The sequence below is a fragment of the Desulfobacterales bacterium genome (assembly GCA_034520365.1).
Taxonomy (GTDB): domain Bacteria; phylum Desulfobacterota; class Desulfobacteria; order Desulfobacterales; family Desulfosalsimonadaceae; genus M55B175.
On record JAXHNP010000006.1, the window covers coordinates 1,264,235 to 1,320,048 of the forward strand.

Annotated in this window: 62 protein-coding genes, 1 tRNA gene and 1 pseudogene (2 of these 64 running past the window's edge); 43 read left to right on the forward strand and 21 right to left on the reverse strand. The window is 50.7% G+C overall.

The window, feature by feature from the left end; translation table 11 throughout:
• The 7 genes in view from U5L07_13620 to U5L07_13650 are tightly spaced (at most 18 nt apart) and all read right to left on the reverse strand, a layout consistent with a single transcriptional unit that may run on beyond the window.
• Window positions 1-1,119 carry the 5' portion of a monovalent cation/H+ antiporter subunit D family protein gene (locus U5L07_13620; GenBank protein ID MDZ7832788.1) on the reverse strand. Its footprint begins 384 nt before the window's first position, so the window shows 1,119 of its 1,503 coding nt (coding positions 1-1,119); its start codon is at window positions 1,117-1,119; the stop codon falls past the left edge of the window.
• Window positions 1,119-1,523, reverse strand: coding sequence for a cation:proton antiporter subunit C (locus U5L07_13625; protein MDZ7832789.1), 405 nt, complete (start codon window positions 1,521-1,523; stop codon window positions 1,119-1,121). Before U5L07_13625 ends, U5L07_13620 begins: the two co-directional genes overlap by 1 nt.
• A 3-nt stretch (window positions 1,524-1,526) precedes the next feature.
• Window positions 1,527-2,357, reverse strand: a complete 831-nt coding sequence (locus U5L07_13630; protein ID MDZ7832790.1) for a Na(+)/H(+) antiporter subunit B — start codon at window positions 2,355-2,357, stop codon at window positions 1,527-1,529.
• Window positions 2,354-2,599: a hydrogenase subunit MbhD domain-containing protein gene (locus U5L07_13635; protein ID MDZ7832791.1), complete on the reverse strand. Its 246-nt coding sequence runs from the start codon at window positions 2,597-2,599 to the stop codon at window positions 2,354-2,356. Before U5L07_13635 ends, U5L07_13630 begins: the two co-directional genes overlap by 4 nt.
• A complete protein-coding gene (gene mnhG, locus U5L07_13640; GenBank protein MDZ7832792.1) occupies window positions 2,596-2,925 on the reverse strand; it encodes a monovalent cation/H(+) antiporter subunit G in 330 nt (109 codons plus the stop codon). The genes U5L07_13635 and mnhG overlap by 4 nt, the downstream gene beginning before the upstream one ends.
• Before the next feature lie 18 nt (window positions 2,926-2,943).
• Entirely contained in the window at window positions 2,944-3,231 is a 288-nt protein-coding gene (locus U5L07_13645) for a monovalent cation/H+ antiporter complex subunit F (GenBank protein ID MDZ7832793.1), read from the reverse strand.
• A 3-nt stretch (window positions 3,232-3,234) separates the two neighbouring features.
• The gene (locus U5L07_13650) at window positions 3,235-3,804 is read right to left on the reverse strand and encodes a Na+/H+ antiporter subunit E (protein MDZ7832794.1); all 570 of its coding nucleotides are present in this window, start codon (window positions 3,802-3,804) and stop codon (window positions 3,235-3,237) included.
• 273 nt (window positions 3,805-4,077) lie between these two features.
• Between U5L07_13650 and U5L07_13655 the strand changes: the two genes are divergently transcribed.
• The gene (locus U5L07_13655; GenBank protein MDZ7832795.1) at window positions 4,078-6,483 is read left to right on the forward strand and encodes a glycoside hydrolase family 31 protein; all 2,406 of its coding nucleotides are present in this window, start codon (window positions 4,078-4,080) and stop codon (window positions 6,481-6,483) included.
• 7 nt (window positions 6,484-6,490) lie between these two features.
• Here the strand turns inward: U5L07_13655 and U5L07_13660 are convergent, their stop codons facing one another.
• Both U5L07_13660 and U5L07_13665 read right to left on the reverse strand, forming a co-directional pair.
• The gene (locus U5L07_13660) at window positions 6,491-7,411 is read right to left on the reverse strand and encodes a SufD family Fe-S cluster assembly protein (protein ID MDZ7832796.1); all 921 of its coding nucleotides are present in this window, start codon (window positions 7,409-7,411) and stop codon (window positions 6,491-6,493) included.
• Window positions 7,392-8,156: an ATP-binding cassette domain-containing protein gene (locus U5L07_13665; protein ID MDZ7832797.1), complete on the reverse strand. Its 765-nt coding sequence runs from the start codon at window positions 8,154-8,156 to the stop codon at window positions 7,392-7,394. The genes U5L07_13660 and U5L07_13665 overlap by 20 nt, the downstream gene beginning before the upstream one ends.
• A gap of 717 nt (window positions 8,157-8,873) precedes the next feature.
• Between U5L07_13665 and U5L07_13670 the strand changes: the two genes are divergently transcribed.
• From U5L07_13670 to U5L07_13680, 3 genes are all read left to right on the forward strand, one after another.
• Complete coding sequence (locus tag U5L07_13670; protein MDZ7832798.1) at window positions 8,874-9,245, forward strand: hypothetical protein; 372 nt, start codon at window positions 8,874-8,876, stop codon at window positions 9,243-9,245.
• Window positions 9,242-9,607, forward strand: coding sequence for a YgiT-type zinc finger protein (locus U5L07_13675; GenBank protein ID MDZ7832799.1), 366 nt, complete (start codon window positions 9,242-9,244; stop codon window positions 9,605-9,607). Before U5L07_13670 ends, U5L07_13675 begins: the two co-directional genes overlap by 4 nt.
• A gap of 268 nt (window positions 9,608-9,875) precedes the next feature.
• A complete protein-coding gene (locus U5L07_13680) occupies window positions 9,876-10,097 on the forward strand; it encodes a hypothetical protein (protein MDZ7832800.1) in 222 nt (73 codons plus the stop codon).
• A gap of 1 nt (window position 10,098) precedes the next feature.
• Here U5L07_13680 and U5L07_13685 read toward each other — a convergent pair whose 3' ends face one another.
• On the reverse strand, window positions 10,099-10,800 hold the full coding sequence (locus tag U5L07_13685) for a hypothetical protein (GenBank protein MDZ7832801.1): 702 nt from the start codon (window positions 10,798-10,800) through the stop codon (window positions 10,099-10,101).
• Window positions 10,801-11,476: 676 nt separating this feature from the next.
• On the opposite strand from U5L07_13685, the gene U5L07_13690 reads away from it, so the two are divergent.
• The 5 genes from U5L07_13690 (at window position 11,477) to U5L07_13710 (ending at window position 20,719) form a co-directional block, all read left to right on the forward strand.
• Entirely contained in the window at window positions 11,477-11,884 is a 408-nt protein-coding gene (locus U5L07_13690; GenBank protein ID MDZ7832802.1) for a toll/interleukin-1 receptor domain-containing protein, read from the forward strand.
• 172 nt (window positions 11,885-12,056) lie between these two features.
• Window positions 12,057-18,533 carry an NACHT domain-containing protein gene (locus tag U5L07_13695; GenBank protein ID MDZ7832803.1) on the forward strand — a complete coding sequence of 2,159 codons (6,477 nt, stop codon included), beginning with the start codon at window positions 12,057-12,059 and terminating at the stop codon, window positions 18,531-18,533.
• 157 nt (window positions 18,534-18,690) lie between these two features.
• A complete protein-coding gene (locus tag U5L07_13700; protein ID MDZ7832804.1) occupies window positions 18,691-18,948 on the forward strand; it encodes a hypothetical protein in 258 nt (85 codons plus the stop codon).
• Between the two features lie 644 nt (window positions 18,949-19,592).
• Window positions 19,593-20,021 carry a hypothetical protein gene (locus U5L07_13705; protein MDZ7832805.1) on the forward strand — a complete coding sequence of 143 codons (429 nt, stop codon included), beginning with the start codon at window positions 19,593-19,595 and terminating at the stop codon, window positions 20,019-20,021.
• Complete coding sequence (locus U5L07_13710; GenBank protein ID MDZ7832806.1) at window positions 20,006-20,719, forward strand: hypothetical protein; 714 nt, start codon at window positions 20,006-20,008, stop codon at window positions 20,717-20,719. The genes U5L07_13705 and U5L07_13710 overlap by 16 nt, the downstream gene beginning before the upstream one ends.
• A gap of 362 nt (window positions 20,720-21,081) precedes the next feature.
• Here the strand turns inward: U5L07_13710 and U5L07_13715 are convergent, their stop codons facing one another.
• Window positions 21,082-21,360 (reverse strand): transposase, encoded by a 279-nt coding sequence (locus tag U5L07_13715; GenBank protein MDZ7832807.1) that lies wholly within the window; start codon window positions 21,358-21,360, stop codon window positions 21,082-21,084.
• A 228-nt stretch (window positions 21,361-21,588) separates the two neighbouring features.
• Between U5L07_13715 and U5L07_13720 the strand changes: the two genes are divergently transcribed.
• From U5L07_13720 to U5L07_13835, 24 genes and pseudogenes are all read left to right on the forward strand, one after another.
• On the forward strand, window positions 21,589-21,843 hold the full coding sequence (locus tag U5L07_13720; protein ID MDZ7832808.1) for a GlsB/YeaQ/YmgE family stress response membrane protein: 255 nt from the start codon (window positions 21,589-21,591) through the stop codon (window positions 21,841-21,843).
• A gap of 344 nt (window positions 21,844-22,187) precedes the next feature.
• Window positions 22,188-22,505: a DUF2442 domain-containing protein gene (locus U5L07_13725; protein MDZ7832809.1), complete on the forward strand. Its 318-nt coding sequence runs from the start codon at window positions 22,188-22,190 to the stop codon at window positions 22,503-22,505.
• Between the two features lie 86 nt (window positions 22,506-22,591).
• A complete protein-coding gene (locus U5L07_13730; GenBank protein ID MDZ7832810.1) occupies window positions 22,592-23,110 on the forward strand; it encodes a hypothetical protein in 519 nt (172 codons plus the stop codon).
• Window positions 23,111-23,268: 158 nt separating this feature from the next.
• Window positions 23,269-23,571 (forward strand): hypothetical protein, encoded by a 303-nt coding sequence (locus U5L07_13735; GenBank protein ID MDZ7832811.1) that lies wholly within the window; start codon window positions 23,269-23,271, stop codon window positions 23,569-23,571.
• Window positions 23,572-23,824: 253 nt separating this feature from the next.
• Entirely contained in the window at window positions 23,825-24,361 is a 537-nt protein-coding gene (locus tag U5L07_13740; GenBank protein MDZ7832812.1) for an N-acetyltransferase, read from the forward strand.
• Complete coding sequence (locus U5L07_13745) at window positions 24,330-25,379, forward strand: hypothetical protein (GenBank protein MDZ7832813.1); 1,050 nt, start codon at window positions 24,330-24,332, stop codon at window positions 25,377-25,379. The genes U5L07_13740 and U5L07_13745 overlap by 32 nt, the downstream gene beginning before the upstream one ends.
• Before the next feature lie 395 nt (window positions 25,380-25,774).
• Window positions 25,775-26,680: pseudogene (locus U5L07_13750) on the forward strand (N-6 DNA methylase).
• Between the two features lie 70 nt (window positions 26,681-26,750).
• Window positions 26,751-27,260: an N-6 DNA methylase gene (locus U5L07_13755; protein MDZ7832814.1), complete on the forward strand. Its 510-nt coding sequence runs from the start codon at window positions 26,751-26,753 to the stop codon at window positions 27,258-27,260.
• Window positions 27,257-28,495 (forward strand): restriction endonuclease subunit S, encoded by a 1,239-nt coding sequence (locus U5L07_13760; GenBank protein MDZ7832815.1) that lies wholly within the window; start codon window positions 27,257-27,259, stop codon window positions 28,493-28,495. Before U5L07_13755 ends, U5L07_13760 begins: the two co-directional genes overlap by 4 nt.
• The gene (locus U5L07_13765) at window positions 28,492-30,879 is read left to right on the forward strand and encodes a DEAD/DEAH box helicase family protein (protein MDZ7832816.1); all 2,388 of its coding nucleotides are present in this window, start codon (window positions 28,492-28,494) and stop codon (window positions 30,877-30,879) included. The genes U5L07_13760 and U5L07_13765 overlap by 4 nt, the downstream gene beginning before the upstream one ends.
• Window positions 30,880-31,281: 402 nt before the next feature.
• Window positions 31,282-31,548 carry a BrnT family toxin gene (locus U5L07_13770; GenBank protein ID MDZ7832817.1) on the forward strand — a complete coding sequence of 89 codons (267 nt, stop codon included), beginning with the start codon at window positions 31,282-31,284 and terminating at the stop codon, window positions 31,546-31,548.
• Window positions 31,532-31,786 (forward strand): BrnA antitoxin family protein, encoded by a 255-nt coding sequence (locus tag U5L07_13775; protein ID MDZ7832818.1) that lies wholly within the window; start codon window positions 31,532-31,534, stop codon window positions 31,784-31,786. Before U5L07_13770 ends, U5L07_13775 begins: the two co-directional genes overlap by 17 nt.
• A gap of 161 nt (window positions 31,787-31,947) precedes the next feature.
• Entirely contained in the window at window positions 31,948-32,394 is a 447-nt protein-coding gene (locus U5L07_13780; protein ID MDZ7832819.1) for a DUF3592 domain-containing protein, read from the forward strand.
• Window positions 32,395-32,759: 365 nt separating this feature from the next.
• Window positions 32,760-33,053 carry a type II toxin-antitoxin system RelE/ParE family toxin gene (locus U5L07_13785; GenBank protein ID MDZ7832820.1) on the forward strand — a complete coding sequence of 98 codons (294 nt, stop codon included), beginning with the start codon at window positions 32,760-32,762 and terminating at the stop codon, window positions 33,051-33,053.
• Window positions 33,019-33,381, forward strand: a complete 363-nt coding sequence (locus U5L07_13790; GenBank protein MDZ7832821.1) for a HigA family addiction module antitoxin — start codon at window positions 33,019-33,021, stop codon at window positions 33,379-33,381. The genes U5L07_13785 and U5L07_13790 overlap by 35 nt, the downstream gene beginning before the upstream one ends.
• Window positions 33,382-33,671: 290 nt before the next feature.
• Window positions 33,672-33,890: a type II toxin-antitoxin system Phd/YefM family antitoxin gene (locus tag U5L07_13795; protein ID MDZ7832822.1), complete on the forward strand. Its 219-nt coding sequence runs from the start codon at window positions 33,672-33,674 to the stop codon at window positions 33,888-33,890.
• Between the two features lie 100 nt (window positions 33,891-33,990).
• Window positions 33,991-34,266: a helix-turn-helix transcriptional regulator gene (locus U5L07_13800; protein ID MDZ7832823.1), complete on the forward strand. Its 276-nt coding sequence runs from the start codon at window positions 33,991-33,993 to the stop codon at window positions 34,264-34,266.
• 113 nt (window positions 34,267-34,379) lie between these two features.
• Entirely contained in the window at window positions 34,380-34,736 is a 357-nt protein-coding gene (locus tag U5L07_13805) for a hypothetical protein (GenBank protein ID MDZ7832824.1), read from the forward strand.
• Window positions 34,702-34,920, forward strand: coding sequence for a hypothetical protein (locus U5L07_13810; protein MDZ7832825.1), 219 nt, complete (start codon window positions 34,702-34,704; stop codon window positions 34,918-34,920). Before U5L07_13805 ends, U5L07_13810 begins: the two co-directional genes overlap by 35 nt.
• Before the next feature lie 134 nt (window positions 34,921-35,054).
• Entirely contained in the window at window positions 35,055-35,345 is a 291-nt protein-coding gene (locus tag U5L07_13815; protein ID MDZ7832826.1) for a BrnT family toxin, read from the forward strand.
• Window positions 35,320-35,547 carry a CopG family transcriptional regulator gene (locus U5L07_13820; GenBank protein ID MDZ7832827.1) on the forward strand — a complete coding sequence of 76 codons (228 nt, stop codon included), beginning with the start codon at window positions 35,320-35,322 and terminating at the stop codon, window positions 35,545-35,547. Before U5L07_13815 ends, U5L07_13820 begins: the two co-directional genes overlap by 26 nt.
• 375 nt (window positions 35,548-35,922) lie before the next feature.
• Window positions 35,923-36,129, forward strand: a complete 207-nt coding sequence (locus U5L07_13825; protein ID MDZ7832828.1) for a DUF2283 domain-containing protein — start codon at window positions 35,923-35,925, stop codon at window positions 36,127-36,129.
• Between the two features lie 482 nt (window positions 36,130-36,611).
• Window positions 36,612-36,929: a type II toxin-antitoxin system RelE/ParE family toxin gene (locus tag U5L07_13830; GenBank protein ID MDZ7832829.1), complete on the forward strand. Its 318-nt coding sequence runs from the start codon at window positions 36,612-36,614 to the stop codon at window positions 36,927-36,929.
• 8 nt (window positions 36,930-36,937) lie between these two features.
• The gene (locus U5L07_13835; protein MDZ7832830.1) at window positions 36,938-37,255 is read left to right on the forward strand and encodes a HigA family addiction module antitoxin; all 318 of its coding nucleotides are present in this window, start codon (window positions 36,938-36,940) and stop codon (window positions 37,253-37,255) included.
• A 151-nt stretch (window positions 37,256-37,406) separates the two neighbouring features.
• On the opposite strand, the gene U5L07_13840 is transcribed toward U5L07_13835, so the two are convergent.
• Both U5L07_13840 and U5L07_13845 read right to left on the reverse strand, forming a co-directional pair.
• Window positions 37,407-38,570 (reverse strand): cation:proton antiporter, encoded by a 1,164-nt coding sequence (locus U5L07_13840; protein MDZ7832831.1) that lies wholly within the window; start codon window positions 38,568-38,570, stop codon window positions 37,407-37,409.
• Between the two features lie 8 nt (window positions 38,571-38,578).
• Window positions 38,579-39,061 (reverse strand): TrkA C-terminal domain-containing protein, encoded by a 483-nt coding sequence (locus U5L07_13845; GenBank protein MDZ7832832.1) that lies wholly within the window; start codon window positions 39,059-39,061, stop codon window positions 38,579-38,581.
• Window positions 39,062-39,543: 482 nt separating this feature from the next.
• Between U5L07_13845 and U5L07_13850 the strand changes: the two genes are divergently transcribed.
• The 6 genes from U5L07_13850 to U5L07_13875 all read left to right on the forward strand — a co-directional run bounded on the left by U5L07_13850 (window position 39,544) and on the right by U5L07_13875 (window position 44,727).
• The gene (locus U5L07_13850; protein ID MDZ7832833.1) at window positions 39,544-41,247 is read left to right on the forward strand and encodes an NAD-binding protein; all 1,704 of its coding nucleotides are present in this window, start codon (window positions 39,544-39,546) and stop codon (window positions 41,245-41,247) included.
• Between the two features lie 161 nt (window positions 41,248-41,408).
• Entirely contained in the window at window positions 41,409-41,930 is a 522-nt protein-coding gene (locus U5L07_13855; GenBank protein ID MDZ7832834.1) for a hypothetical protein, read from the forward strand.
• Between the two features lie 9 nt (window positions 41,931-41,939).
• Window positions 41,940-42,335: a carbonic anhydrase gene (locus U5L07_13860; protein MDZ7832835.1), complete on the forward strand. Its 396-nt coding sequence runs from the start codon at window positions 41,940-41,942 to the stop codon at window positions 42,333-42,335.
• Entirely contained in the window at window positions 42,332-43,141 is an 810-nt protein-coding gene (locus U5L07_13865) for a DUF169 domain-containing protein (protein ID MDZ7832836.1), read from the forward strand. The genes U5L07_13860 and U5L07_13865 overlap by 4 nt, the downstream gene beginning before the upstream one ends.
• A gap of 112 nt (window positions 43,142-43,253) precedes the next feature.
• Entirely contained in the window at window positions 43,254-43,685 is a 432-nt protein-coding gene (locus tag U5L07_13870) for a hotdog fold thioesterase (GenBank protein ID MDZ7832837.1), read from the forward strand.
• A gap of 154 nt (window positions 43,686-43,839) precedes the next feature.
• Window positions 43,840-44,727, forward strand: coding sequence for an amidohydrolase family protein (locus U5L07_13875; protein MDZ7832838.1), 888 nt, complete (start codon window positions 43,840-43,842; stop codon window positions 44,725-44,727).
• Window positions 44,728-44,753: 26 nt separating this feature from the next.
• On the opposite strand, the gene U5L07_13880 is transcribed toward U5L07_13875, so the two are convergent.
• The 4 genes from U5L07_13880 to U5L07_13895 all read right to left on the reverse strand — a co-directional run bounded on the left by U5L07_13880 (window position 44,754) and on the right by U5L07_13895 (window position 48,401).
• Window positions 44,754-45,395 (reverse strand): ABC-type transport auxiliary lipoprotein family protein, encoded by a 642-nt coding sequence (locus tag U5L07_13880; GenBank protein ID MDZ7832839.1) that lies wholly within the window; start codon window positions 45,393-45,395, stop codon window positions 44,754-44,756.
• Window positions 45,396-45,400: 5 nt separating this feature from the next.
• Window positions 45,401-46,393, reverse strand: coding sequence for an MlaD family protein (locus U5L07_13885; GenBank protein MDZ7832840.1), 993 nt, complete (start codon window positions 46,391-46,393; stop codon window positions 45,401-45,403).
• A 94-nt stretch (window positions 46,394-46,487) separates the two neighbouring features.
• Window positions 46,488-47,258 carry an ATP-binding cassette domain-containing protein gene (locus U5L07_13890; GenBank protein ID MDZ7832841.1) on the reverse strand — a complete coding sequence of 257 codons (771 nt, stop codon included), beginning with the start codon at window positions 47,256-47,258 and terminating at the stop codon, window positions 46,488-46,490.
• A 6-nt stretch (window positions 47,259-47,264) separates the two neighbouring features.
• On the reverse strand, window positions 47,265-48,401 hold the full coding sequence (locus tag U5L07_13895; protein MDZ7832842.1) for an MlaE family lipid ABC transporter permease subunit: 1,137 nt from the start codon (window positions 48,399-48,401) through the stop codon (window positions 47,265-47,267).
• Between the two features lie 174 nt (window positions 48,402-48,575).
• Here U5L07_13895 and U5L07_13900 point away from each other — a divergent pair, with 174 nt between their 5' ends.
• On the forward strand, window positions 48,576-49,397 hold the full coding sequence (locus tag U5L07_13900; protein ID MDZ7832843.1) for an MBL fold metallo-hydrolase: 822 nt from the start codon (window positions 48,576-48,578) through the stop codon (window positions 49,395-49,397).
• Window positions 49,398-49,554: 157 nt separating this feature from the next.
• Here the strand turns inward: U5L07_13900 and U5L07_13905 are convergent, their stop codons facing one another.
• The 4 genes from U5L07_13905 to U5L07_13920 form a co-directional block, all read right to left on the reverse strand.
• Complete coding sequence (locus U5L07_13905; protein ID MDZ7832844.1) at window positions 49,555-51,390, reverse strand: M48 family metalloprotease; 1,836 nt, start codon at window positions 51,388-51,390, stop codon at window positions 49,555-49,557.
• Window positions 51,390-51,935: an epoxyqueuosine reductase QueH gene (locus U5L07_13910; GenBank protein ID MDZ7832845.1), complete on the reverse strand. Its 546-nt coding sequence runs from the start codon at window positions 51,933-51,935 to the stop codon at window positions 51,390-51,392. The genes U5L07_13905 and U5L07_13910 overlap by 1 nt, the downstream gene beginning before the upstream one ends.
• Window positions 51,932-52,615: a YggS family pyridoxal phosphate-dependent enzyme gene (locus tag U5L07_13915; GenBank protein MDZ7832846.1), complete on the reverse strand. Its 684-nt coding sequence runs from the start codon at window positions 52,613-52,615 to the stop codon at window positions 51,932-51,934. The genes U5L07_13910 and U5L07_13915 overlap by 4 nt, the downstream gene beginning before the upstream one ends.
• Before the next feature lie 64 nt (window positions 52,616-52,679).
• Window positions 52,680-53,324 carry a Maf family protein gene (locus U5L07_13920; GenBank protein MDZ7832847.1) on the reverse strand — a complete coding sequence of 215 codons (645 nt, stop codon included), beginning with the start codon at window positions 53,322-53,324 and terminating at the stop codon, window positions 52,680-52,682.
• A gap of 382 nt (window positions 53,325-53,706) precedes the next feature.
• Here U5L07_13920 and U5L07_13925 point away from each other — a divergent pair.
• The 3 genes from U5L07_13925 to lnt all read left to right on the forward strand — a co-directional run.
• Window positions 53,707-53,794: transfer RNA gene (locus tag U5L07_13925), tRNA-Leu, on the forward strand.
• Window positions 53,795-53,843: 49 nt separating this feature from the next.
• Window positions 53,844-55,178: a UDP-glucose/GDP-mannose dehydrogenase family protein gene (locus U5L07_13930; GenBank protein ID MDZ7832848.1), complete on the forward strand. Its 1,335-nt coding sequence runs from the start codon at window positions 53,844-53,846 to the stop codon at window positions 55,176-55,178.
• Window positions 55,179-55,254: 76 nt separating this feature from the next.
• Window positions 55,255-55,814: the beginning of an apolipoprotein N-acyltransferase gene (gene lnt, locus U5L07_13935; protein MDZ7832849.1), read on the forward strand. The gene runs 952 nt beyond the window's last position; only the first 560 of its 1,512 coding nucleotides appear in the window; it begins with the start codon at window positions 55,255-55,257; the stop codon falls past the right edge of the window.

Consider the following 55,814-nt stretch of genomic DNA (forward strand, 5'->3'; position numbering starts at 1 on the left):
CATTTTGGCGAACAGGCCCTGGAGGTGCTCGAATTTGTCGAACTGCACCCGGGACATCACCGCCCCGGCGGCCAGAAAGACGCAGAGGGTCATCATGGCGTCATTTAGAATATGCAGCACCGCCCCGGTCATGCCGGCCGCGTTGCCCAGCCAGAAACCGCCCACCATATAGCCCACCTCAACGACAATGATATAGGCGAGCATCCGTTTAAGCTTGTTCTGCTTATAGGCCAGGACGGAACCGGCCACAATGGCGATAACCGCCACCCATTGAACCAATTCCGCAATTTCCATTTGGATGAAGGTAAAATCGGGTTGATAGACCGTTAGAATCAGCCGGATCATGACATAGATCATCACCTTGGTGGTCAGCGGCGCAATCAGGCTGGCCGCCGGGTTAGGGGCATGGGAGTAAGCATTGGGCAGCCATGTATGCAAAGGGAAAAGGGCCATTTTAATAAAAAGCCCCACAATGCAGAGGATAAATGAGACCTTGATCACGGATACGCTTTCAAGCGTGGGCAGAATGCCGGCAATATCGGCCATATTTAAGGAGCCGGTCACGATATAGAGGTATCCGATGCCCAGCAGGTAGAAACTTGCGCCAATGGTGCCCAGAAAAAGATACTGGAGACTCGAAAGCGTGGCCCGGCCCCCGCCCATGCCGAGCAGGGCATATCCGGAAAGCGAAGAAATCTCGAGCAGTACGTACAGGTTAAATGTGTCCCCGGTAATGACGATGCCCATCAAACCGATAACAAACAAAAGGTAGAGTGAGTAAAAGGCCCCCAGCCTATTGGTTAATTGATCGGCAACAGCCCGCCGGTAGGCGATCATATTGAGGATCGCCACCAAAGAGATCAGAATGAGGATAATCCCGTTGAGGTGGTCAATATGTAAGGCGATGCCCCATGGCGGATCCCACCCCGCCATCCGGTAGATCACGTCCCCCTCGGCCATGACCCGGCCCATCAATCCGATGGCGGATAAAAAGGAGACCGTCAGGGCGGCCAGAGCTAAAGGGAAGCAGAAGGACTTGCGCACCCATCCGGCGATGTTGACAACAATCGCCGTCAGCAGCGGAACAACGATTATCAGGGCCGGAAATTGAGCGCTCATTACTGACTTAAGTACTCGGTTTTGAGTTGTTCGATAATCTCGTCCTCTTCCAATGTATCGTGCTGTTGATAGGCCTTGACAGCCAGGGCCAGGGCTACCCCCAGTGTGGCCACGGATACCACGATGGCCGTGAGCATCAGCACATGGGGCAGAGGGTTCATATAATCCGCCGCATGAATCGCATGGTGCCCGTTATGGCCGTGCCCAATTATGGGAATTGAGGCATCGTGTTTGGTGGCAATGGAAACATAAAAAAGGATGACAGCGGTTTGGAAAATACTCATCCCGATGATTTTTTTGATCAGGTTATTTTTGGCCATCATGGCGTAGAGCCCGATCATCATCAGGCAAATAACCACCCAGTAATTGTATCTGGCAATGAGGATATCGATCAGTTCGGGCATTGTTTATAGTCCTTCGTCGTGCCTGCCGGCGGAAACCAGGTTGTAATAAATCCATACCATCACTGCTGCCACCGCCAGGCCGACCCCGATTTCAATCAGAAGAATACCGTGGGATCGGGCCATCACACTGCTCACATGGATCAGTTTGGAAAGCTGACTGTAATTTAAAAAATTAGCACCCAGGATCAGGCACAGAGCCCCGATGCCCGCATAAATCAAAACCCCGGTGGAAGCCAGTTTTGAACTGACAGCCTCTGATACCCGCCGTATGGTTGATCGGAGATCATTGGAGATGGCCATCAGGATGAGGGTGGCGCCGAAAATAACGCCCCCCTGGAAGCCGCCGCCCGGCGAATGGTGGCCGTGTGCAATCACATAAAGCGCAAAAAGCTGCAGAAAAGGGACCACCAGGCCGGCTGCTTTTTGAATGATCAGATCATAAGGGACCCACTGGGAGTCGATTTGCTGGAATTCATTGGAATCCGTCGGCTCCTTGCCCCCCTGTTCAATAATCAGGGTCACTCCGGTGTCTATATGGCGGTAAAGCCTGAATTCGGGAGGTTCGCGTCGAAACCGGCGGAGCAGTAAAAAGCAGGCCAGTCCGGCCGTGAAAATAACCGCGGTTTCAAACAGGGTGTCATATCCCCGGTAGTCGGCCAGCACCGCTGTGACCAGATTCGGTACGGCAGTATCTTTAATGGCGTTTTTAATATAATAGGGCGATAAATGCCGGCTGGCCGGTGATTCCGGATCTCCAAACGCGGGAAAATCCATGGATCCGTATAAAAGCACCGCACCAAAGAGCAAAACGCATATCAGCGAGAACCTTTTCAATCCTTGCTTCTCCTTGAGGTTCTGAATACCGCGGCGACGAAGAACACCGTGCAAACCCCGGCGCCGACGGATGCTTCGGTAAACGCTACGTCCACAGCCCCCATAACCGCCCAGGCCAGACACATCAGAAAACTATAGGCGCCGAATAACACCGATGCGCCCAAAAGATCCCGGATGCTGATGGACGCAATGCCGCTGATTACCACCAGTGTCAAAATAATCAGATCAAACTGCCAGATCATTCGCTTTCCTTCTGATCTCGGCTCCAGTGCGGCAGGCCGGACCGCATGCCCGCGTCCGCAATCGAATGGGTGGCGGTCGGGCTGGTAATAAAAATAAAGACCACAATGAGCATAATTTTCAGGGCGGTGAGCAGGGCGGCAAGCGAGAAGTCCGTCAGGACGTAAAGGGCCATGCCGCTTAGTGTCATGAAAAGCCCCATGGTATCAAGTTTTCCCGCCGGATGAAGCCGTGTATAAAAATCCGGAAACCGCAGAATGCCCACTGCCCCGCCGGCAAAGAAGATAAGTCCCGAAACGATCAGAATCATTGATACAATGCTTATCATAGGCCTCCGATACGGAATTTATTCGTTAGCCGAGCCCTTGTAGAGCCCTTTGCGTTTTTGAAAAAAACGGGAAGTCGCCAGCACAGCGATAAAATTAAGCGTGGCATAGGCCAGGGCGATATCCACGAACATTTCCACCTGGTGATATATCAGGCCGATCATGATCAAAAGCGCGGTGGTTTTGCTGCCGATGGCATTAACCCCGATCAGCCGGTCCAGCACCGTGGGGCCGAATACCGCCCGATAAAGCGGCAAAAGCATCAGCACGCATAAAAACATGCCAGCAGAAATAAAAAAAGTTTCCATGGTTTAGTTAAATATCGCTTCGACCCGTTTTTCCATATCACCGGGCAGTCCGGCGGCGGATTTGCTATCAATCGCATGAACCGTATATTTGCTGAGCACCGAAACATAGAGGGTGACCGTGCCGGGGGTCAGCGTAATCGAATTGGCGAAGATCAGAAGCGCCATGTCGTCTTTTAATTTGCTTTGAAAGGTAATGACCTGCGGATTGATCAGCTCCTTCATGCGGGGGTGAAAGGTCAGGTAGAGCAGGTGCAGGTTGGCGAGAAAAATCTGGTATAACAGCCCCGGGAGGTATCTGATAAATCCAAGCCAGACACGGGGCAGAACCTCCATCCTGGGGGAGGGAAACAACATATCCGCGGAAATGGCCGCCACGATGCAGCTGGCAATAACGCCAAGGATCAAGTGGAACAAGTCAAACCGGCCGGAGAGGATAATCCAGGTGATCATGCATACGAGAAAAGTCAAGAAACGGGCAGTAAAAGGGACCCTCCGGGGGCGGCGGCCTTTCTCCGGTTCACTGGCAGCAGAGGCGTCTTTAGGGGTTGAAACGTCAGTTTCCGGGTTATTCAATCCCACATCCTTCTTTTTTGGTGATTCCGGGTTGTCCAATATGTCAGCGGATAAGAGTTGGAAATTAAACTTAATATACCATTAAGTCGAATGTCTCGCAAGCGCTTTTTCATCAGCTGTTCATTTTTTGTGATATTGTTTATAATTGTAAACATGGATTTTTAGCGGTTCAAATAATTCTTTTAAAAATTCAAAAAGATCAATATCTTTGTTGCGCTGCATTATTTCTAAATCGACTTTTCAGGAGACCGTCAAACACAGGAAAGGCGCGTCATGGCAAAACTAAATGAATCCCTGGGCGATTATGTCTCTCACGAGCGCATGGAAACTGGTCTTCGCATCGTTGCAGAAAACGCGGAGATTGATGTGGTAATATGTGATCCTGCCGTCTGCCGGATAAGGGTTACCCGACCGGCGGATGAAACAAGTGATTTCTCCTATGCGCTTACGGCGGCGCCAGACCCTGCCACTTTTGATTTGTCAGATATGGAAGAGGCGTTCGAAATACGGACAAGCCGCTTTAGCGCCAAAATCAGCAAATATCCGGTACGGGTGTATTTCTGTACGCTATCCGGCGGCCTGATAAACGAAGATGATCCGGCATTCGGCGTATCCTGGATCGGAGATGAAATCACCGCCTATAAACAGCTTCAACCCGGCGAACGGTTTCTCGGGCTGGGCGAGAAAACCGGTCACCTGGATCGGGCGGGGTCCGCCTGCACCAACTGGAACACCGATTACTGGGCCTATCCGGCTGATGCGGATCCGCTTTATACCAGCATGCCGTTCTATATCGGCGTGCATACCGGACTCTGCTACGGAATGTTTTTCGACAGTACTTATAAAACCACTTTTAATTTCGGGGCGTCAAACGACCGGTTTGCGTCTTTTTCGGCTGAGGCCGGCCCCCTGGATTACTATTTCATTCATGATGAGACGGTGGCCGGTATTCTGAACGCATTCACGCGCCTTATCGGGCGAATGCCGATGCCGCCGATCTGGAGTCTGGGCTATCAGCAGTGCCGGTTCAGCTACTTTCCGGACCAGGAGGTTTTAACCGTAGCCCGGCAGTTTCGAAACCGGGGGATCCCCGCGGATGTGATTTATCTGGATATCCATTACATGGACGGATTCCGGATGTTTACCTGGGATCAGACGCGTTTTCCCGATCCGCAGAATCTGATCGACAAGCTAAGGGCCATGGGGTTTCATGTGGCGGTGATTCTGGATCCCGGCATAAAGATCGAGGACGGCTACGCCCCTTATGAGGACGGCATTGCCAATGGGGTGTTCGTGACATACCCGGACGGAAAACCCTATGCCGGCGAAGTATGGCCGGGATGGTGCCATTTTCCGGATTTTACGAACCCGGGCGTCCGGGCATGGTGGGCCGGATGGCTGAAAGACCTGGCGGATAAGGGAATCGAGGGGTTCTGGAATGATATGAATGAGCCTTCTGCATGGGGCAAATGCATCCCCAACCTGATTGAGTTCGATTTCGAGGGTTGCAAGGCAACCCATAAGCAGGCGCATAATGTTTACGGCATGCAGATGGCCCGGGCCACATGGACGGGGGCGGTTAAATGGCTTAAAAACAAGCGGCCGTTTGTCCTGACCCGGGCGGGCTATACCGGGGTGCAGAGATACGCCGCGGTCTGGACCGGGGACAATATCTCAGATGACGCGCACATGCTGGCCGATGTCCGGATGGTAAACAGCATGGGGCTCTCCGGGATGCCGTTTAGCGGCTATGATATCGGCGGCTTTGTGGGCGAATGCGGCCCGAATTTGTTTGCCCGCTGGATCAGCATCGGAGTCTTTGCCCCGCTCATGCGCGGTCATACCATGATAAACAGCCGGGATGCCGAGCCCTGGTGTTTCGGCGAGGAGGTGGAGGCGATCGCCGGAAATTTCATTCGCCTGAGGTACCGGCTTTTGCCCTATATTTACAGCGCCTTTTATGAATGCAGCCAGACCGGCATGCCGGTGGCACGGAGTCTTGCCATCGAGTACGCCCATGATCCAATGGTTTATAATCACGCCTACGATCATGAATATCTCTTCGGTGATGCCATCCTGGTGGTGCCGGTGGCCTCAGACGTGCACATCACCAAGCTCTATCTCCCGGCCGGCCGCTGGTATGACTTTTATACCGACCAGAGGCTTGAGGGCGATAAAGAGCTCCTTTGGGAGGCGCCGCAGGATAAGCTTCCGATTTTTATCCGCGCCGGCAGTGTGATCCCCATGCAGCAGCCGGTCTCGTGCACGGATCAAATGCCGGAGGGGCCCCTTGAGCTCCATGTGTATGCAGACCCGGAAAAGGAGCGCGTGTTTACCTGTTACGAGGATGACGGGTGCACGCGGGATTATCAGAAGGGAATCTTTTTTCGGCGCGATATCCGGCTTACCCCGAAGGAACTGGTCCTTGAGCCGGCAACCGGCGATTATGAATCAAGGTTCGATCAGATCAAAGTCTATTTTCACGGCTTTGATTTTAACAACCAGGAACATATACCATTTAACCGGAAGAAAAAACCGCTGCGCGCGGAATCCTTCCGGTTCTTTGATCCGATTGCGCCGCTAGACAAAAACGGCGATGCATTTGATCCGTACGGGGAACTGCCGGTTTTTTCGGTAACGGCCAGGCACAGCCGGGAACAAATGAAGTTCAGATTTTAACCCCGTCTTACTTTAAAAACCCCTGAATAATCTTATTCACCGCCGCATCATAGGCAAGCCCCAGGCTCATGAGCTTCATCAGCTGGTCGTTGGCGATTTTGCCGATGGATGCCTCGTGCGTCATCTCCGCATCCGGATGCAGGGCCTTTAGCGCCGGAATGGTCTGGTTGGTGCCGTTGTCCATGATAATGGCGTCGCACTCGATGTGGCCGTAGCATTTGGCGCGCGCGGTGAGGTTCACGTAAAAATCCTGGTTGGAATCGCCTTTCACCACCGACCGGGAGACGATATTCGTCTTGCTGTCCGTGCCGGAGAGTTCAATGTCGTTTCTGGATTCCGCTGCCTGGCTGCCCTCGGTCATCACCCGTTCGGTGATTAGGAGAACGCTGCCCGCCCCGATTTGGGCCTCATTGTAGCGCTTGGCCTCGTCCACGCCGCCCAGCTGGGTAAGCTCCATTTCCGCGCTGGCGTTTTCCTCCATAAATACCTTGGTGGTGGGGTTTAAGATGCGTTTGCCCGTGCCCTCGCCTAAAGCCACATGCTTTTCGATGTATTTGACTTTGGCGCCTTTCTTGATCTGGAATTCGTGGATGCCGGAGTGGCCCTCGGACTCGGAGCTGCCGCAGTGTATACCGCAGCCCGCGATAATGGTGACATCCGAATCCTCGCCGATGATAAAGGTGTTATACACCGTGTCATGGAGGCCCGCCTGGGAAAGTATCACGGGGATGTGGACGGACTCGTTCACCGTGCCCGGCTTAATATTAATGGTAATCCCGTCGCCTTTTTCGCTGGCCTCGATGTTGATGTTCGCGGAAACCTCTCTGCCCACGAGCTGTCCGTTTTTGCGGATGTTATAGGCGCCCTTGGGAATCCCCTCGAGATCGGCGACTTCCTTTAAAACCTGTTTATCGATAGCATCGAGCATTGGCTTCTCCTTCGCATGTATCACTGAACGTACAAACGCTTAAATCCTCCAGCATAGGCATGGCGCCCTCCAGATCGCCGGTATAGGCGATGCGGCCGTCTTTTAGCAGCAAAAGGGTGTCCGCGGCTTCAAGAAACGCCTTGTTATGGCTGACCACGATGGTGGTCGTGTTGTTTTCACTCTGCTCCCGCTTGAGCAGGTCCACCATAGGGCCGATGGTCCAGAGATCGATGCCGGTGTCCGGCTCGTCATAGATGGCCACCTTTGGGTTTCGCGCAATCACCGTGGCCAGTTCGATTTTTTTGATCTCACCGCCGGAGAGCTTGCTGTCCACCGGCTTGTCCAGAAAATCCATCGAGCAGATTCCCACCCTGGCGATGATTCTGGCCAGCTCATCCTCGTCATCGGTCCCCGCGGCAACAGACAGGAGATCCCTGAACGTGGTGCCCTTGAATCGGGCGGGATTCTGAAACCCGTAGACGATACCGGCCTGGGACCTTTCATTAATGGGCAGCTGGCTGATATCCTTGTCTTCAAACAGGATCTTGCCTTTTGTCAGTTCATTAATGCCCATGATCAGCTTGGCAATGGTGGTTTTGCCGGAGCCGTTGGGACCGGTGATGGCATAGAATTTGCCCGGCTCGAACGTAAAGCTGAGGTCCTCGATAATGGCGCGCAGCGGCTGGCTTTCCGAACCCGGCTCCGCCTCGGGCGCCGTAAAGGAAATATTTTGTAGTTCCAGCATAATAAGCGTTTCCTCTGTTTTCGGTTGATCGAAAAATTAATAATGTATTATGCGATCCGTTAACTGAATCAAACTTAATTTAAACATCTTATTTATATAATGCCAATGCAAAAAGAGCAGGGCAGGTTTAGCTGGTATTAGGTTTTGGGTATTAGGTCTTGGTGTAAAAAGCAAGGTTTCAGGTTTCAGTGTTCAGGTTTCAGGGTTCAGGATGGCACTCAAAAATTATGCCCGGCAGTATTCCCCCCCGGGCTGCCGCCCGGGACCGAGCCTATAAGGAACTTTAAAGACAATGAGGCACGATAAATTTGTTCTATCTATTTTTCAGGCGGGCACGGTGGCCCGCCCTACGAATGGGGAAAAACCCGATTCATCGTAGGGTCGGCCACCGTGCCGACCATAAATTATTGATTTAATTAATTTAATACCCCGTGAAGTTACTTAGAAGTATTCCCCCCGGGCTGCCGCCCGGGACCGAGCCTATAAGGAACTTTAAAGACAATGAGGCACGATAAATTTGTTCTATCTATTTTTCAGGCGGGCACGGTGGCCCGCCCTACGAATGGGGAAAAACCCGATTCATCGTAGGGTCGGCCACCGTGCCGACCATAAATTATCGATTTAATAAACCTAATACCCGTGAAGTTACTTAGAAGAAGGCCGGATTTTCTGCATATCCTTGAAAGCGGGAATGAAAAAGTATATGTATAATCAATCATGAAACGACCATCCCCCAAGGAACTTTTTAATAAGGTGCGCGATGCCGGAAATGCCGCGGCTAACGGAAATGTAGCGCTTTTGAACCAGTCCGTGATAGCCATTGACGCAATTGATTTAGATTATGTCATTGACAATGAGCTGTTGAAATTTCTGCCCGACTGTCTGGCAGAGATCAGGCCGGCCGACTATGCGGGCCTCTACCCGCCGCAGAGCTCCTATGAGACAGAAATCAAGGGACTTGAGCTGTTTGCCTTCCGGGCGCAGAGCCAGACGTTTCAGTGTGAAATCTACATTAAGTTCGCCCTGGCCGACGATTTTTTGTGGCTGGTTTCGTTTCATAAAAACCGCAGTCAGCCGGAGAGCCAATGAAGATCAAATCATGCCCGTTCTGCCGGAAAAAGATGGTGCTTCGGCGCCTGAAAAAGACCATACAGTTCCGGGGAGTTGCCATCACCTATGAAACCGAGGCCTTTGTCTGCCCGGAATGCGGCCTGGAGGCCGGCACCATTGAATCCGCTGGCAATACCCAGTGTGCCATTGCCGATGCTTATCGTGAAAGAGAGCAGATGCTGACAAGCGGCGACATCAAAACCCTGCGCGAGGAAAAAGGCCTGTCCCGGGCGGAACTGGCGGATTTGATCCAGACGGAGGAAGTCCATGTCATGCGCTGGGAATGCGGATTAATCCAAACTGAAAAGATGGACCGGGCACTGCGAAGTCATCTTGAATAGACGATACTTCACACCCCCTTCTCCCTCCGGGATAAAGCCGGGATGAGGGCTTATCCCCTTCTCCCTCTGGGCGTAAGGGGGTGAGGGGTTATCTCTTTCTCCCTCTGGGATAAAGCCGGGATGAGGGGTTATCTCCTTCTCCCCCTGGGAGAAGGTCGGGATGAGGGTATAATTGAATTTAATAAATTCCATGCTTAATTTGATTTATAGAAAACCATGCAATCTCGCAGCATAAACCCCCTGAACACATACCCAACGGAGGACCCAAATGGCTGAGAAAAAATTAAAACAGGTCTGCCACTGCGAAAACTGCGGCAGCGAAGCGGAAATGATCATTACCTGTGAACTGCTGCCGGAAGAGGATGATCCGGCGCTTGAGAAGAAAGATGTCAAGGTTTCAAATGAAAAGGTAGCGGGCGGTAAAAAGGGGCAGTCCGTGTGCAGCCATTGCGGCGCAGAAGCCGATATCTGGCTGGATATGGGCTCCTGAATCACCCCTTTTTCGGCGGAAACAGATATTCCAGCGAAGAGAGACTTCCTTCGATTGCCATACTTAAAATCTGTGAGAAGGAATCCAGAATAATAATGGCATTGCTGTCCGCATCCTTTTTGCTGACACTTCGGATGCGGGCCAGCGTGCCGGTATTGACCTGCTGGACTTTTTTGAGCTGATTGCCCAGCTCATGCAGCTCAAGATCCGGCTTCTGCCCGCGCTTGTGTTCAAAATACTGCAGCAGCAGATACACGGATGCGGATCGAAAAAGCGTCTCCTTGGTACTTGAAAATGGCAGATGAAACCGGGCCATGGGCTTGTAAAAGGACATGATGGGGCAGCCGCTGGTGGCCATCACGACGCCTAATATGGAATAGAGCCCCTCTGTAACGTTTGTATCCTTTAGATACGTTCGCTCCGGCGTCACGCATTTCACCAGACACTCATCGATAGAGAGCCGGTCCTTGAACCGCTCGACCATTTCGGCAATATTTACGGCAATCGGGCAATACGGATTTTCCGCTGTATCCAGCGGGCAGCACCGGCACTGCTTATGCGAAAGCTCGGTCCATGCCGGCTTTATTTCCCCGTTAAAATTGACCAGCGACACACTGGCTTCATCCAGCACGATTTCAAAGTTTTCCACAGCTCCGGCCGGAAAGGAGAATTCATATTGGATGGTATAAAGGTTATTGCTCATCAAGTGGGGGCCTATCTAAGTTCCTATGTTATGCCCCCTTTTTTATTAAACAGCCGGTTTTGTCAAGATTAATGCGCGAGTTAACGACCTTGCGGCATTTTTACTGAAATGCCTTCAATCAGCTTTTCTTATCAGCCCCGCGTATTTGCCGATAATTTTCACCTTCCCCCGGGCTCTTCCTGAAAACCGCATGGCTGGATAGTCCGGGTTGGCTGAATGAAGTTCAAGACGAAATATTTCCGTCTTCCGCCGTGGCGAGTATTGACAAATCCTGAATCCGGACGAATAACCCGGAATCATGCGACTGTGACACAGACGGGGAGTCGTGCGCCCAAATTCTGAACATATCCATTTTTGAAGCCAATAAATCATCCATTGTTTGCTTCAAAGGCAGCCATCGATGCTGAAAACATACCACTTAATAGCAGTAAGAAACCCTAAAATTGCTGCCTTGATCTTGCCAAATCAATCGATGCCCCATATAATCCCCATAATCAGAAAAGCACTTCCGGATATCTGCGGCCGGGTTTAGTTCAACACGTTTTATCCATCATCCTTGCGCTTTATATGACAATTTTTACTCTATTCAGGCCTTTACGGCGCCGCTATACTGTGCTACCTTTCACATCAGATGAAGGATAAAACGCTATTTGTTATAAAACGAAGGGATCATCACATGACTGATATGTTTATATCTTACTCAAGCAATGACGCCGAGAAGGTAGGTAGGCTTGTTGAGGCACTGAAATCCAAAGGTGCAAATCTATGGTTTGACGACGAGCAGATTTTGCCCGGAGATGATCTTATCCAAAAAATGTCAGAAGGCATTTCACAATGTCGATATTATTTGATTTGCCTGAGTCCCTCTTTTGACAAAAAGCCACCAACATCGTGGGTGAAAAAAGAATTCAAAATGGCAATGCTCAAAGAACATAAAGAGGGAAAGCAGTGCATCATTCCTGTTCGTATTAAAAAGGGCGGATCTATTCCACATGAAATAGGTGAAAAAGCATATGCAGATCTTACTACTGCTAAAAGGTGGGCCAAAAATCTTCCAAAATTATGTAAAAAACTTGGAATTTAGAATGTTTTATAACATGGCAGTGCATTGGACAGCCAGGGACAGGGCGGTTTAAAACTTTTTGGGGGTGCGACCTCTTTTATCTTTATTGTTCTTAAGTGGAAGCCCTGGCTGCCACTGACCGCCGGCGTTATATGTCCATTATTGTCATGAATGAATCGAATTATGAGGTTTGATGGGACGAGAGCGCAAAACCGATAAAGTCAGGGCTTCACGGGACGGCCATGAGTTTCATGAGGCCTGGACAGCACGTAAGGCGACTCAGTTGCTATGGCCCGATGCCGAGTTGACTGCTATCGCCGTTGAAGGGACTTCACCTTCCGATCAGGCTAGAGCGTCTGCTGCTACGGTTGAAGTTGCTGACTTGACATTCTATTATAACGGTCCACCGAATTTCGAGGATTCCGCCCGAACGGTAATTGCCCAGTTCAAATACTCTATTGCTGATCAGAACAAGGACTTTCGTGCTGCTCACGCAAAGAAGACAGTACAAAAGTTTGGTGTGACCTATCGCTCATATAAACATAGATACGGTGCCAAGGCGGTCGATGAGAAACTCGAATTTCAGCTCGTCACGAACCAGCTAATCAGTGAATCGTTGCTTCAAGCCATTGAGGCAACAGCAACGGGATCGAGCCTTGCCGGTGATATTAAGGCGCAAGCGGAGCAATTTAAGACGGCTTCTGGTTTGTCGGGAAAACCACTGGCTGCATTTGCGAGAAAGCTGAAAATCATTGGCCGCTCTGGAAGCTTGCCACAAACAAAGGACGAGCTTGCCAGCATGCTCGTAGACTGGTCTGCTACGAGTGATTCGATTGCTTCTGCCCGGCTTGGGAAGCTTAGAGAACTTGTACGTGACAAGGCTGGGTATGCCGGTACTAACCGAAATCTGATCAGACGCACTGACGTGCTGGCCGCTCTTCAGATCGGTGACCCGAAGGACCTACTTCCCTGTCAAGCGGCTCTCGTCGATGTCGGTAAAATACTTGAGCGGGAGCAGCTCCGCGAGGTTATGACTCGTATCGAAAGCACCTCAACGCCGCTACTTATTCATGCGACCGGTGGCGTGGGCAAAACAGTCTTTATGGATTCTCTGGCCTCGAAGATCGCTTCGGACCATGAGGTTGTTTTCTTCGATTGTTTTGGAGGCGGTGCTTACCGCTCTCCAGAAGACGCGCGACACTTACCTAAGAAGGGGCTCATTCATATTGCTAATGCATTGGCATTTCGCGGCCTCTGCGATCCGATGCTCCCGGACAGCCCTGATGTCCACACTTTACTCAGAACATTTCGCCGCCGCCTTACGCAGTGCCTGAACACCATCTCGCGCATGATGCCAGGACGCAAGCTGGCAATTTTCATCGATGCCATAGACAATGCAGCTATTGCTGCTGGCCAGGCAAGTGAAGACTGTTTTCCCATTAAGCTGCTGGAGAGTCTCGATACGGAATCGATTGACGGCGTAAAGTTTGTCGTGTCCTGCCGTACAGAACGTAAGCCGAACACCTATGCCCAGTTTGATGAATTCGAATTATACCCGTTTACCAAAGATGAAACAACCACGTTCTTGCGTGCGCGATTGAAAAGCGTCACAACCTTAGAAATAAACGTCGCGCAAGCCCGGTCAGGCGGCAATCCACGTGTGCTGGATTACCTGGTCAAGGCAGATCGCGGCCTTCTCGATCCATCCGAGATTAACAAGGAAATCGAGTTGGACGACCTGATCCAACAAAGAATTACGGATGCGCTTTCTTTGGCCACAAAGCGCGGTTATGAGGAGAAGGAACTCAGTGCTTTCCTTGCAGGGCTCGCGGTGCTTCCTCCGCCGGTACCAATAGATGAGTATGCTGCTGCTCATGGCATGGAACTCGCCGCCATTGAGAGCTTTGCTTCAGACCTTAGCCCTCTATTGGAGCGCACCAATCATGGGCTCATGTTCCGTGATGAGCCAACGGAAACGCTGATCCACCAACGATACGCGACATCACGTGATGCTCTTGAGCGTGTTGCATCCAATCTCCTTGCTCGCCAGGATGCGTCGGTATATGCAGCCCGTGCGCTTCCACGTCTGCTACAAGAACTCGATGATGATGAACGGCTGTTCTCACTTGCTTTCGATGATCGTATTCCTACCTCAATTACCAGCACAGTTGGCAAGCGCAATATTCAATATGCCCGGCTTAAGGCAGCCACTTTACATGCGTCTCTTAAGGTTGATTACAACAGCCTTGTGCGGCTGCTCGTCGAGTTATCGACCTTAGCCGAGGTTGATCAGCGTGGAGCTAATTACCTGCTGGAACATCCTGATCTTGTCGTTGCTGCCGAAGATGTTGACGCCCGTCGGCGACTATTTGAAATAAGAACTGTTTGGCCAGGAACACGACATGCGCGTCTTGCCATCGTTAATGTTTTATCGGGTGATCCGACAGAGGCGACCCGCCATGCCCATGCAAATGAAGAGTGGATACAGCATTACCGGCGCACAGAGCGAAAAAATTTTGATCGTAAACCGGTTCCTGATCAGACTGACATCGCTGGTACAAGTTTCTTTCTGATCTCGGAAGGTCGAATAGAAGATGCTGCCGGTTACCTCACAGGTTGGCGGGATTGGTATTCCTTTGAAGTCTCTAAGCTCGTCCTGAGATATGCGCAACTTGCGAGCTCGTTAGGAACGCAGTCCGATAGACAGACTAAACAATTCATTAATGCGCTCTCCAGTATCGGTCCGATTGCGGCTGCATTGTCTTTTCAGGAGCTGTCGAACTCCAGACGTAAGCCGCTTTGCGCCAAACTCGCTGCTCTCTGCAAGAAGGAGACTAATCTTTACTTGCCGGAAAAAAGCTACACGCGCCGAAAAAGCTATGAACTCGAAGACGGCCTGAGGAAGTCGGCCGCTGTTGCGCTCTCATTGGGGCTCGTCACTGCGGCACAATCTATTTCACTAAGAGCACGGCATGATCGGCCTGGTATCTGGGTATACCGTGACGCGTTCAGCCGCACAGATGATGTATTCGCTTATATATTCCGGATTGCCCTGCTTGCTGCCGCAAAGAAGCGTAATATTCACGAGAAGGATTTACTACCAAAAGAGCTCGTATCGGTCTGCATCCGCATTCCGAAGACCATTTCTGGAAAAATCTTCATAGAGAAGGGCAAGGAGCAGCTCTCCAAGCTTCCGCGCAAGCCGCGTTACTATGATGGACAGACCAAGAACGTGCCGGCTAATGCCATTGGCTATGATGAGCGGCAGGCTGCTGAGCGATTTCTTGGCATCCGCCTGGAGCCGCTGCTTACTCTCACAAAGGCACTGTCGGCTGCACTCGCGGCATCGACGCGGACGATCAATAAACGCTTTGTCGAGCTTGTGGAAGCCTGGGAGCAGACTCGAAAGAATAGCGACCATTACCGGGCAGGTGATATCGATCCCTTCTTTCAATCCTTGGGTCTTGACGCTGTTATCTTCACATTGTGGTCTCACAGCGGGCTGAAGCCACAATCCATAGAGCGCATGCTGACTGCCATACACGCCCGTATGAGCAGCGCCAGTGACTTGGTTCGTATCATTGCGATTCTCGCGCAACGAACCTCGCTGCACTCGATTGCAGGAGAGCAGGCCATAAGGGCGCGCGCGCTGATCGAGAAAGAAGATGAAGTTACCTATCGGGCATCTCTCTTTGGCGCTCTTGGCCGGGCAATACTTCCAGCCAGCCTCGATGAGGCTGCTGCGTACTTCCGGGATGGCCTGGAGCAGATGGATGCAATCGGTTCAGGTGATTACCTGTTCACGAATGAGCTGCTCTTATTCGCATCGGAGATGAAAGGTGACGAACTGGAAGAAGGTGACTTTCACACGTTGAGCAATATCTGCGAACTCAATATGGGGGAGGAGCCCCAGAAGTTTTTCTGGGGGGCATACGGTCGCGGCATGGCAAAGGCAGCCGGGATGCGCGGCATAGCCAAACTCAGTCGCTGGGATGACCGCAACAGGATAGCTCTGGACAACACACTTCTTACCTATCTTACGGGATTGCTCGAAGCGGGAAAGATTGATCCAAAGGGCGCGCTTTGTTTAAACCGCCTCGCCAATCCGGTTGAGTATTTCTATGCCGGGACGAAGGAGTTTGCCAAAGCTCTGCGCGCCCAGGCAGGGCCGGATGCTGAAGTGATTACGGAGCTGGCAACACAGTTCGAGGATGATAATCCGACGATAGCGAGTGATGAGACTGTCGAGATACTTTACGCGCTGGCTGACGAAGCGCTGGGGGCATCGCATGATCTAACTAAGCACCTGAAAATTGCGCGGGACCGATACGAGACCGCAAGGCAAGGACGTAATATTGCGCATGGCAGTGGCAACGATTTCGATCCGAAGATGAGCAAAGAAGCTGCCAAACGTGACAGTGCAAACCGGGAGGCACTCGCACGTATAGTTGAAGCTACGGACCCGACCGACGAGGCTTCGCTTGTTAAGGCTATCGACGAATTCAATGTGCTGGGGAACATTTATGACCTAAAAGGTGGCTTTTTTTCCTCGCTGCGAGCCAAAGTGCCCTATGCAGCGCGCAGCCAGTATGTGCGCAATGTTGCTAATCTGGACCATCTGTTTTTATATTGGAAACTCGCAGAATTGAAAGATGCGAAGGAAGCGTGGGGCGGTTCATCCGCGGTGCTTGCGGGCGTCTTTAGGAGCCTGGCACAGCCTCTGATTCTTGCCCATGCCGATGATTTGGTCGATAACGGTCAATTTTCTGGATCGAGCATCAAGGAAATATCGGAGTTCACTGGCGTGCCCATGGCCGAACTCGTTCTTGAAATGATAAAGGTCTTCTCTCGTCCTGATAGCACCGTCGCTGGATCAGTATGGCTTGCATTTGCGAATTTCATATGTCCGGAAGCGGATGAAGGCCAGGGACAGCTTGCCCTGACGCGCCTTCTGTCGGGCGCTTCAGCACGGTTTTCCGACAACGTGAAAGATGGCCCATGGAAATCAGGATGCTACCCTGCTGATAGCTTTACCGAAATCGCTGCTGGGCTAATATGGCGTGTCCTCGGTTCGCCCCATGCGGTTGACAGGTGGCGCGCGGCTCACTGCATACGCCGATTTGCAAAGTTTAGGCGTTGGGACATTGTCGACACGGTTGTTGCCGCCTTCGACTCAAAGACTGCTGAACCGTTTCAGGCACCAGAGCTCGTGTTCTACTACCTTCATGCACGGTTATGGCTCCTGATCACCCTGGCGCGGGCCGCTATCAATCATCCCGATCAGGTTGCGCGTTACAAGGATTTGCTCCTGGCTGTCATCATGGAAATTGACGAGCCGCATGTGCTTATGCGCCACTTTGCTGCCAAAGCGCTTATTGCCTGTGTGGATCGAAGCAAACTTGCGCTTGACGCAGCCACGCTTAAGATTGTGCGTAATGCCGACGAGTCCCCGCACCCGCGTTTACGAAAGAAAAGCCACAACGTCGGTGGCTTCTATCAGGGCCGCCCGAAGTCTTTACCCGAGCCGTATTTTCAGTTTTATCTGGAGTACGAATTTAATAAGCATGACGTTGATAACCTCGGCCGTGTTTTCGGCAAGGGATGCTGGGAAGTTGATGACATGATGTCAAGTATCGTACAAAATATTGATCCTTCAATGACGAACATGTATGAGGATGGTGGCCGCGAGTCCCACGGGCAAAATTTTCATGGAATAACAACCCGCTTTCATAGCTATGGGCAGCAGCTCGGCTGGCATGCTCTATTTATTGCTGCAGGTAAGCTGCTTGCCGCACATCCTGTAACCGACGACTGGTGGTATGAGGACGACCCGTGGGGAGAGTGGCTTAGCCGCTACGTGCTTACTCGCAAGGATGGCTTATGGCTTTCTGATGGTACGGATAGGACGCCTGATGATGCCTCTGTGAGGCTGCTTGAATCTAAGAAGAAGGGACTTGCGATAACAGGCGATCAGCAGAACATTATGGGGCTTGCCGGCTTAGATATTGAGAAAGGCGTTAACAAAGAACTGATTATTCAGGGCAGATGGTATTCATCCGATGGTGTTGAAATAGGACTATCCTCTGCGCTTGTTCCACCCAAAAAGGCCGAGCAGTTTGCAAGAAAGCTCATTCGCGAAAAACCAATACTAGTGTGGCTACCTGCTTTCCAAGGCAACGAAGATGATGACGAATATCTGCACAGTGATAAGAAGGAGTACTCGCCCTGGATCGTTTGTCCGTCCGGCGAGGTCCGGTTGGATGAGCATGATCCATATGGCGTTTCGGTCGCCAACTTTCGGCCGCGTCTTGCGCAAGATTATTCAGAGTTCTGTAAGCTGACACGGCAAGATGAGTTTGGACGTTTCTGGAATAACAATCATGGGGTGTTATCGCTCTGGGCCGAGGCCTGGGGACGCGATGAAACAAATAGAGAAGGCGGCCCTCAGCCAGGGCTGCGGCTTCTCTGCAAATCAAGCATCCTTAAGAAAGTGCTGACAAATTACGACAAGGAGCTGTTATTGCTCTTCGACCTTCAGCGTTATGAGAAAGAGACCTACCGAAGCAGCGGATGGTTTTCGCATTCTATCGGTGTAGTGCGGATTGATAAGTCGCTCAATGTGGAATACTTCAAAGGTCGCGTAAACTACTTGCACAAGTCGGAGTGGTAGGTAGCTAAAATTCCACATCTGGCCGATAAACTCGTGGTGTGAAACGACACATTGTTGAAAAATCCAAATACGCGATACATAACCTCTCCTGCTGCACCCTGACCGGTGTTCCGCTGCCGCTACACACCGGCAGATGAGCAGGTCGTTAGGAGGCTACATGAAAGCAATAACAGATGAAGTTTTCGATGAAATTTTGAATACACTTAAACACGCCCGGGTATTTATATCCAGCAGACAGAAAATGCACCCAGACGGAATAAAGCTGCATGAAGACTTGATAGCATATTTAGAAAACGCCTCCCAACCATCAAATTCAGCGGACGCGGATGAATTTTGCGAGTGTGGGTCAAATATGGGGTGGGATGAGCTTGGGAATTGGGCGTGTCTTAGCGATAACCACCGCGCCGCTGATTAAACCGTTCTTTGTCATAAAAGGAGGAGAGATGTCAAAAGTTAAAGAGATCCAAATTAGGTGCCTCGACCAATCATGCAATGCATGGTTCAATTCACCAATATTCTTTGGTGATTCAGAGTCTTTTGATACATCTACTTTAATAGGTAACACAGTACAATGCCCGAAATGTGGCAGAATGACTCCATGCAATAAAGAGAATATGAGAGTTCGTGCTGCTGATGGTGGTTTTGTTGGCATAGATACATGAACCTAAAACATATCATTGAATACAACAACACAGAACCAGGCAGTCCAGTGGACATCTACAGCCGGTGCATTTTTGAAAGTTTGTTTGAAATTGGGATTAACCGTTTTTTAAAAAAGTCAGTGGAAGCCCTGGCTGCTCACTGACCGCCAACGTTCGGCAGGATAGAGAGAATGAGATGTGATGTCTGTAACGCAGCCGTAACACCGGGGGCCGGAGAACGGATAACTCCGGATGTTTTTACCTACCTCCTCGATAACGGATTCGGACTTGATGAGACCAATATCAAGATGCTCACAGATGCTGGCATACCCCGTTCCGCGGCGGAGGCAGCACTCACGGAGCAATATCGACAAAGCACGTCGGATTGGTTCTTTGTCCCCGGTGCGCGGCTAAGGCAATGGCCATGATGGCGCGACGAACCGAATCGTGGGTGACACCCGATTACTTGTCTGTCACACGAACGGCCGAAGAAGTGGGATTGGGATTTGATGTCCTCGGGGCACCCGTCGCATTAGGCCGTGTGGTTTGGCACGAATGCATTGAATGGACAGATAGAGATTCGGAGCGCCAGACATACCAGGAGCAGGACGCCCGTCTTTGGGATGTCATGTTCACTGGTGGCGGGACATTGCAGTTGAAGGTTAATGAGTTCATGAAAAGCCGAGTTCACCGGTATTCTGTCCTGTGCATCCCTCGCGATGGGGAAAGCACTGATGCCATCAAGATCAACCTACTCATCAGTCCCAGAAAAATTCGTGGGCAGCTGTGGCTTGTAATAGACAAAGCCGAACCATCAGGTGCAGGCGACGCTTGGCAGCGCGCCTGACCTGCGACGTTAGCTTTTCAATGGTGAACTTTATGAGAGATCTAAGTAAATATGAAAAATCTGTTATAAAGAAAATATCCGAAATAAATCCTGTTGATCTGGTAACAATATCAGGATTTGTTTCAGAACAACTATTTTCGATTGAGAGCGGTATGGCTCTTGTGTTTTTGCCTGATAGGGGAGAGGCGCTTTTATATCTAAGGGGCAAGAAAGAAGATGCAATTAATCGTCAGAGAATGGCTGAGTTTCTCGAACTGCTCTCTTTGATCGAATACTTGAGAACTGAAAGATATATACACAGCATTACTTTTTCGGCATCGGCTCCTTCCTTTGTGATGTGTAGAGACTTTGACGCTGTTTCGCAAGACGAAAAGAATAATATTATTCTGAATAAGGAAGGCTATTACATAGATCCCAAAAACCCAAGTTGGATATTCAGTTCTGATGGAAGTAGAGAATTTGAAGGATTGCTTTTTACCAAAAAACAATCATCTATTTATAGAATCTTAGAAAACATCATAAGTTCACCGCTTGCACCCACTCAAGAGCTTAAAGGTTTTGTGTCAAATAACTTCAAAACGAAAGAAGAATTAAAGCATTCGCAGGCTATGCTTTATACAAGAATCGCGCTTGGAGTTGCGATATCTTTTGGTGTCATTAGCACAATAATTGGATTGGCAGGGATGAAATGCCCCTAATCAAGTATGCATTCAAGAAAGCTAACCTCTCAGGATAAAGTCGACCCATTATGCAAACTTTTCCAAGTGCCGCAAATAGCCGCTGGGTCGATCTCTATCAAATGTTCATGAAGCCCGTTTTTGCTATAAGGGTATTGAGTCGAAGAAGAGAAGATGTGCCGGATGTTTTTCCGTTAAAGAAGATGCTATTTTTAGCGGCAGCACGTTGATTTTGACCAGAAACATCTGTTTATCGCCTGGTACACGATGAGATCTTTGAAAAATATACTCGGTTTTTGACGCCATATCCGCTCGCAGGCCGCAGATATCCTGTTGCCCGAAACGGCATTGTCTGATTTCCTGAAATAAACGATAAACTATGATTATCCGGCGCCTTTGCCCGGGCCGAACAGACTGTCCGTCACGTATCGCAGTACCAGCATTGATCCGCACTCCGGACAGCGCAAGGCGGGTTGAATCGCCTCTTTTTGTGGCCGATCCGGCACCTCAAATCCAAAGGCCAGTTCAATCAAGGATCTGACATGGTCCCGGCCGATCCGGGGTTTGGCGCCCATAAATCCGTAATACCGGACTTTCATAAAGCCGGTGGGCAAAACGTGCTGTAAAAACCGCCGCATAAATTCCATCACCGGAAGCATCATGAAGCATCATGGTGCGCCACCGTTTGCTTTCGGGCTTTTTATATCGGAAGAAAACGTTTTCATCTTCCAATATCAAGCAAAAAAATTGCTTATCACCCATATAAGTGGTAATATGCTGTCAAAATTGAAGTATATTACCCTAAGTTAAGCCTAAGGGCTGTTTTATTTTACAGCACTTAGGCCGTCTAATCATTGTTGGGTGAAACAAAAAAACGAAAGGAGAACCAAATGAGCATGGAGCAACTTGTAGTATTCCTACTGATTGGAGGCGTCGCCGGATGGCTCGCTGGCCTGCTTATGAAAGGTGCCGGATTCGGCATTATTGGGAACATCGTTGTTGGTGTCATCGGAGCGGTCTTGGGCGGCTGGTTATTCGGGGTTCTGGGTATTTCAGTTGGCGGGAAATGGGTAGGTCCACTCGTGACAGCAATAGCGGGTGCTGTGGTACTTCTCTTCGCCACAGGTCTTATTCGGAAGAAATAGAAACCACCCAAGAAGCCAGATGCAGCGAACCCGGCGACAGCGCTCTGATTGACTATCGAAGGTCAAGTGGCGCCGGGTCGCTGAACTGGAACGTTGGGCGACACAATAGCCACAAGCAGCAATACTACATGCCAACAGTTTTGCGTTCTGGTCCATAGCGTTTCTTTTTTATGCGAGTGATCGTGATGAACCTGTTCATATCCATGTCGAACGAGACGAAAAAGTGGCCAAATATTGGCTTGACCCTCCCCGGCTCCAAAACAGCGGCGGGTTCAATCGCCTTGAATTGATACAAATTCTTCCTATTATTAAGGAAAACCAAGCATCTTTAATGAAGGCATGGAATGAATACTTTGGCATTTAATATCGAAACACCTTATGCGGTAAATGTACTGATAACCGAAGATACCATTACGGTTGATCTCAGCGACGGGCGAACCATTTCAGCACCATTGGCATGGTTTCTCCGGCTTGAATATGCTGGTTCTGAGGAACGGGCAAACTGGAGATTAATTGGAAAAGGCCAGGGCATTCACTGGGAAGATTTAGACGAAGATATCAGCGTAGACGGCCTCCTTGCAGGAAAACCATCCGGGGAGAGCCAAGATTCTCTGAAAAGGTGGCTTGAAGAGCGAAATTCCCCCAGCCCAACCAGTCAGTGAACCGGACGCCGGAAAGGCTTGCGGCGCTCCGCGGCAAGTTCATTGGCGGCGCCGGTTACTTCCACCGTTAGCCTGAAGAACGAAAAATGCCAAAACCGATCGACAATTGCGAAACAAGCTTCCATGAATTGGCAGCCAATATATTGCCAGCCCATTTTTCTCGTCTTAAAGAAAATATGAAGTCGCCAATCCCAGCTTCCTGGATCCGGGAGAAAGGTGTGGGTAAGGCTACACTTTTGGAGCGCATAGGTCGGAAAAATGATTTTTCTGGTTGCTACGTATTCATTGAGCATGGAGCGCCTTTGTATGTTGGCATTTCGAGAAACGTCATAAATCGCCTGTTTCAGCACCTTACTTCAAATAGCCATTTTAGTGGCAGTTTGGCTTATTACATTGCCAAATGTCAGCGAGACCCTGGTGGGACAAGAGAACAGAATATGGCCGATCTTAAATTTCGTTCATTGTTTGAGAATTCGCAAAGGCGATTAGAACAATGCTCTATTGCCGTTATTGAAATTGAAAATTCAGTAGAACTTCATTTGTTTGAAGTTTATGCATCCATGGAGCTTGGAACCGGAGAGTTTAATACATTCCGGACACATTAAGGCTAACCAGTCAGCCCAGGCGACAGCCAGGGAAGGCGGACTTTTGATAATCCGAGGGGAATTGAACAGTAAACAATTTTAATCAGATAAGTGGAAGCCCTGGCTGCCCCTGGCTTCCAGCGTTAGCTTCATACGAGAATCGATATGAGAAACATGTTATGAAACCAGGGTCTAAAGACATTAAGTTGAAAGTTTTGATCACAGGCGATGAGCTATTTGAACTGCAAAGACACAGCTATCAAATGGTCGAAGCCTTTGGATTAGATAGACGGATTGAAAATTATCAAGGAAAGCGTCCAATTGGACTATATAGCTGGGATTTTGATTGCCTTCTTGCAGTAATTGAGTGTGCTCTTGAGGACAAAAAAGAGTATCCAGACAGGGATGCACCAGAATACAAGGCACTTATGAGCCTATATCTACGACTTAAGGAAGAAAATCGGGAATTCGATAAACGATAAAGGGATGTCGCTTGCGCGAACAACTGCATGCACCAGACCGGAAGGGGCGTGCGCCTTTACAATAGGCGGCTTCTGGTACTTCCCAGAATTCATCAACACTTGTGTTTTCAGTATTCCCTTCTGGCTGGTAATGCAGAACGTTCGGTGTGAAGAATGGGCTCAAACCTTAGAAAATAGATAACCACGCCAATGCAGCGGATCGCAAAAAGCGCGCGCCCTCTGATTGGCAACGTTGGCCATAGGAATATGCCCCATGAAACCCGATGTCACTATCAGGAATGAAACAAGCGTCGATGTCAGCGCAATTAGCGAAGTGACTATCGCTGCCTTCAATACGCTGGAGATCAGCAACCACACGGAGCAATTTATAATCGAGGCGCTACGCGCCGACAATGCCCTCACGGTATCGCTGGTCGCAGAGATGGATGGCCGAGTAATTGGTCACATTGCGTTCTCGCCCGTGACCATTTCCGACGGCACACCGGACTGGTACGGACTTGGACTTGTTTCGGTCTCGCCGGAATACCAACGTCAGGGTATTGGCAAGGCCCTGATCCGCGAAGGATTGGCACAACTGAGGGAAATGCATGCTCGCGGCTGTTGTCTCGTAGGGTATCCGGAGTACTACAAGAAGTTAGGATTCGATAACGTTCCAGAACTTGTCCATGAGGGAGTCCCACCGGAAGTCTTTCTCACAATGTCTTTCGACGGGAATATTCCCCAAGGCACTGTCACTTTCCACGAAGGATTCAAAGCGGATGGCCAACAAGAGCGTGCAGGCGACGCTTGACAGCGCGCCTGACGCTCGGCGTTGGGCCGCAGCAATTATTCGAGGTTTTTTTTCTTTGAAACGTGAGACGTTAGAAAAATTCCAGGTATTCATATATCTCGCCGCTATTACCTGTGGCTTGCTGGTTGGGATCGTTCTGCCAAACCAGGTTGGAGCGCTGGAGCTGGTACTCTGGCCAGTTCTGGGACTGCTGTTGTATGCAACCTTTACTCAGGTTCCTCTGGCCTACCTGCACGAGGCTTTTGCCGGTTCTCGCTTTATCGCCGCTGTCGTGATCGGTAACTTCATTCTTTTGCCGTTCGTTGTGTGGGGCCTGATGTCCGTGGCCCCAAATGAGCCTGCGGTGCGCCTCGGCATACTGCTAGTGTTGCTGGTGCCGTGTACTGACTGGTTTATCACGTTCACCCACTTGGGTCGCGGAGATACAAAGCACGCCATCGCATTTGCTCCTGTCAGTCTGATACTGCAGATGGTTTTTCTGCCCTTCTACCTTTGGCTATTCCTGGGTTCGGATTTCGCAGCAAGTGTGGCGCAACGAGAGATGCTCGTGGCATTTCTTGGCTTAATCGTGCTTCCATTGTTGGCGGCATTCATTACAGAAAAATGGGCGGAAGCCAGCACCAGCCGCCGACATGTTATTAACCGGATAGGTTGGTTTCCGGTGCCCTTACTTGCGGTTGTCGTTTTTTCCATCGCCGCTGCACAGGTCGGTATCGTTATGGATTCGGTAAATCTGCTAGGGCACCTGCTTCTAATTTTCGTTGCGTTTCTCGTGATTTCCGGCCTTATCTCCTGCGGCCTTGCACTCGTGTTCAGACTGCCGGTAGTGCAGGGACGGGTTTTAGCATTCAGTTTGGGCAGCCGGAACTCATTCGTCGTCCTTCCGCTCGCACTTGCACTGCCCTCGTCGTACGAGCTGGCAGTTGTCGTGATTGTCTTTCAATCATTGGTCGAACTCTTTGGCATGGTTGCATACTTATGGTGGGTTCCGAAGAAACTATTCCCTGTGGCTGCATGAGCCTACAGGCCCAACCGGCTTAACCAGACGCCGGACACTATGCGGTTTTTAGCAGGTAATTTGGGCGGCGCTGGTTAGCCGTAACGTTATGGTCTTATCAGTCGTTTACCGTGGCCCGAACCAAGGCAGTTCCGACTCCAGACCGACTTATTTGTAAAAAATTTTCACTGTCGTTTGAAATGACATGGGTACCACTTTTCATCGCCGCTTATTGCAATAAGGCACGCCAGAGCAATCAATTTGCATCTCATCCCCTAAAATGATAATATGCGCAGAAATTAGGGACCATTAGTGGGGACCAGCGCCAAAAAGGGGCTGTCTTTTCAGGCTTTACGCGCTTTGGTGACACCCATTATCAGCAGAACATAAGGTATACCAACGGATTGCAGGGGCTGATGTTTGAACAAACATTCAAGAACATTGACGATGTGTTGTGGAAAGAGGCCGGATGCGCCACAGAGCTTGATTATACCGAGCAGACTTCCTGGATGCTGTTTTTAAAATACCTGGATGATCTGGAACACGAGCGGGCCATGGAAGCCGAGCTTTTGGGCAAATCCTATGAGTTTATCATAGAGGCCGGGTACCGCTGGTCAAGCTGGGCCGCGCCCCAAACAGCGGACGGCAGTTTTGATCATGACAGCGCACTTACCGGCGATGATCTGATTCTTTTCGTAAACAACCGGCTGTTTCCCTATCTGCAAGGGTTTAAGGAGCGGGCCGCCAGCCCGGATACCATCGAATACAAAATCGGCGAGATTTTCGGCGAGATCCGAAACAAGTTCCAGAGCGGCTACAGTCTGCGCGACGCCCTGGAGCTGATCGACAGTCTGAGCTTCCGTTCGCAGCAGGAAAAGCACGAACTTTCCCACCTGTATGAGGCCAAGATCCGGAATATGGGCAATGCCGGCCGAAACGGCGGGGAATACTATACCCCGCGGCCCCTTATCCGGGCCATGGTCCGGGTCACCCGCCCGAAGATCGGTGAGCGCATCTATGACGGGGCCGCCGGGTCCGCCGGGTTTTTGTGCGAGGCCCACGATTATCTGCGCTACGGGGCAAATGGCTACGACAACGGCCATGGCAACGGCAGCCGCCTGTCCACCCAGGATCTGGACACCCTGCAGCACCAGACCTTTTACGCCAAGGAGAAAAAGAGTCTCCCCTATGTGATCGGCATCATGAACATGATCCTCCATGGCATCGAGACCCCCAACATCGTGCACACCAACAGCCTCACGGAAAACATCAGCGACATCCAGGAAAAGGACCGCTTTGACGTGATCCTGGCCAATCCGCCGTTTGGCGGCAAGGAGCGAAAGGAGGTGCAGCAGAATTTTCCCATCAACCGGCGAGACCGCCTTTTTGTTCTTGCAGCATTTTATGAAATATTTAAAGGGCGGCGGCCGGGCCGCAGTGGTGATCAAAAACACCTTCCTGTCCAACTCGGACAATGCCTCCCGGGCGCTTCGCCGGGAGCTTCTGGAGGCCTGCAACCTGCATACGGTGCTGGACTGTCCGGGCGGGACCTTTCTGGGCGCAGGGGTCAAAACCGTGGTGCTGTTTTTTGAAAAAGGAGCGCCCACGCGCAAAATCTGGTACTACCAGCTCGACCCCGGCCGCAGCCTGGGCAAGACCAACCCCTTGAATGACGAGGACTTAAAGGAGTTTGTGGAACTGCAGGCCGGTTTTTCCGATTCCGGGCAATCCTGGACCGTGGATGTGAATGACATTGATCCGGAGACGCTTGATTTGTCAGTAAAAAATCCCAACAAGGCAGAAGAACGGCCGCTGCGTGAGCCCGAAGTGATCATCAACGAGATCCAGACCCTGGATAAGGAGAGCGAGGAGATTCTGGAAGAGATTCGGGGGATGTTATGAGGGATGAGTGGAAAACTGCAAAACTCGGAGAAATAGCTAGCATAGGAGCTGGTAACTCTGCACCCCAGAAAAAAGAATCTTTTCAGAACGGAATTTATCCGTTCGTGCGGACTTCTGATGTTGGAAAAATTCGGTTTGGGTCAATTTATGACTCCACTGATAAATTAAATGATAAAGGCGCTACCAAGCTGCGTCTGATTTCTAAAGGCTCGATTCTCGTTCCGAAGAGTGGTGCGTCTACGTTTTTAAATCATAGGGTCATTCTTGGTTGCGACTCTTATGTTTCGAGTCATCTTGCTACAATCAAAGCTAATCCGGAATATGCCCTTGATTATTATTTACTCTATTATCTTCTTACAGTAAGTTCGCAAAACCTTATTCAAGACCATAAATACCCTTCATTGAAGTTGAGCGATATTAGTAATATTTGTGTTTTGCTTCCACCTCTTAACGAACAAAAACGCATCGTCGCCATTCTCGATGAAGCTTTCGCGGGAATCGAAAAGGCGGTCGTCAACACAGAAAAGAACCTTGCCAACGCCCGCGAGCTATTTGAGAATTATTTGAATTCTGTTTTTCGCTCTCACGATTATGGATGGACTGAACTCACTCTTGGTGAAATTGCTGAATTTAAGAATGGGTTGAATTTTACCAAAAATTCAAAAGGAGAACATGTTAAGATTGTGGGGGTAAAAAATTTTCAATCAAACTATTGGGTTCCAATGCATAAACTTGAAATTGCTCAGATTGACGGCAAGTTAAGTGAATCCTATAAGCTTCAAAAAGGTGATATTTTAACTGTTAGGTCGAATGGGAACAAAAACCTTATTGGGCGATGCATGTTGGCTGGTGATATTCCTGAGCCTACTTCACATTCTGGATTCACAATCAGAATTCGACTTATCTCATCCATTGTTGAACCTACATTCCTTGTTCATTATCTTAAGACGGATATGGTTAGGGATATGCTAATTAAATCCGGAGGCGGTGTAAACATAAGCAGTTTAAATCAGACGGTGCTGTCAAGGCTGCCAATTCAAGTGCCTGAGAAAAATAAACAAAGAGATATTGTTAATAAAATTGAAACTCTTCAGCAGGAAACATTAACATTAGACAAAATCTATACACAAAAACTTACCGCCCTGACCGAACTCAAACAATCCCTGCTTCAAAAAGCATTTTCCGGGGAGCTGACGGCAAACCCGAATAACAAGCGCAAAGAGGCAGCCGCATGAACGAAGCCGAAACCCGCGCCGAATTAATCGACCCTGCCCTGCGTGACGCGGGCTGGGGCGTGCTGGACGGCAGCCGGGTGCGGCGGGAGGTGATTGCGCCGGGCCGGCTCCAGGGCGCGGGAAAGCGGGCCCGGCCGGATATTGCCGATTATGTGCTGATGTATCAGGGGCAGAAACTGGCGGTGCTCGAGGCCAAGCGCCGGGATCTGCCGGACACCGAGGGGCTTTCACAGGCCAAGCGTTATGCCGAGCTTTTGCAGGCGCGGTTTGCCTTTGCCACCAACGGCGACGGCCTTTACCGGGTAGACATGCACACCGGCGCGGAAGGCTATCTGGATGCCTATCCCACGCCGGATGAGCTCTGGGCGGAAACCTTTGCCGGGTCAAATCTCTGGCGGGAGCGGTTCGGTCAGGTGCCGTTCGAGGACCGGGGCGGCTTCTGGCAGGCGCGGTATTACCAGCACAATGCCATCAACAAGGTCCTGGAAGCCATTGCCGCAGGCCAAGACCGCATCCTGCTGACCCTGGCTACGGGCACCGGCAAAACCGCCATCGCCTTTCAGATCGCGTGGAAACTGTTTCACGCCCGGTGGAGCCTGGCGGCAAGGAAATCCGGTGCGCCCGGCCGCCGGCCGCGGGTGCTGTTTCTGGCGGACCGCAATAACCTGGCCGACCAGGCATTCAACGATTTTTCGGCCTTTGCCGAGGATGCGCTGGTGCGCATTGACCCGGAGATCATCCGCAAAAAAGGCCGGGTGCCCAAAAACGGCAATATCTTTTTTACCATTTTCCAGACCTTTATGACCGGCCGGGATGCGGACGGCCTTCCTTCGCCCAGTTTCGGGGATTATCCGGCGGATTTTTTCGACTTTATCGTGATTGACGAATGCCACCGGGGCGGGGCCAATGACGAGAGCAACTGGCGCGGCATCCTCGAATATTTCAGCCCGGCGGTCCAGCTTGGCCTGACCGCCACGCCCAAGCGGCAGCACAATGTGGACACCTATGCCTACTTTGGCGAGCCGGTGTATGTCTATTCCTTAAAAGACGGCATCAATGACGGCTTTTTAACCCCGTTTAAGGTCAAGCAGATCGCCACCACCCTGGATGACTATGTCTATACCCCGGATGACCAGGTGATCGAAGGCGAAATCGAGTCGGGCCGGCGCTATACCGAGGATGACTTTAACCGCGTGATCGAGATCCGCGAGCGCGAAGGCTACCGGGTGCGCCTTTTTATGGACCAGATCGATCCCCGGGAAAAGACCCTGGTGTTCTGCGCCACCCAGGCGCACGCCCTGGCGGTGCGCGATCTGATCAACCAGTTCAAGGCCAGCCGCGATCCCTGCTACTGCGTGCGGGTGACCGCCAATGATGGCAAGGAGGGCGACCGGTTTCTTGCCATGTTCCGGGACAATGAAAAGACCATCCCCACCATTCTCACCACCTCGCAGAAGCTCTCCACCGGCGTGGATGCCCGGAATGTGCGAAACATCGTGCTCATGCGGCCGGTCAATACCATGATCGAGTTCAAGCAGATCATCGGCCGCGGTACCCGGCTGTTCGAGGGAAAAGACTATTTCACCATCTATGATTTTGTGAAAGCCTATGAGCACTTCAGCGATCCGGAGTGGGACGGCGAGCCGCTGCCGCCCGAGCCGTGCCCGCGCTGCGGAAACATCCCCTGCACCTGCACAAAGGAGCCCCGCGAGCCCTGCCAGGTATGCGGCCAGATTCCGTGCATCTGCGAAAAAGAGCCGCCCGAGCCCTGCCCGGTATGCGGCAAGCGCCCCTGCATCTGCGGGAAAAACCGAAAGGTAAAGGTGAAGCTGGCAGACGGCAAGGAGCGCACCATCCAGCATATATCCGCCACCACCTTCTGGAGCCCGGACGGCAAGCCCATGTCCGCCGCCCAGTTTATCGAGCAGCTATTCGGCGATCTGCCAGAGCTGTTTAAAGACGAAGACGAGCTGCGCGCCCTGTGGAGCCGGCCGGATACCCGCAAGGCCCTGCTCGACGGGCTGGCGGAAAAAGGCTACGGCACGGAGCAGCTCCGTGAGATCGGAAAACTCATCGAGGCCGAAAACTCGGACCTCTATGATGTTTTGGCCTATATTGCATTTGCCCTGCCCCCGGTTACCCGGGCCGAGCGCGTGGAAACCCGCCGGGCGGAAATTTTCAAGGGCCGCGATTACCGGCAGCAGGAATTTTTGAACTTTGTCCTGGGCCACTATGTGGCGCGCGGGGTAGAAGAGCTCGATACCGCCAAGCTGCCGCAATTGATTGAACTCAAATACAATAGCGTCGGCGATGCGGTGGCCGAACTCGGGCCGCCGGATAACATCCGCGAGGTCTTTGTGGAGTTTCAGCAATACTTGTATTGAAATTTCCGGTTATCCGATTTACTCCAGTGCGAAGGAATCAGCGAGTCAGAAAAATGATGGGAATGGTTGATCCAAATCGGGATCGGGATCGCTATCGAAATCGAAATGTTTCGATCCCGATCCCGATAGCGATTTCGATCCCGATACAATTTCCACTGGAGTCAAACAGGTAACCAAATTGAAATTTTTAGCCTGGTCCGCCCCCCGGATCCAATCTACCGTGAAAAGAATTGACTGTTGAATCAAAATATTTGGATGATATCAATGCATCCGAGTGGTACCAAATGGCCCATAACATGCGGTTTCACAAAGGACCGCGCATCCCCCGCGGCCTGTGAACCGCAGCGTTCGCCTTCAAAAAACTTGACATGTACATACAATTGTGCTTACATATAAACTGCTATGTTTGAATGGGATAAATCAAAAGCCAAGAAAAACTCATTAAAACACGGTATTAATTTTGCCGACACTTTCGCGGTTTTTGATGATCCAAACGCTGTAACTCTTGATGATAATGGCTCAAATGAACAGCGTTATATCACCATAGGAATGGATGCTTTTGGCCGCATTTTAGTGGTGGTCTACACATGGCGTGGCGATAATATTCGCATTATTTCAGCACGTAAAGCCGTGCGTAGTGAGGTGGAGCAATATGAAAGCGAAATATGATTTTAGCAAAGGCAAGCGTGGTGCCGTCCTCCCTCAAGAGGGGAATAAGGTTCGGATAACTATCAGACTTGACCGTGACATTGTCGATTGGTTCCGTTCCAAAGTTGAGGAACAAGGCGGGGGGAACTACCAGTCAATGCTTAATGACGCTCTTAGAAAGCACATCGAGCATGAAGGCCAACCCCTTGAAGAGGTTCTTCGCCGTGTTGTACGGGAGGAGATACGCTCATCCCAGTAAAAACTAAGTATCGGGGCTGTGGCGAACCTTTGCGCACCAGACCGGAAGGGGCGGTCCATCATAGCGCTAATGTTGTCTGGTTCTTCACAAATTTATTTTTTTCACTTTTTCGGTGCACCCTTCCGGCTGGTAACGCAAGTCGTTGGGCAACAGGATTATCGATGAACGAAAAAAACCGCCGCATTCTACCTCCTCTGATTCTTTTAGTTATCGGGCTGGTGCCTTGGTACTATGCTGTGAATGCATGGACAGCCTCTAGAGATTTAGTGGCTGGCACAAAGGCGGTTCAGGGTGTCGTCGTTGATTATGAATCCGGCTATGAATCGGCACCGCGAAAGGCTCCAGCGCTGCTGTACTACCCAGTTGTGGAGTTTACGGACCAGGCTGGTCATACGCAGCGCTTCACAAGCAAGGTTGGCGCAGGAGGAGAACTTTACGACGTTGGTGAAAGCATATCTGTTCGCTACGACCCACTTGATCGACGCCCACCAATCGTAGCCTCCTTCCTTCGGCTTTGGGCCAAGGCAACGCTGTTTGTTCTCGCTGGTCTGCCTTTTGTGCTGCTCGGAGGAGTTCGTTTCTTCATCGCGGTTTCGGCACGATCATGATAGTCGGCATATACCTTCGGGATTTACTGCCCAACCAGTCAGCCCAGGTGCCAGCCAGGGCCGGCGGCCTTTTGACAAATCACGGCTAATTTGTTCTAACCGCAAAACCCATAACCACGGTCCTGTTAACGGACAATTAGTCGGCACGGTGGCCGACTCTACGACGCATGTGGCCGTAGGGCAGGCCACCGTGCCTGCCTAAGAAAAGACAGAACAAATTTGCCCTGTTTGACCAATCGAGGGGAATTGAACATCAAATAATTCTAATCAAGTCAGGGAAAGCCTTGGCTGCTCCTGGCTTCCAGCATTATGCATACGGTGCAAATCGCTTGACATCTATAATGGACCCCATTATAATATGACCCATGATAATAACCTTTAAGTCCGTTGGCACCGGGGATATTTTTGATGGTGTGGCATCGCAAGCAGCTCGAAGATGCTGCCCTCAATCTATTTGGCCGGTTGCGCGTCGGAAATTGGATCAAATCAACAGAGTTCGGGTGATCGATGAACTTAAAGTGCCTCCCGGAAATCGGTTGGAACGTTTGAAAGGCGACCGGGAGAATCAATACAGTATCCGCATTAATCAACAATATAGAATTTGTTTTATATGGGAGGAAGGCCATGCCTACGAGATCGAAATCACAGATTACCATTGATATTGGGAGGCGGTTGCCTCGAAATCGTCCGCCGACACATCCCGGGGAGATGCTTTTCGAGGAATTCATCAAGCCGCTGGGGCTTACACAAGCAGAACTCGCTCGTTGCCTGGGCGTTTCTTACCCTCGTCTTAACGAAATTGTTAAAGGCAGACGTTCGGTAACTCCGGATACGGCCTTGCGGCTTTCCCGTGTTTTGGGTATGTCCGCAGATTTCTGGCTGGGCTTGCAACAGGATTGGGATCTTTGGCATGCAATGAACAGTCCTGAAGCAAATCAGATTTATCGCCTGAAACCAATTCTCAGAGATCAGCATTCTTCTGCATAACCATTTTCTCCACCTTACAGTTGTTCCGCTGCCGCTCCCACCTGCAGATGAGAAATGCGTTCTACCTCATTTAGCTTGACAAATTATTTCTTTTTTTAAAGGCATTCCCATTCGTTATATAGATCCGAATTTTGTTGCGGTTTTAAAATTATCCAAACAGGCGAATATTTATGCATACGATGCTTATTTTTTGGATTGTGCGATCAGGTACAGGTCTCCCTTATTGACATTGGACCGAAAGCTTATGGCATCTGCCCAAAATCTCAACGTCGAAACCCTGGAGGTATAAAATGCAAATTTATACATATTCTGAAGCACGGCAAAAGCTGGCCATGATTCTTGACCAAGCGGAAAACTCAGGAAAAGTGCTAATACGAAGGAAAGACGGCAGGACCTTCGCATTGGTTCCGGAAAAAATCGCTTCTTCCCCCTTGGATGTGCCTTCTATTAATGCAAAAATTACCACTCAAGAAATAGTGGATAATATTCGAGAAGGAAGGGAAAGGTAGAACTTTCCTGCTGCACTCTGACCGGTGTTCCGCAAACACCCAAGGCAGATATCAAAAAAGCTGAACATCGGAAAAATGAATATTTCAGGAGAAAAATAAAATGAGCGATCTTCAAAAATATATAAATAAAAGAAAAGTGCGTGACCCAGGATTTGCAGAGGGCTTTGATACAGGATACGAACAATTTAAGATAGGAGTGATGCTTAAACAGGCCCGCGAAGAGGCAGGATTAACGCAAGAACAATTTGCTGAAAAATTACATACAAAAAAATCAGCCATTTCAAGAATTGAGAATCACGCGGAAGATATCAAGCTTTCGACGCTTGAAAATTACGCAAGAGCACTTGGTAAAAAGCTTCATCTGAAAGTCGCTTAAATGCAGCGAACCATGCCTTGCACTCGGACAGGAACTCCGCTGCGCTTCGTTCCTGCCGGTGAAGGCTACGTTATGCAGCGGTTGCTTAAAATGATTAATTCGGAGAAAATGAGGTGAGTGATCTTTTCAACCAGATATACGGCCTTATCAAGGCTGACGAGGTTTTGATATCGGAGCATGGATATGATGAATTGGCTGAAGATAACTTGTCAATCCGAGAAATCGTTGAAGGTGTAGCAAACGGGACAATGTTGAAGAATATCCCCAGTACCCCAAAGGACCATGTATTTTGGTTTTGCAGCAGGACCGGTCAGGAAATCCTGTCCATGTTGTATGGGGTATTCCAAAAGGGTTTGATAAACCCGCTGTTCTGGTCACTGCCTACAGGCCAGATCCGGAACGCTGGGATGAAAATTTTTTACGGAGAGGCAAAAGATGAAACGTCGGAAAAAAATCAAGTATATCCATGAAGGGCAATATGTTGCTGAAGTGGAGGTTGAACTGATGGAAGACGAGACCGGGTGGTCCCCTTATCTTAGCGTAGAGGATGCTTATAAATTGGATGATGTGCGGGATGCGCTTCGTAACGGAGATTTAAAATCAGCAACAAAATATGGACGTATTTACGAGCTTCGTCCAGTGGCTCATCAGTAAAACAGCATAACGAGCCTAATTCAGCCGACGCAAAAAACCGCGCGGCTGATTAGCGGCGTTATGGACCAAAAAAGCCATATAAAAAACCATATTTTTATATTGACACATTTTCTTTCCTTATCTATTATAATTTTATGAGTAAACGATCTGATTTTGATTGGGATTCCAAAAAAGACAGGCAGAACCAGGGAAAACATGGAGTTTCTTTCGCCCTGGCACAGCTTGCTTTTTTGGACACTGAACGTGTTATCCTTGAAGACCTTGAGCACAGTGAAAATGAAAAACGGTTTTACTGTCTTGGCAAGGTCTCCGACGGGATAATGACGGTTCGGTTTACATACCGAAAGAACAAAATCAGAATAATCGGTGCCGGATATTGGCGGAAAGGAAAGAAAATCTATGAAAGAGAAAATCAAATACACTGACGAACCAATGGGAAAAGTTAAGGTCGTCTCTGACTTTCTTCCATCCCCGGAAGAACTCGCTTTAAAGGATGAAACCGTCAAGGTTACAATTACGCTAAGCAAAACGAGTGTGGACTTTTTTAAGAAAGAAGCAAAAAAATATAATACGCAATATCAAAAAATGATTCGCAGGCTTCTGGATGAATATACTGCCCATCAATAACTGCGAATCCATAACCACAGCATCAACACGGACCGGGAAACAGCAGCTCTGCTTCGCTTTGCTGCTGTTTCCCGGCCGGTTATGCTGGGCGTTCGGCACCAATAATCTGATTGGATTTTGACAAATGAAAACAACCCAATATTTTGATTACACAAAAAAACGTCCGGATCGCGCTCAGATTAAGGAGGATTGGATCAATAGAGGATTAAGGCAGTTATTGAGAAACCCGCAAAAATTGAAGTGCAATCCGATGGTAGGATCAGAAAATGGGCCAGAATAACAGAAGCTGGAAAATATTTGCGGGTTATTTTGCTTGATGATGGCAAAACAGTGCATAATGCATTTTTTGATAGCTCCTTTAAGGAGGAATGAGACATGAAAGTGAAATATTTTTCCGACACCGATACAGCTCACATAGAATTTACAGAAAAGGCGGTCCAGGAGACAAAAGAGATAAGCGAAAATATCTATATAGACATTGATGAAAAGGGCAACATTGTCAGCATGACGATTGAACATGCAAAAGACAATGCTGGGCTTTGGGAATTCTCCTACCAAGAAATGTCCCGTCAAACAGCATAGTGTCGGCGATGCGGTGGCCGAACTCGGGCCGCCGGATAACATCCGCGAGGTCTTTGTGGAGTTTCAGCAATACTTGTATTGAAATTTCCGGTTATCCGATTTACTCCAGTGCGAAGGAATCAGCGAGTCAGAAAAATGATGGGAATGGTTGATCCAAATCGGGATCGGGATCGCTATCGAAATCGAAATGTTTCGATCCCGATCCCGATAGCGATTTCGATCCCGATACAATTTCCACTGGAGTCAAACAGATAACCAAATTGAAATTTTCAGCCTGATCCGCCCCCCGGATCCAATCTACCGTGAAAAGAATTGACTGTTGAATCAAAATATTTGGATGATATCAATGCATCCGAGTGGTACCAAATGGCCCATAACATGCGGTTTCACAGAGGACCGCTCATCCCCCGCGGCCTGTGAACCGCAGCGTTATAACCCATACAACTGAAACATTCATCGAATTGCATTTCCGGATTTAACGCTTGACGTTATTATCGTGGAGCGTTAATATTTATTATATGATTCAATCTTTCCGGGACAAAGAAGCTGAGAAAATATTTAACAGGCAATTTTCAGCGAAATTGCCCAAAAATATTCAGGGCATAGCACGCAAAAAGCTTGTAATACTTGATGCTGCAGTGGATTTAAATGATTTACGAGTGCCTCCGGGTAATAGGTTAGAGGCATTAAGAGGCAACCGGAAAGGGCAGCACAGCATACGCATAAACGATCAATGGCGGATTTGTTTTAAATGGCGCAATGGCTCTGCGTATGAAGTTGAAATAACAGATTATCATTAGGAGATTATATGCAAAGTAAAAAATTACCGCCCATTCATCCCGGCAAGATTCTGATGGAAGATTTTTTGGCTCCCATGGGAATCAGCCAGTATCGCTTGGCCAAAGATATAAGCGTTTCCCCCCGGCGTATAAATGAAATAGTGCATGAGAAACGATCCATTACTGCCGATACCGCACTTCGCCTAGGCCGTTTTTTTGGCATGACTCCTCAATTTTGGCTGAATCTCCAGAATCGTTACGATCTGGAAACCACAGAAGACTTGATAGGAAAACGACTTAATAATGAAGTAATTGCACTTCAGCGGGAAGCAACAAATATTCACTAAGGTTATAACCAGTCAGCCCAGGCGACAGCCAGGGCCGGCGGAATTTTGACAAGCCGAGGGGAATTGAGCATCAACCTTTGGGTTGATCTCTATCAGCGGGAAAGCGAACTGCGTTTCAGGACTGTTCTCGAAAACCTGCCCGGCGGCATCTTTATTTGGGGGAAGGAGTCCGCTTTTTGCGCCGTTTTTCATGCCAAGCGGCAATGGAAGGGGCCCGGCCGAACAGGTATACGCCGATAAAGGCGGTGACGACAATGTAGATGCCGCTGAAAACCCGTAATTCCGGAACGGCCATGCTGGCGATGATGGCGGAAAATTCGCCTCTCTGCACCATGGAAAAACCGGCCCGCACCGAAGACTTTGGCCTCAGTCCGAACAGGCGGCTTCCCGCATAGGCGGTAATAATTTTGCCGGCGATCGCCCATATCACAATCACCGCCATCATGGGAGCGTAGGGAACTCCCTCGCCGAAATAGATGGTGGTTCCGAACCAGAAGAAGAAAAAGGGCAGGGTCAAATCCCTTACGGGCAGAATGAGATGTTCCAGTTCCGAGGACCGGCCGGTCTCCGAGAGCATGACCCCTGCCAGAAACGCCCCCAGTATTTCCGAAAGTCCCAGGGAAATGGCCAGGCCGGCATAGGCAAGCGCCACTCCCACGGTCAGAAGGGGCATGAAATCATGCTGTATGTACCTGGAAATAAACTGGTTGAGCCGCCTGAACCCGTAATGGCCGATGATAATCGCGCCTGCAACCAGTAAAAGGATTTTTGCGGCCAGCACCCCCGTAAACGCCGGGGAAAGCGACTCGCCGGCATTTACGCCGGCGATAAAGGACACCAGCACCGGCGCCACCAGGTCTTCAAATATCAGCAGCGCAAGGATAAACTCGGCCTCCGGGCTTGCCAGCCGCTTTTTTTCTTCAAGCATCTTGGCTGTAATCGACGAGCTGGTGGCATAAGCCACTGATCCGATAATAAATGCGGAAATAAAGTTCAGGCCGAAAATCAGGGAAACCGCCATGGCGCCGCCCAGGTTCAGCGCCACGTCCAGCAGACCGGCGGGCCAGATTTTTTTGGAGATACTGATCATCCTGGCCAGGGGAAATTCCAGGCCCAGGATGAAAAACAGAAGCACGATGCCCACCTCGGCAACCGTGTGGATGGCCTCTATATCGTGGAAAAAAGACGATACAGCCGTCCCGAGTACGATGTAGATCAGAACCGAGGGAAGCCTGAGCCGCTGCGAGGTAAAGCTTACCAGAAAAAACGCGCACAGAATGAGGCCCGCAAACAGCAGGAAAGGGATGTTTTCCACGGTTGATCCTAACCTTTGCAGAGCTGGTCGAGATTTTTGGTCTGTTCGCGGTTTCCTATGACCATAAGCACGTCTCCGGGCAGGATAAGCTCGTTTACATCCGGGCTGCCGATCATTTTTTCACCGCGCTGGATGCCGACAATGGTCGTTCCGGTCCGGGTTCTGATCCGGGTGTCAATGATCTTCTGATTGGCAAGGCAGCTCTCAGGGGTCACCCGGAGCCATTCCAGGCGCACTGACTTTAAAAACAGCTCGACCCTGTCATCTGTTACCGGCTGATAGTCGACCCCCAGCAGGATGGTGCCGAGCTGGCGGGCCTCTTCGTCTGTGAGCGTAACTGTGAAATCCGGGTCCTCCTCCTCGTCCTTTGCGAAGTGATAGATCTCCCGGCTGCCGTTGTGGTGCAGGACAACAGTTATCTGCTCGTCCTCGGCGGTTTTGAAGGAATAGCGTTTGCCGATCCCCGGCAGGTCGGTTGTCTTGATCTGCATATAGGCTGTCCCCCTTTTGCATTTTGTTGTCTTTGCGGCCGTCAAGGGCCGGACGGTTTCCAGGATTCTTTCATATGGTTTCCCGCCCCAAACTTCAATATTTTTTGAAAAGTTAAGTTGAACCGGGATTGGCAAACCTTGAATCGGCTGTCAAGCATATTATTAGGCCGTTGAATCCCCGGCAATAAGTTTTTTTATGCCTTCAATAGAAGCAAAAACATTAACACGGTGAATTTGTTCTGGCGAACAACCCCATAACCATGGGGTTGTTCGCATGTAAGGTCGGCACGGTGGCCGACCCTACGATGGATCGGGTTTTTCCCCATTCGTAGGGCGGGCCACCGTGCCCGCCTGAAAAATAGATAGAACAAATTTACCGTGAAAACATTAATCAAACATTAATCAAAAATTTGCATCCCCACCCCGGAAATGATAATATAACCCAAAATTAGGGGCCATTAAATGGGAGATTGGCGTATATAATGAAATTTTTGGGTAGTCAGCTATCTGAACTTCTCAGCCAGCAGCAGACCCGCAGGAATCTGAAGGCACTACTCAAGTATGTGGTCTTTCTCATCGCGGTGGTCCTTATTTACGCGGTTGTTTTTCAATGGATCATGATCGCCGTTGAAAAAGAGGAACATTCGTTTGTTACGGGTATTTACTGGGCGCTTACCGTAATGAGCACGCTGGGCTTCGGCGACATTACTTTTCACAGCGATATCGGACGCGCCTTCAGCATTGTGGTGCTGATGTCCGGGATCGTTCTCCTTTTGATTGTGCTCCCGTTTGCCTTTATCCGGTATTTCTACGCGCCCTGGCTGGAGGCCCAGCTCCGCCATCGGGTGCCCCGCGCGGTTCCCGGCAATACCGCCGGGCACGTAATCATCTGCCGATACGATACCGTGGTGCGGGTTCTCATCAGAAAGCTTAAGGCCCTCGGTATCCCTTTTTTCGTTCTCGAACCGGATGCCACAGAGGCGGTAAGCCTTTACGAAGACGGGCTCCCCGTTATTACCGGGGAGATTGACAATCAGACGACCTATAAGGCGGTCCGCGTCACCGATGCGCGGATGGTGCTTGCCAATGGGGAAGATGCCGCCAATACAAATATCACGCTGACGGTGCGGGAGCTAACGGCGAAGGTCCCGATTGTCGCTATTGCCGAAAATGTCGATTCCGTGGATCTTCTGGAACTGGCCGGAGCGACCCACGTGCTGCCGCTGAAACAAATGCTGGGCGAGCACCTGGCGTACCGCGTCACGGCGCAGCACGCCACAGTGCATGTGATCGGCACTTTCAAGGACCTGCTCATTGCCGAGTTTCCGGTACAGAACACCCCTTTGGCGGGGCGCATAATCCGGGAAACGAATCTTCGGCAAATAACCGGTGTCAGTGTGGTGGGGATCTGGGAGCGCGGACGCCTGTTGCCGGCCAAGCCGGATACCATGCTGTCGGAATTGAGCGTGCCGGTGATTGTGGGGACCTCCGAGCAGATCGCCGAAGTCGAATCTTTCCTGGTGATTTACAATGTCAATTACAATCCGGTGCTCATCATCGGCTGCGGCAACGTCGGATATGCGGTTGCGCGGGCCCTGAAGCAAAAGGGAATCGCCTTTCATGTGGTCGAGCGCGATGAAGCGCTCAGGGAGCGGACCGCGGCCATTGCCAGCGAGTTGTTCATCGGGGATGCCGCAGACCGTAGTGTCCTTATGCGTGCGGGTCTGGCAGAGGCCCCATCGGTTGTCATTACGACCAACGACGATGCCATGAATATCTACCTGACCGTATACTGCCGGCGGCTGAATCCCGATCTTCGCATTGTCAGCCGCATTACCCATGAACGAAATCTCGAAGCCATCCACCGGGCCGGCGCGGATTTCGTCCTGAGCTACGACTCCATCGGGGCGGAATCCGTGCTTTCCTATTTGCAGGAACGGGAATTGATCGTCATAGGGGAAGGAATTGACCTGTTTGTCGTTAAAGTTCCCAAAACCCTGGCAGGCAAGCGCCTGGGGGAAGCCCGTATCGGCTCCGAGATCGGACTGACCGTGATCGCGATCCAGAAAGACGAGCAGATCATTACGAATCCGCCCACGGATGCCGTGCTCGAGCCAAGCAGCGAACTCCTTATGGTCGGAAGCACCGAGCAGCGCGATGCGTTTATATCCCGGTTCTGCGGCTGATCCGGGGTTCCGCTATTTTTGCAACGTTGGTTATCCAAGTTGAGCGTTGCAGAATTTTAAATGAATTGATTCACACAAAAGATTCGGCTACCTTGAGGTGTTTGACGAGCGCAACATAAGCGCCTTGGACTGATTTTTTGCCGGAATGATGACGATCCATTATGCCGAATAACCAGATAAACAGATATGCGCGCACAAGCCGATTGGTTCCCGCCTATATAAAGGCCGGACTGCTGCTGCACGTGATGACCATAATGGAGCTTGCCGTGCTGGCGGCGTTTGTCCCGGGCTTGCTGTGGTTTCAGGCGGAATCTGCCGCAGGTGCGGTTCTTAACATGGCGATTTCCGCGTTTCTGATCAGCCTGCCGATTCTTTCCCAGCTTGACGCCCGCTCCCGCTTTCAGAGCTACAAGCGGGTAAAGGACAGCCTGGTTAAACACGGATTTGACCCCCGCATTTTAAGGCCGTTTATTAAATCCCGGTGCCAGCGGGATGCGGTTTTGGCGGCGGCCGATGAACTCGGGTGCAAGCCGCAGTGCCGCAGCTATTTCCGGTCCAGGGGATACCGGTGGTACCATATCCTGCCGGATTTTGTGATCAGCAATCCAGGCTTTCTTGTCAGCCGGCAGTTCTGGCAATCCACTTTTTTCGCCAAAACTTACCGCTCCAAAAGTGAATTTTAAGGATGCCATATGAGTTTCTGTACAGTGATTAATTGCATGGACGGGCGCGTGCAGGTGCCGGTCATTAGCTATCTGCAGGACAGATTTAAAGCGGATTATGTGGATAGTATCACGGAGCCCGGGCCGAACCGCGTGCTCGCGGAAGATCAGAATTCGGCCCAGGTGCAGTCCATTCTTGATCGGCTGCAAATTTCGGTTGAAAAGCATCAATCCGTGGGTATTGCCATCGTGGGCCATCATGACTGTGCCGGCAATCCCGCCCCCAAAGAGAAGCAGCTAAAGCACATTGAAGCGGCGGTCACGCGGATTGGCCGGTTATATGCAAATGTTGCAGTAATCGGGTTGTGGGTGGATCAGGACTGGGTGGTCCATGAATTCGGCGATAGCCAGAGGGAGCATAAATGACAACGGAACTGGATCGATACAGAAAATACGGCGAGCGGATCGAAGCCCTGATCCGGCCGGCCACCTTTCCCCTGGCCGTTAAAATGATTCAATCAGAAACCGAAATTGCGTCCAAATATAAGCGGCCGTCCCGGGACTTAGGGATTCAGAATTTTTTGTGCCAGAATTTTAAGATGGCGCGCTGCTATGGCTGGACCATTGCCGTTACTGAGGCGGATATTAACTGCAAGCTTGCCCGCGGGGTATACGGCTGGGATGAGCTGACCGGCGAAGATAAGGAATGGGCGGAAGCCTTCAGCGTGGGCCTTTACGCAAAGGACGGGTTAACCGCGAACAAATTTGAGGAGATGCTTTATACCTTTGAAAACAAATTTGCAGGACTTATCATTTCCCCGCTTACCCGGACCAAAATTGTGCCGGACAGTGTATTGATATACTGCCTGCCGGCCCAGGCCATGCGATTTGTCCAGGGATATTTGTATATGGAAGGCGGCGTCCTCGAATTTGCCGCTGCCGGCCGGGTGGGCTCCTGCCACGAAGGCGTGATTAAAACGATCCGGACCAACCAGCCGCAGTATGTCACCCTGGGAAACGGCGATCGCGTGTGGGGCGGGGCCCAGGATCATGAGGTGATGTTTTCCTGCCCGGGTGAAAAGCTGGATGTTCTGGTGGAAGGGCTGGAGCAAACGCATGCCGCGGGGCTTCGATACCCGATCCCCCAGTATATGAATTATTCCCCGGGGTTTCAGGCGGATTTTGAAAAAGCGGCGATTTCCCGGGCCGGCGGCACCATCGAGAAGAAGTGAGGGATGACTGCCATTAACTTAAGGCATTTTTACCCTCATCCTGGCCTTCTCCCGGAAGGAGAAGGGGTTGATGGAATCTTAAGTTAATGACATTGAGTGAGGAATTATTTCAATGAGCAGGGACAGGGATCAAAGGATAGCCGAATATATCCGGAAGGATCCGTTTGCCCGGTTTTTAGGGGCTGAGGTGGAAATTGTAAAGCCCGGGCACAGCCGGGTGAGCCTTACCATAACGGAGAATATGCTCAATTTTCACGGGGCGACGCACGGCGGGGTAATTTTTGCGCTGGGGGATATGGCCTTTGCCGCCGCCAGCAATTCCCGCGGCCAGACGGCCGTGGCCTTAAATGTGGGGATTAATTTTTTAAAGGCCACTGGGGCCGGGGATCATTTGGTGGCCGAAGCTGTGGAACAGGCCGCGGCCGGCCCGACCGCCCTTTATGATATCAGTATCCGAAATGCGCAAACCGGCGAGCTCGTGGCAAAGAGCCAGGACCTGGTATATCGTAAAAAGGAATGGTTTGTGCCGGATACCAAAATTTGACGGTCTCGTTCAATGCCACTTTTTTTCTAATTAATCCCAATACCTTCTGCTGCTGTCATTCCGAAGCGCGTAAGCGATAGGGATGATCACCAAACCGTATTCAATGGAAAAGCTGCAGCAGGTATTAGACCAGGTGCTGCAATAGTTTTTTTTCATGCTGCATACCAAGCTGCCCTATATCAACGATAAGGAAGAGTCTTTCGTGCCTGCCGGCCTCCCGCCGGTTATTGATGCGCATGTACACGTGTTTCCCGAAGGTATTTTTTCAGCCGTCTGGCAGTGGTTTGAAAAGCACGGGTGGTCCATCCGCTATCAATTGAGAACAGGCCAGGTGTTCGAATTTTTGTTATCCCGCGGGGTCTCCCATATTGTGGCGCTTCAGTATGCGCATAAGCCGGGGATCTCGAGGCAATTAAACCATTACATGGCGGGAAAGTGCAGCCAGCATCCGAATCAGGTGACAGGCATGGCGACGGTCTTTCCGGGCGAAGATTATGCCGAAGAGATCCTGCAGGAAGCATTTGACGCAGGGCTTGGCGGATTGAAGCTGCATGCGCACGTGCAATGTTATGACATGAACGCCGAATATATGAATCCCCTTTATGAGTGCTGCCGCATCAATCAAAAACCGGTGGTCATGCATGCGGGCCGGGAACCCAAAAGCCCGGCCTATCCCTGCGACCCCTATAAACTCTGTCGGGCGGATAAGCTGGAGCGGGTGCTACAGGATTTTCCGGACTTAAATGTCTGCGTGCCCCATCTGGGCTTTGATGAAATCACCGCCTACCGTCAGTTAATCGAAAAATACGACAATCTCTGGCTGGATACCACCATGGTGCTGGCGGATTATTTTCCCATTAAGGAGGTCATTGAGCTAAATGACTACCGGGCTGACCGGGTGATGTATGGTACGGATTTTCCCAACATCCCCTATGCATGGGATCGGGAGCTCAAGCGGCTGAAGGCGGCGGATATACCCTATGACCGGCTGGAAGGCATATTAAGCAAAAACGCGATGGATTTTTTCGGGATTTGTTTATAGCTCTGCTGAAAAAGGATCGACTTTTATCACTGGCCTTGGGCATCCAGCAGGGCATGGTAGATGTCGGTGACGGCCATTTCCGAGATCTCGGCCATGGCCCTGCTTATGGCATCCACAAATGCGGCCGGCGTGTTTTCATCGCAGGGTTTTTCCACCGTATAGGTTTTCTGAAAGCAGATCTGTTCGGCAATATTTCTTTTTTCCATATCCATCAGTGTCAGTGAAACCGCTGCCTTTGCCTGCCATTGGGCCGGCCGGTCATCCTCATAAAAGGCTTCCAGGTTTCCCACCAGGCGGTGGGTGGCGGCTTCCCCGCCATTGAAAAAGACCGCCCGGACCATGTCAGCCGCCTTGAAATCCCGGACCAGGAATCTTGGCACCATCTGATCCGGCGGTAAAATCCATTGGTGATAGGCGTATTGGGCGGCGGCGTATTGGTCTTCCTGATAAATGATCTTTTGCGTATTATAGAGGCCGGAGGGCTGGAACGGGTCCACGCGGAGCACAAAGGGCAGGGGCGTGTTATTAAACGATACCGCCGGCGGCGGATAATCCAGTTGATAAAATTTGATCGGCTGGCTCGGGCCCTGGTTGCCGAAGCAGCCGGTCAGGGTCAGCAAGAAAACGATGAGTATGGCATATACGTGGCGATGATTCCAATTTTGCATGATGGCTATTCCCCTTTTCCGTCCAGCGCTTTGGCCGGCTGCGGCGGCGGGCTGAATATGAGTCTGGATGGCTGATTGATGAGCTCATTGATCAGCCGGTTTAAATTCTGGCTCACGGATTCCAGGTGGCGCAGGGTGATATTGAGCTGCTGCTGGAACTGGATGGCCTGCCGGTCGGTGGTGTTGATAAGCTTCGTGCCGGCGGCGAGCATCGTGGATGCATCGTTTGCCGCAGTTTGAAACTCGTCAATGGCAACGGCAATCTCTTTGTTGTGAGCGGTCATGGCCTGACCCACCTGCGTAACCGACCGATCCGTCTTATTGATCAGCTGGTTCATATTTTTTGAGGCCTGCCGGATATTTTCGCGGATCGGCTCCCATTTTTCCGGGGCCATCAGCGCTTCTGCGGCCGTCAGGGTTTCCTGGATTTTTGAAGAGATCTTTTGAACCTGGGCGTCGGTCAGGGTCTGATTGACATTTTCCAGGGTGATGGAGACGTCATTGGCAATCTTTTGGAAGTCCACCTGTTTGATCTCATTCATGATTTCATAGAGATCCGTAAACAGCTGCTGCATTTCTGACGGTTTGGTGGGAATTACCGGATGGTCGGGTTCGAAATCCAGTTGGGGCATGGGAACAATCTCTCCGGGCCGAATCCGCTCCATTTCCACGAACATGATCCCGGTGATGCCGACTGATTTGATTTTCGCCACCAGATTTTCTTTATCCCGCAACGGTTCGCGAAGGTTCAGCACGATCTGAACAAGTTTGCCGTCCGGCGCCACCCGGATATCCGCCACCCTCCCGATGTCCACACCCCGGTATTTTACGGCTGAGTCCTTTTGCAGCCCCTGGACCGATTCGTCAAAAAAGGCGACGTACTTTCGGCCTTCCTGAAAATACTGGACCATGCCGAGCCATAGAATAAAAATGACGACCACCGCCATGCCGATGATGACAAAAAGACCCACGGAAAATTGTGTCCGAACGGACGACATGTATCTGCTCCAAAGAATATAAATGTAAAGATAATATGTTATTTAATACATGTGTTATTTAATACATGTTGCAGCGGATTGCAACTCCATGTCATTATGTAATGCTCTGGAACTGTTCTGCCCGGCGGTTAAAAAACTTTCTGACCATAGGGTTCGGGCTGTTGTTTTTTAATTCATTCGGCATACCATCTGCAACAATCCCTTTGGCTGACTTATCAAGCATGATCAGCCGGTGGCCCAGGTTAAAAATGCTGTCCAGTTCATGGGTGATAATGATCATGGTGGTGCCAAGCGACTGGTTGATATGCCGGATCAACTCGTCTATTTCCGCCGCGGTTATGGGGTCCAGGCCGGCGGAAGGCTCATCCAGAAAAAGGATTTTTGGGTTTAAGGCCATGGCCCGGGCAAGTCCGGCACGCTTGCGCATGCCGCCGCTGATTTCGGTGGGCAGATGATCCACATAGCATTCCAGGCCGACAAGGGAGAGTTTCATGCGGACCATGTTGGCGATTACCGCCCTGGGCAGATCCGTGAACTCGGTAATGGGCAGGGCCACATTTTCGCCGATTGTCATGGAGCCTATAAGGGCGCTGCTTTGAAACAGGACCCCGAATTTTTTTAACGCGTTATAAAAGGCATCATCCGAACACTGGGTGATATCGATGTTTTCGATAAATACATGGCCCTTCTGCGGCATCTCCAGGCCGATCATCTGCCGCATGAGGGTGCTTTTTCCGCTGCCGCTGCCGCCTACAATCATAAAAATTTCACCCGCTGGCACGGAAAAACTTATATTGTCCAGGATCAGATCGTCATTATAGCTGACGCTCAGATGTTTGACTTGGATGACAGGCGTATTCGGCATCTGCATTTATCCGATATAGCTTCGAATTATGGCAAACATGGAGTCGAACAGAATGATCAGGAATATACTGTTTACCACCGCTGCGGTGGCCGCATGCCCGACCGCGGACGCCCCGCCCTTTGCCTGGAATCCTTTAAGGCAGCCCACCCCGGCAATCAAAATAGCGAAAACGCATGATTTCATAAGGCCCCATATGAGTTCAAATACGGTGAGTGCATCAATGGTCTGGGTTATATAGGCGCCGGCGGTTAAATCCAGCAGGGTAATGCCGATTAACAGGCCGCCGGCGATGCCGAAGATGTTGGCAAACGCCGTAAGAAGGGGGATGGTGATAAACGAGGCCAGCAGGCGGGGGATTACCAAAAAAAGCGTGGGGTTAAATCCCATGGAAAACAGGGCGTCGATCTCCTCGGATATTTTCATGGTGGCAATTTCCGCGGCATACGCCGAACCGGTGCGGCCGGCCACTACAATCGCCGTCATGATGGGGCCGAGTTCCGAGACCATAGCCATGGCAACAAGGGAGGCCACATAGATATTGGCCCCGAACTGCTGAAGCTGAAGCGAGGACATAAAGGCGATGATAAGCCCCAGCAGGAAGCTGATCAGGGCGACCACCGGCAGGGCATCCACGCCGGTGGTTTTCATGTAGGTCACCGTATCCTGGCCGCGGAGGGAGCGGGGGCGTTTAATTACCTCGATAGCAGAGAGGGCGATGGCGCCGATAAACGCGATCATAAACCGGATGCCGGCAAGCGCCTCAATGGCCGCTGCCCCGAATTCGACAATGATATTGCTTCTCATCCGCCCGCCATTCACGGAGCAGCGTTCGTCAAAATCAAAATTGACCAATGAAAGGGTTTTCTTGTAAGCTTCCGGCGGATTGATAATGCGGAATTCGGCATCCGGAATTTTCAGGGCATGTTTGAGTTCGAAAAGTACCAGTGCACCGTAGTCATCGAGCATCGAAATGTCGGTTAGATCAAAGTAAATGGGAAGGGCGGTTTTTTTTAATTCAGATGTGAGCTGCTTCAGGCATTCGGCTGCGGTGTCAATGGAAAGCCGCCCGCTTAACCGAACGATATTTCCGCTGCCTTCGTTTTCCTTGATTTCATAATTCCAGGCGCTGGCAGTCTTTTTCATGGATTGCGGCATCAGCTAAGTGTTGTGGTTTTCCAAAAAGCGGTTTATACCGCTGTTGCAGCATTTTTGCAGAAAGTAATCCAAAAAGGCATTCAAATTTCGGACAACAATACTATATAAAATTTATTAAATCAAATCGCTTGATCCTGAATTGAAAAATTTTCAACTTTTGCTATGCGGATTTATAAACACAAACCATACGGGCCGGTAAACGCCTGGGAACTGGGGTGGTCGCCCGTGGGCCGGCCGATAATGACGGTTCACTTCTATATCGTTGGCCGGGTGATGATTGATACCGGCCTGAGCCATATGAGAAGCGCGGCCTTAAATATTGCACGGCGCTATGGCGTAAAGGCTGTGCTTCTGACCCACTATCACGAAGACCATAGCGGCAATGCGGCAGCCATTAAGGAACAGTTAAATATTCCGGTTTACGCCCTGCCGCTGACCTGCCGGAAAATGAGAAATCCCGGCCGGATTTTTCCATATCAGCATTTGATGTGGGGGGCCGCTGACCCCTTAAAGCCGGCGCCATTGCCTCCATCCTACAATGCGAACGGGTTTTCATTTATACCGGTTCATACGCCCGGCCACAGCAAGGATCACACCGTGTTTTTAGAGCCCCGGCAGGGCTGGCTTTTTTCCGGGGATCTGTATTTAAGTGAGCGGATCAAGTATTTTCGGGCGGATGAAAATATTGCCGACCAGATCAAATCTCTTCGCAAAGTGCTTGTTTATGATTTTGACACTTTGTTCTGTGCCCATCGGCCGGAAATTGAGGACGGCCGGCAGTGTTTGATGCGAAAGCTCGATTACCTGGAGAATTTTTACGGAAGTGTGGCCGAACTGGCGGATCAGGGCATGGATGAAGATCAGATTATGCGGCAGCTTAAGCTAAAAGAGGTCTATTCAATCAAGCTGATGTGCTGGGGAAACGTGAGCATGAAGAATATGGTGCGCTCGGTGATCAAGACCCGGGGCGAGGTGACGCTTTAGATTTTAAATCCCCCTCGCTCCCCCTTTTTCAAAGGGGGAAGTTAAAAGGAATGGGCCACATCTTAATACCCCCCCCCCTTTGAGGGGGAAGTTAAAAGGAGCCTTTCTTTCCCCCCTTTGGAAAAGCCCACTGCCCAATCTCCCCCCCTTTGGGGGGTTAGGGGGGATTTCCCTCCACACCCCGCCTGAACCGCTCCAACTGCGCCCGGTAATGGGAGGTATCCCCCGTGGCCATCTCCAAAGCCTGTTTTTCAATTTCAACAGCCTTTTCATACTGGCCGTTGATAAAATAGCTCTCCGCCAGGGTGTCCAGAATATGCGGCGCCTCCTCAATACGGGCGGCGCGCCTGGCCAGTGAAAGCGCTCTTTCCGGCCGGTAAAAAGCCTCTTTTTCAGCCGTGGCATACAGCCATGCCAGGTTGTTCAGCGCGCGGACATTTTCGGGCTCAAGCGTTAGCGCCTGTTCATAGGCGTTGGCAGCGCCCCCTATGTTTTCCTCACTGAAATAAAGATCGCCCAGAAACACATGCAGCTCAGCGTTTTTCGGCTCCTTCTGGAGCCGTTTTTCAACCAGCGACTTTATAAACCCGGCGTTGATGCGTTCCCCGGCTGCGCCAAAGTTTAACTGAAATCCCAGCCACCCCACCAGAAAAAGGGCCAGGATATAAATCAGGATACTTTTTTTAACCTTTTTATTGTGTTTATGTACCCAGCGCGCATCCGACTGGCACTGCTGAAGGTAATCGATACGTTCCTTGATGCTGAAATGATGCCAGTTGGGCCGGTCCGGCGGCTGGCCGCTGGCTGCGGCAATTTTTTCAAATGTGGTAATCAGCGGCGCGGCATCTCCCATGATGGTATAGGCGTAAGCATCGGCCTGGCGCTCGAAGTTGCGCATAAAGTATCCGAAGATGAAACGGAAATAGACAAGAAAGACCACTATCATCATGATGCTGAAGCTGATCGAGGTAAATGTGGCATAAGCGGCCCCGTTCTGGCCCATGAGTCCATAAACGGCCTCTATGTAGATAATGCCGTAGGTGACAAAATCCAGGGTTGAAAATGCCAGGATCAGGTAGCCTGCAAAAAACATCAGATAAAACAGCAGGTGTTTCTTTTTGATATGCCCGATTTCATGGGCCACCACCGCATCGATTTCATAGGGCTCCAGGTAATTGAGAAGCGCCGGGGTAACCAGGATATAGCGAAACCGCCTGACCAGCCCCATCACCCCGGCGGTGATCATCCGGCCGCCGAAAAGCGGCCAGACCATAATATCTTTATACGCCATATTGGTTTTTTTACATAAAAGCTCGATGCGAAGCCTTGTGCGTCCGGGCTTTAAGGGCCGGCACCCCCAGAATTTCTGGATCAGGGCGGGGCCGATAATGGCAATAATTACAAGAAACCCCAGAAAATAGACGATTTGCCCTTCGGTGGATAAAAGCACCTTTTTGGGCAGTTCAAACGGCAGAACATTGATAATGTCTGCGGTAATGGAGAGAATAAACCAGGGCAGGAGCACCGGCAGAGAAAAGGTGATATTCGAAAGTATATAATCCTTCCGCGCCTCGCCGCTTTTATAAAGCTTGATATGCGTATCATAGGCAAAAGTCCACACCACGCATAAATAGAAAATAAAAAGGCCCAGAAAGCACAGCGCCTCAAGGGTGGGGAAGAACCGGAAAAAGGTGAACTGCCTAAGAAGGGTCCCGATATTTAACAGATAGATATCAATGGCATAGATAAAAATCGCCATGATGGCCTGCCGGCTCACGGCGGAGTTGAACTGGTAATCGAGGCTGGCAAAATCGGCCTTGCCGATCCGATTTGTGATGGAGTTAAAGATCATCCGGGTGCCTGCGGCAAAAACGCCGATCAGGCCGAAAAACATGGCCAGGGAGTAAAAGGGATTGATTTGGGGCTCGGATGCCGGCTGATAGGTGGTATAGATGAGCAGGGCCACAATGAAGTAGATGAAATTGCCGAACATCAGGATCTATCCGCCTCCGGTTTGTAAAACCGGTCCTTTTCGCTGTAGATACAGCCGCAGTATTGCTGCCGGTAAAGCCCCAGTTCATGGGATTTTTCAATGCCCTGCTGCCAGCCTTCGCGGAAGTCCATATAATAGAAAGGAACGCCGATCTGCTTTCCCGTGGATTCCCCCATATCGCGGATCAAGTCATGATTCTGCTGCTTGCTGTACAGAAGGGTGGATGTGAAATAGTCAAATTTTCCGCGTTTGGCAATATGGGCGGCCGCCTTGAGCCGCTCGTAGTAGCAGATCCGGCAGCGCTTTGACTCGCGAAAGACCATGTTCCGGATGAACCCTTCAAGGTCATAGCCTTCCTGGTAGATCACGCGCAGACCGTTATTTTCGGCATACTTGCGGACGGCTTCCTCGCGTTTCAGGCACTCGGTAAAGGGGTGGATGTTATGCCGGTAAAAAAAGCCCATGACCTCAAAGCCTTTATCCCGCAGCACATCAACGGGATAGATGGCGCAGGGGCCGCAGCATATGTGAAGCAGGATTTTCATTGGCGGGCTCCGAAAATGGCTGTGCCAATGCGCACCAGGGTGGCCCCTTCGCAGACGGCTGTTTCAAAGTCGCCGGACATGCCCATGGAGAGCTCTTCCATAAAGACGTTAAGGATGTTTTCATCGGCGATTTTATCTTTTAGCACGGCAAGCGCTTTAAAGTAGGGCCGCACTTGTTCCGGGGCATCAAAAAAGGGCGGAATGGTCATCAAGCCTTTTACGGCGATATTTTCCAGGCCGCTGATCTCGCGGACAAGAGGAATTGCCTCTTTTTCGGGGATGCCGGCCTTGGACGCCTCCATGCCCACATTTACCTGGATAAGTATTTTTTGAACCTTGTCATGCTTGGCGGCCTGCTTGCTGATTTCTTTGGCAAGCTTTGCGCTGTCCACGGTGTGGATTAGATCAAACCAGCGCACCGCGTACTTGGCCTTGTTGGACTGAAGATGGCCGATAAAATGCCAGGAAACATTCAGCTCAGACAGCTGCTCGATCTTTTCCCCGGCCTCCTGAATATAGTTTTCGCCCAGGATTGAGACGCCTGCCTCAACTGCCGGGCGGATTTGCTCTGCCGGCACGGTTTTGCTGACCGCTACCAGTTTAACGGATTCCGGGGCCCGGCCGCAGGCAACTGCGGCGTCGTTTATGCGCTGATGGATTTCTTTTAATGCGGTAAACATACAATAAGGCCCAATTCCTTTAAGTCCCCCTTTGCAAAAGGGGGATTTAGGGGGATTTCAAGAGCTAAGGCATTTCTTTCATCGCAGCCCCGTTCCCCCAGCCCTGCTTTTCCGGATCCGGGACAATCACCCCCTGCCTGATCAAATGCGTCATTACCTCGCACAAGGGAAGCCCCACCACATTGGTGTAAGATCCGTCAATGCGTTTTATCATAAATGAGGCAAGCCCCTGGATGGCATACCCGCCGGCCTTGTCATAGGGTTCATCTGTTGCAATATACCACTCGATTTCCGCTGGCGTTAAATCTTTAAAAGTCACTGCGGTCTCTGATACATCGGAAAAGGCTTGCGCTTTGGCCCGGCAGACAATGGCATACCCGGTAAACACATAATGGGTGCGGCCGCTAAGCTGCGCCATCATGTCGCGCGCCTCCTCGACCGAGCGCGGTTTTTCAAGGAGCTTTTCATTGGCCCAGACAATAGAGTCTGCGCCGATTACCCAGGAGTCCGGATACATGTCCGCCACGTCATTTGCCTTGGCCTCAGCAAGCGTCATGGCATAATCCCTTGGCTGAGTGATCGCAAACTCGGCCTCCTTGACCCGACTTGGATATACCGTGAACTCAAGCCCGGCATTCTCCAGCAGAAACTGCCTGCGAGGGGATTTGGAAGCCAGGATAATCTTCGATTCAATTCTTAATTGCTGCATGGCGATTCATTAACAAAACTTCGAACCTTTGACAAGCTTCATGGAGTCCCTTCCTTTAGTTTCATTTTCCTTATGTTTTCCCCTTCCTTATGTTTCCCCCTTTGAAAAGGGGGTTAGGGGGATTTTCAGATAAAATTGCCATTCAAATGGCCATTTAAGCCTCACGGCTAATTTGTTCTAACCGCAAAGCCCATAACCACGGTCCTGCTAACGGCCAGATAGTCGGCACGGTGGCCGACTCTACGACGCATGTCGCCGTAGAAGGGCAGGCCACCGTGCCTGCCTAAAAAAAGACAGAACAAATTTACCGTGATTTAAGCCTGAGATGCCTTGACAACCATTCGGATAAAAGATAATACAGCAAACTGAACCTCAACCCTGTGCCTGGGTGGCGGAATTGGTAGACGCAAGGGACTTAAAATCCCTTGGGGCAAGTCCCCGTACGAGTTCGATTCTCGTCCCAGGCACCAGTTTTGATGCATTTTTTAGCAATTCTAACAATCCCCTGGAGGCCGCCTGATGCAGCTCTGTGTCGTTGGAACCGGTTATGTCGGACTTGTCGCCGCCGCTTGTTTTGCGGAAATGGGCAACCACGTAATCTGCGTGGACAGCAACCCGAAAGTCGTGGATACCTTAAACAGCGGCAGGATCCATATATTTGAGCCCGGGCTGGAGGATATTGTCCAGCGAAACGTCGATCAAGAGCGCCTCCATTTTACCGGCGACCTTTCCGAAGGGATCAAACACGCCCGTTTCATCTTTAACTGTGTGGGCACCCCGCCGCAGCCGGACGGCTCCTGTGACTTGTCCTACGTTTTCAAGGTGGCCGAGCAGGTGGGCCAGGTTATGAACGCGCCCAAGATTATTATCACCAAGTCAACCGTGCCTGTGGGAACCGCGGACCGTATTCGCGAAATTATTGCCGGAGAACTTAAAAAACGCGATATGGATATTCAGGCTGATGTGGTCTCCAATCCGGAATTTTTGAAAGAAGGGGATGCGGTCAGCGACTTTATGAAGCCGGACCGAATCATTGTCGGAATAGACAATCCGGACGTGGCTGACGAGATGGAAGCACTCTATGCCCCGTTTGCCAGAAGCCGGGAGAAGCTTCTTGTCATGAGCATCCGAAGCGCTGAGCTCACCAAGTATGCGGCCAACTGTATGCTGGCCACAAAAATCTCCTTTATCAATGAAATCGCCAATATCTGTGAGCAGGTGGGCGCGGATATCAAGGACGTCCGCATGGGCATCGGCTCGGATCACCGGATCGGCTACCACTTTATCTACCCCGGCGTGGGCTATGGCGGCTCCTGCTTTCCCAAGGATGTGAATGCATTGATTCATACCGCCTCGGACAACGGCTACCGCCCGGAACTTTTAAGCGCGGTCCATCTGGTGAATCATCGCCAGAAGCGGATGCTTGCCCAAAAGATTAAGAAATATTACGAGGACAAGGGCGGCGTCCAGGGTAAAACCCTCGCCATGTGGGGGCTGGCATTTAAGGCCAATACCGATGATATCCGGGAGTCAGCGGCAATTGATATTATCAGTGAGCTGACCGAGGCCGGCATGCATATCCGCGCCTATGACCCCCAGGCCGGTAAGCCTGCCAAAGAACTCTTTTCCGGAAACGATCGGGTTGACATTAATGGCAGGCAATACGCCATCCTGGACGGTGCCGACGCCCTTGCCATCGTCACGGACTGGAACCAGTTCCGCAACCCGGACTTTGACCGTATCAAAAACGCGCTTAAAGCCCCTGTCATCTTCGACGGCCGCAACCTCTACGCCGCGCAAAGCCTTTCAGACAGCGGATTTACCTATTTTGGCGTGGGGCGGCCGGAAGTGTAAACTTTTAAACGGCCATTTCTCACAGTCTTTGACCCAGCGTGGCCCGTGATTTGTATCTTGCATTTGTTGAGGAGATATGCTCCCGCCCTTTTTTGCCATAATCTCAGCCATTTTATTCAGCCTCTCCTTTTCTAAACCTTCAATCTGGCCTTTCGCATTTATCGCACTGGTTCCATTTTTTTATATTTTAGATAAAGCCAAAAACAATCGGCAGCGGTTTTTGTATGGCGCGATTTGGGCGGTGGTCATGGCCGGGGCCATGGGGAACTGGCTGTTTATTGCGCTTTGTGAGCACTATGGGCTGGGATGGGGTAAGGCGGGCCTGTTTTTCCTTGTCTGTCTGGTGCTGCCATTAGTTTTGATGTATGGGGTTTTCGGCCTTGCGTACGGATTTTTCAGGCAGGACCGGTTCCTCTTTTATGCAGTGGTTATTCCGTCTCTATGGACTGTAACGGAATCTTTGAAGGCATTAATCCCCGGGCTTATTCCGTGGGGAAATATCGGGTATGCGGTGATGCCGTTTGCGGATTTTATCCAGGTCGCAGATGTTACGGGCATCTATGGGCTTACCTGGATTATGGCAGGGATAAATGCATTGATCATGCTGCTGATTAAGGATTTTTGGGGCGATAAGAA

Excerpts from the sequence above, each read along its gene's own strand:
- U5L07_13625 (MDZ7832789.1), bottom strand. The coding sequence starts at position 1,523 with ATGCCCGAACTGATCGATATCCTCATTGCCAGATACAATTACTGGGTG.
- U5L07_13635 (MDZ7832791.1), bottom strand. The coding sequence starts at position 2,599 with ATGATCTGGCAGTTTGATCTGATTATTTTGACACTGGTGGTAATCAGC.
- mnhG (MDZ7832792.1), bottom strand. The coding sequence starts at position 2,925 with ATGATAAGCATTGTATCAATGATTCTGATCGTTTCGGGACTTATCTTC.
- U5L07_13645 (MDZ7832793.1), bottom strand. The coding sequence starts at position 3,231 with ATGGAAACTTTTTTTATTTCTGCTGGCATGTTTTTATGCGTGCTGATG.
- U5L07_13655 (MDZ7832795.1), top strand. The coding sequence starts at position 4,078 with ATGGCAAAACTAAATGAATCCCTGGGCGATTATGTCTCTCACGAGCGC.
- U5L07_13660 (MDZ7832796.1), bottom strand. The coding sequence starts at position 7,411 with ATGCTCGATGCTATCGATAAACAGGTTTTAAAGGAAGTCGCCGATCTC.
- U5L07_13665 (MDZ7832797.1), bottom strand. The coding sequence starts at position 8,156 with ATGCTGGAACTACAAAATATTTCCTTTACGGCGCCCGAGGCGGAGCCG.
- U5L07_13670 (MDZ7832798.1), top strand. The coding sequence starts at position 8,874 with ATGAAACGACCATCCCCCAAGGAACTTTTTAATAAGGTGCGCGATGCC.
- U5L07_13675 (MDZ7832799.1), top strand. The coding sequence starts at position 9,242 with ATGAAGATCAAATCATGCCCGTTCTGCCGGAAAAAGATGGTGCTTCGG.
- U5L07_13680 (MDZ7832800.1), top strand. The coding sequence starts at position 9,876 with ATGGCTGAGAAAAAATTAAAACAGGTCTGCCACTGCGAAAACTGCGGC.
- U5L07_13685 (MDZ7832801.1), bottom strand. The coding sequence starts at position 10,800 with ATGAGCAATAACCTTTATACCATCCAATATGAATTCTCCTTTCCGGCC.
- U5L07_13690 (MDZ7832802.1), top strand. The coding sequence starts at position 11,477 with ATGACTGATATGTTTATATCTTACTCAAGCAATGACGCCGAGAAGGTA.
- U5L07_13695 (MDZ7832803.1), top strand. The coding sequence starts at position 12,057 with ATGGGACGAGAGCGCAAAACCGATAAAGTCAGGGCTTCACGGGACGGC.
- U5L07_13700 (MDZ7832804.1), top strand. The coding sequence starts at position 18,691 with ATGAAAGCAATAACAGATGAAGTTTTCGATGAAATTTTGAATACACTT.
- U5L07_13705 (MDZ7832805.1), top strand. The coding sequence starts at position 19,593 with ATGGCCATGATGGCGCGACGAACCGAATCGTGGGTGACACCCGATTAC.
- U5L07_13715 (MDZ7832807.1), bottom strand. The coding sequence starts at position 21,360 with ATGATGCTTCCGGTGATGGAATTTATGCGGCGGTTTTTACAGCACGTT.
- U5L07_13720 (MDZ7832808.1), top strand. The coding sequence starts at position 21,589 with ATGAGCATGGAGCAACTTGTAGTATTCCTACTGATTGGAGGCGTCGCC.
- U5L07_13725 (MDZ7832809.1), top strand. The coding sequence starts at position 22,188 with ATGAATACTTTGGCATTTAATATCGAAACACCTTATGCGGTAAATGTA.
- U5L07_13730 (MDZ7832810.1), top strand. The coding sequence starts at position 22,592 with ATGCCAAAACCGATCGACAATTGCGAAACAAGCTTCCATGAATTGGCA.
- U5L07_13735 (MDZ7832811.1), top strand. The coding sequence starts at position 23,269 with ATGAAACCAGGGTCTAAAGACATTAAGTTGAAAGTTTTGATCACAGGC.
- U5L07_13740 (MDZ7832812.1), top strand. The coding sequence starts at position 23,825 with ATGAAACCCGATGTCACTATCAGGAATGAAACAAGCGTCGATGTCAGC.
- U5L07_13745 (MDZ7832813.1), top strand. The coding sequence starts at position 24,330 with ATGGCCAACAAGAGCGTGCAGGCGACGCTTGACAGCGCGCCTGACGCT.
- U5L07_13760 (MDZ7832815.1), top strand. The coding sequence starts at position 27,257 with ATGAGGGATGAGTGGAAAACTGCAAAACTCGGAGAAATAGCTAGCATA.
- U5L07_13765 (MDZ7832816.1), top strand. The coding sequence starts at position 28,492 with ATGAACGAAGCCGAAACCCGCGCCGAATTAATCGACCCTGCCCTGCGT.
- U5L07_13770 (MDZ7832817.1), top strand. The coding sequence starts at position 31,282 with ATGTTTGAATGGGATAAATCAAAAGCCAAGAAAAACTCATTAAAACAC.
- U5L07_13775 (MDZ7832818.1), top strand. The coding sequence starts at position 31,532 with ATGAAAGCGAAATATGATTTTAGCAAAGGCAAGCGTGGTGCCGTCCTC.
- U5L07_13780 (MDZ7832819.1), top strand. The coding sequence starts at position 31,948 with ATGAACGAAAAAAACCGCCGCATTCTACCTCCTCTGATTCTTTTAGTT.
- U5L07_13785 (MDZ7832820.1), top strand. The coding sequence starts at position 32,760 with ATGATAATAACCTTTAAGTCCGTTGGCACCGGGGATATTTTTGATGGT.
- U5L07_13790 (MDZ7832821.1), top strand. The coding sequence starts at position 33,019 with ATGCCTACGAGATCGAAATCACAGATTACCATTGATATTGGGAGGCGG.
- U5L07_13795 (MDZ7832822.1), top strand. The coding sequence starts at position 33,672 with ATGCAAATTTATACATATTCTGAAGCACGGCAAAAGCTGGCCATGATT.
- U5L07_13800 (MDZ7832823.1), top strand. The coding sequence starts at position 33,991 with ATGAGCGATCTTCAAAAATATATAAATAAAAGAAAAGTGCGTGACCCA.
- U5L07_13810 (MDZ7832825.1), top strand. The coding sequence starts at position 34,702 with ATGAAACGTCGGAAAAAAATCAAGTATATCCATGAAGGGCAATATGTT.
- U5L07_13815 (MDZ7832826.1), top strand. The coding sequence starts at position 35,055 with ATGAGTAAACGATCTGATTTTGATTGGGATTCCAAAAAAGACAGGCAG.
- U5L07_13820 (MDZ7832827.1), top strand. The coding sequence starts at position 35,320 with ATGAAAGAGAAAATCAAATACACTGACGAACCAATGGGAAAAGTTAAG.
- U5L07_13825 (MDZ7832828.1), top strand. The coding sequence starts at position 35,923 with ATGAAAGTGAAATATTTTTCCGACACCGATACAGCTCACATAGAATTT.
- U5L07_13835 (MDZ7832830.1), top strand. The coding sequence starts at position 36,938 with ATGCAAAGTAAAAAATTACCGCCCATTCATCCCGGCAAGATTCTGATG.
- U5L07_13845 (MDZ7832832.1), bottom strand. The coding sequence starts at position 39,061 with ATGCAGATCAAGACAACCGACCTGCCGGGGATCGGCAAACGCTATTCC.
- U5L07_13850 (MDZ7832833.1), top strand. The coding sequence starts at position 39,544 with ATGAAATTTTTGGGTAGTCAGCTATCTGAACTTCTCAGCCAGCAGCAG.
- U5L07_13855 (MDZ7832834.1), top strand. The coding sequence starts at position 41,409 with ATGCCGAATAACCAGATAAACAGATATGCGCGCACAAGCCGATTGGTT.
- U5L07_13860 (MDZ7832835.1), top strand. The coding sequence starts at position 41,940 with ATGAGTTTCTGTACAGTGATTAATTGCATGGACGGGCGCGTGCAGGTG.
- U5L07_13865 (MDZ7832836.1), top strand. The coding sequence starts at position 42,332 with ATGACAACGGAACTGGATCGATACAGAAAATACGGCGAGCGGATCGAA.
- U5L07_13870 (MDZ7832837.1), top strand. The coding sequence starts at position 43,254 with ATGAGCAGGGACAGGGATCAAAGGATAGCCGAATATATCCGGAAGGAT.
- U5L07_13875 (MDZ7832838.1), top strand. The coding sequence starts at position 43,840 with ATGCTGCATACCAAGCTGCCCTATATCAACGATAAGGAAGAGTCTTTC.
- U5L07_13880 (MDZ7832839.1), bottom strand. The coding sequence starts at position 45,395 with ATGCAAAATTGGAATCATCGCCACGTATATGCCATACTCATCGTTTTC.
- U5L07_13885 (MDZ7832840.1), bottom strand. The coding sequence starts at position 46,393 with ATGTCGTCCGTTCGGACACAATTTTCCGTGGGTCTTTTTGTCATCATC.
- U5L07_13890 (MDZ7832841.1), bottom strand. The coding sequence starts at position 47,258 with ATGCCGAATACGCCTGTCATCCAAGTCAAACATCTGAGCGTCAGCTAT.
- U5L07_13895 (MDZ7832842.1), bottom strand. The coding sequence starts at position 48,401 with ATGAAAAAGACTGCCAGCGCCTGGAATTATGAAATCAAGGAAAACGAA.
- U5L07_13900 (MDZ7832843.1), top strand. The coding sequence starts at position 48,576 with ATGCGGATTTATAAACACAAACCATACGGGCCGGTAAACGCCTGGGAA.
- U5L07_13905 (MDZ7832844.1), bottom strand. The coding sequence starts at position 51,390 with ATGTTCGGCAATTTCATCTACTTCATTGTGGCCCTGCTCATCTATACC.
- U5L07_13910 (MDZ7832845.1), bottom strand. The coding sequence starts at position 51,935 with ATGAAAATCCTGCTTCACATATGCTGCGGCCCCTGCGCCATCTATCCC.
- U5L07_13915 (MDZ7832846.1), bottom strand. The coding sequence starts at position 52,615 with ATGTTTACCGCATTAAAAGAAATCCATCAGCGCATAAACGACGCCGCA.
- U5L07_13920 (MDZ7832847.1), bottom strand. The coding sequence starts at position 53,324 with ATGCAGCAATTAAGAATTGAATCGAAGATTATCCTGGCTTCCAAATCC.
- U5L07_13930 (MDZ7832848.1), top strand. The coding sequence starts at position 53,844 with ATGCAGCTCTGTGTCGTTGGAACCGGTTATGTCGGACTTGTCGCCGCC.